Raw genomic sequence first — 56716 nt, forward strand, 5'->3', positions numbered from 1 at the left:
GTGGTTCTGTAACGGACAGCACCCTGGCCCTGCGGTTCTAACTATTGCTTGCCGTTTGAAGTTTACCCAATACGGTTACTTACCTTTGTAACCCAAACCGGTCTACTTCAAACGGCAAATTCTGCATGAACCCGATTACCACACCCCTTCCCGAACGGATGCGCCCCCGCACCCTGGATGACGTTATTGGCCAGCAAAAACTGATTGGCCGGGGAAGCGCCTTACGCCGGGCCGTCGAAGCCAACCGCATTCCATCGATGATTTTGTGGGGACCGCCGGGCGTCGGAAAAACGACACTCGCCCAGTTGATCGCGGAAGCCACCAAACGCCCTTTTTTCAGTTTAAGCGCCATCAGCGCGGGTGTCAAAGAAGTCCGCGACGTGCTCAGCCGCCCTTCGGGTTTGTTCCCTCCCATCGTTTTCATTGACGAAATTCACCGGTTTAACAAAAACCAGCAGGACGCGCTGCTCGGTGCGGTCGAAAAAGGGACCATTACGCTGATCGGCGCGACGACAGAAAACCCGTCGTTCGAGGTCAACTCGGCTTTGCTGTCGCGTTGTCAGGTGTATATTCTGGAATCGCTCGGTGTCGACGAGCTGAAACAACTGGTCGACAACGCCATTTTGAAAGACAGTTACCTCAAAGAAAAAAACATCACCGTTGAGTCCTACGATGCGCTCATGCGGATTTCGGGGGGTGACGGTCGGAAGCTCCTGAACCTGCTGGAGATGGTCGTAACGTCCCGTCCGGATAATCAGGAGATGACGATCGATGACGAACTGGTGACGACCGTTGCCCAACACCAGATTGCGCGGTATGACAAGTCGGGCGAACAACACTACGACATCATTTCGGCCTTCATCAAATCCCTGCGCGGCAGCGACCCCAACGGCGCGTTGTACTGGATGGCCCGGATGCTGGTGGCGGGTGAAGATCCCGAATTCATTGCCCGCCGGATGTTGATTCTGGCCTCGGAAGACATCGGCAACGCCAACCCAACGGCGATTATCATGGCCACCAACGCCATGCAGGCCGTGAAAATCATCGGCTTTCCCGAATGCCGGATTGTACTCTCGCAGGTGGCGGTGTATTTGGCGACGTCGCCCAAAAGCAACGCCAGTTACGTAGCGATCAATGAAGCCATGGCGCTGGCCGAACGGACATCCGACCAACCCGTGCCGCTGCACCTGCGAAATGCGCCGACGAAACTGATGAAGCAGATTGGCTACGGCAAAAACTACCAGTACGCGCACGATTACGAGGGGAATTTTGTGCAACAGAACTTTATGCCCGACGAGTTGAAGGGGACGAAACTGTATCAGCCGGGTCAGAATGCGCGGGAGAATGAAATCCGGAAGCAGTTGCAGAGATGGTGGGGTGAGTGGTACGACTATTGATCGATCAATACCGGTCTCCGCTGCCGCCACCGCCAAAGTCGCCTTCCCCAAACCGCATTCCGTCTTTGGAACCCAGATGCCCCGAAGTGGCCTGAACACTCGCCAGCAGTTCGGCATTGATCAGGAATTGGTTGGGTGAATCCTCATCGGGCCGATCGGTAAAACCGGCGCGGGGTACGCGCAGATACCGAATCAGGAAAACTGCCACCAGAATGAGCGACAATCCGTTGACCGCCAGATAAACTTCCAGCGAAAACAGCGGGTGAAAATACCGCCAGGTGGCCAGGGCCAGTCCCCAGCCGATGGCACTCATGATCAGTAACGGGCGTTCTTTTTGCCGGAAACCCAGGTAAAACAGCAAAACCGGAACCGCGATGGTCAGGGTCCAGAAAAGGCCTGCCCAGGTAATTTCGGGGGCTTCGGCGGGTCGCCGGTCCATCATCCAGTAGTTCAGTTCGCGAACGGCGTAGTAGTTGCAACTGATCAGTAACAGACTTAGGGACAGCCACTCCAGCAGAATAAAATTATCCCGCCAGTACACCAGTTCGTCCCGGTCTTCATACAATCGGGCTAGCACATACAGCCCCGCCGACACGCCCATCAGCACAAACGGCAGAAGCTGTTTCCCAAACGAAAACTCCAGCATAAAATCAAAAAGAGCCACCGTGAGTGTTCCGAAAGCCACCAGGGTCAGGAGCAGATCGCTGTAGTACCAGACGCCGAGCAGAATCATGGGCAAGCCGATGAAACAGTATTGCCAGAGCGGCATATTGTTGGGAAACAGACCGATAACGCCCACGATCACGAGGGCTACAGCGGCAATAATCAGGGCATTATCGATGCCGGCCCGGTAGTGTTTCCGGCTGTTGATCAGGTGACCCGCCAGAAAGCCAATGGCAGAGCCGAAACCGATGTTGAAGAAATGGTAAAACAGATCGACTTCAAAGAGTTTTGACAGGAGCGTTGCCAGCAGGAAATACCCGCCACTGACGGCCACAATGGAAAATACGAACAGGCCGATTTCGATAAAACCGTTGGATTCGTGAAAACCGACCGGATAGTTTTCCCGGATCTGCTGCATTTTTGCTTCATCGAACAGACCCTGGCGTTGCCAGCGGGCGGCCTGTTCGGTGATGTGTTTGTTGCGAACCCAGGTTTCGTTATAGGCTTTCATCTTGGAAAAGGGTGTGGAATACAGGCAAAAATGGTCACCGTCAAACTTTCCGGCTTCTTGATAAATAGGCCGTAATACCAATGCCGGTGACGATCCAGTAGAGGTACGTCGCTTCGTCGCGCAGGTGCAAGTAATGAAACACCAGGTAGGTTACGCCAATATACCCATAAAACGTACTCATCAACAGGAACAGAAACGAGTGCTCTTTTCGGGCATACCAGTCGAACGCGACACAGGCAACGGCCAGCGCGACGGCAAACAGCAGATCCTGTTCTTTAAAATTGAACAGCCCGGCCACCAGTGCCACCAGCAGCAGATTTCCCGCGAACGTTAGCGTGGTTATGGTGAAATGCCGTTTGATCCGTTGCCGATCCAGCACCAGTGCCCCCGCCATGAGCACCAGACTCAGCGCGATGGCTGAGAGCAAAACCGTCATGTCTTTCAGGTTGCCCCTGAAGTAAAACTCCAGCGGACGAACCGTCACCCCAATCCACGAAATCAAAGCCGTAAGTCCCATCGCCAGCACACCCCGGTGGTCGAACAGATACGCCAGCGTCAGAAAAAGGATGGCAGGAAGAAAAGTTACCAAACCGTAGCGGGTACCAAACAGGTTATATTGGTATTGCAGGTATCCTTCCAGGGTCAAAAAAAGCAGGCAACCCAGCAACAGGGCGTAATCGCCAAACGGCGAACGACTGGGTGAGTGAGCCGTACTGAGTGGCCCCTTGAAACGAGTGGCAAACGCAAAACAGGCCGCGCACACCACCGCCAGCGCCAGGATCAGCAGGTTGTGGCCGATCTGGTCGATGTATCTGTAAATCAGCCAGCCCGTTCCCGTCGTAAAAAGCAGAATACCGGCATAGAGCAACGACCGTAATTCCCAATGCACTGAAAACAGTTTCTGTTCTTCAACCGACTGGATCACAACGCGTTGTTGCTCATCAAGCAAATGCTGATCGGCAAGTTCCTGCAATACCCTTTTCGGGGACATATTAGCGAAAAATAGTGTTAGTAGTAATAACGGTAAAGATGGGCAAATGGATTGAAAAAATGGCAACCAGACCGCAACAGATCGAACTTCCACCAAAATACTACCTTGACTATTTTCGCTACCTGACCGGTTTTGTCCGTCGCATGTACGGCCATTTGCTGAATGATGCGGAGCAGGAATTCATTCGCCGGTTCGACGAACTGACGGAAGATGCGCAGTGCCTCTATGTGCGGTTCAGCAACCGGCGGGGAACGTTTTTTCGGGTGCAGAAGCTGCAATACAAGGAAATTGACGACCTCCCGGCGGCCGTGGGCGAACTTCTCATCAACGGTTTTATCGAACGGCTAAACCCGCACCATGAAGTGCTGGGCGATGAGGTGCTGAACACCTTTACCAAACCGGAGTTGCTGGAATTGTTGCCGCTGGAACCGGAGGAAATCAAACCACTGGGTAAAGCCAAAAAGGAAAATATTGTCCGGTATGCCCTGCACGAGCTGGATTTTGCCCGGATTGTCGAAAGCCTGACCCGGCTTGAAACGGTGGTAAAACCGCATTTCGATGCGGAGGTAATGATGTTGAAATACCTGTTTTTCGGAAACCGTTCCGGCGACATGACCGAGTTTGTGATTCGCGACCTGGGCATGGTGACCTTCGAACGCTACGACGAATCGAAGCTGACGGCCCGGTTTGTGAACCGCAAAGAGGTGGAAGACAAACTGCTGATTTCACTCACGAACGAAGAATTTCACGAGCTGCGCGATTCCGTAACGCCACCGGAAGACGTGTTCAACTGGTTTATGAACTGGGACGAAACCCGGCCTGAACTCAGTGAGATTGCCAAACCGGGCTATGCCAAACTGGTGGCCCACGTCGGCGGTTATCTGGAACGGCAGAAAATGCCGGAGCAGGCCATGCAGGTGTATACGTTGACCGACCGCGTTCCGGCCCGCGAACGGCGCGCGCGGCTGCTGTTCCGGTCGGGGCTGACGGATGAAGCACTGGCCCTCTGCGACGAAATCGCGCTGAATCCGCAGAACGCCGATGAACGGTATTTTGCCAACGACTTCCTGGAAAAAATCCTGAGTGCCGGGGAGAAAAAACGCAGCAGAAAAGCCACTACCCGGTTTTTGTCCGATGCCGAGAGCGTCGGCATTCCGGCCATTTACCGGCACCACGTCGAAGCCGGGGTTATGAACCACTTTCTGGAAACGGGTTGGGAAGCGTCGTTTACGGAGAATTATCCGTGGCGCGGGCTGTTCGGGCTGGTGTTCTGGGACATTATTTACGACGCTAATGTGCAGGCCATCCACCACCCGCTGCAACGGACGCCTTCGGATTTTTACCTCCCCGATTTTTACGTAAAACGTGAAGAATTGCTCAAAAAACGCCTGGCCGACCTCAAAACCCGCGACGACTGGAAGAAACACATCGAAACGGTTTTTTTCGAGAAATACGGAATTACGAATGTGCTGGTCGACTGGAACGAGGAACTGTTGAGCCTGAACTTGCAGATGGCGGACTTGCTGGAACCGGCACAACTGGGCCTGATCATGCTCGAAATCTCACGGAATCTGCGCGAAAACACCCGCGGTTTTCCCGACCTCCTGATCTGGAACGAACAGGGAGCGTATGAATTCGTTGAAGTAAAATCGCCCACCGATCACCTGGGCGCGCAACAATTGCACTGGCTGGAGTTTTTCCAGCTCATCGGCGTCCGGTCGCGGGTGTTGCGGGTGATTTGGACGGCTTAATTGCCCCCAACCCCCTAAAGGGGGCTACAAAAAAGTCGTATGTAAAGCCCCCTTTAGGGGGTTGGGGGCAATTAAACTCTCCCCGCGCGCAGAAAAACCGGAAACCGGACTTCCCGTTCGCTGGTGCCCCAAACGGTTTTCAGTTGATCGGCCATCCAGAGAACCGGGTCAGAGCCGTGCTGGCGGATGTATTTTTGCACACTTGACCACGTTCGGAGGTAGTTCAGAAAGCGATCCAAATCCCAGTTCCGCCGGATGGTAAAGTTCTGATGAACGACCTTGTCGAACGGAAACGGGATGCTGGCATACCCTTGATCAACGTGTTTTCGCTTGCTGTCCCAATACGGCCCGATGATGACCTCATAGAAATGATAAAAAACCGGGTCGATAACGGGGTCGATCTGCGCGTTTCCATACCCCCACTCCGCCAGAACCGCACCCGATTTTGCCACCCGCCGAACCTCCCGGTGAAACGCGTCGATATCGAACCAGTGCAAAGCCTGGGCGACGGTTATCAAATCGAAAGACTGGTCCGGGAAAGGCGTTTGTTCGGCCGGACAGACGGTATACGTAATGTTGGGTTTCTGAACGGCTTTTTCCAGTTGCTGCGGGCTGATGTCGGTGGCATCCACCTGGGCAAAATATAGCGACAACACGCTGGCAACCTGCCCGTTACCCGTGGCGCAATCCCACGCTTGTTGACGACCACCGGTTAGGGACAACAGAAAATCATAGAGTTCGGGCGGGTAATCGATCCGGTATTGCGCATACAGATCGGCGTGGCCCGAAAAAAGGTCGATGGTGGCCATAGTTGAATTCAAGAAAACAAGATTCTCATTTTTTTTCTTCTTTTTCTGCCATTTCGGCAGCAGCCGTTAAACTTTCGGTTTTCTACCTTGTCAAACGGGCAAGATATTTATGGAAAAAGCCGGTAGAGTGTTGGCGTATATTAGCATTGCCGTATAACTTTGTTGGCCCGATCACAGTTTTTAGTCTTAACTCATTAAGCTTTTAATCGAATTTACATGAAAAAAACGTTTGGAATGCTCATTGCGGTTGCCCTGACCGCCCTTATTTCCGTCAGCAAAGCGCAAGCACAGACCGTAATACCCGACGACATTAAAGCTTTACTTCAGAAAAACATCTGTCTGGCTTGCCATAACCCGGACACCCGTCTGGTGGGCCCTCCTTATAAAGAGGTTGCAAAGAAGAAATATACCGATGCGCAGATTGTCGAATTGATTTATGAACCAAAGCCGGAACACTGGCCAGGTTACCCCCCGATGGCTGCGTTGAAAAACGTTCCGAAAGACGAAGCCTTGAAAATTGCTGCCTGGATTAACTCTCTGGATGGTGGTGCGAAAAAAGCTCCGGCGAAAAAACCGGCTGCGAAGAAGAAGGCGTAATACTTACGTACGAAAAACGGAATCCCCGCCGAAAGCAGGGATTCCGTTTTTTTATGCCGTCGCGGGAGTGCTGTGTTTGCAATTCGCGAATTGCAAATTATGAGAAAACATTGTAAAACAAAGCACTTAAGCGCTTTCACTTTTTATTCGACAACAATCCCCTTCTTCGCCAGAAAAGCCCCGATGTTGAATTCCTGCCCGTCCATCAACTCAATATTTTTATCCCAACTGAACGTCTCAATACTTTCTTTGGTAGCCACCATAACCACTTGGGCCTCAGTGAGTACCCAAATGATTTTTTCGACACCAAAGCCTAGTAATTTGCCGGTTTTCTTGTAAATATAACCAGTTTCAGTGAGTTCGGAAATCGCAATACTGATGTCTACTTCAATGACAATTTTAGGTGGGACATCGGTGTATTTCTTCGAAATTTTAGCCGGAGTCAGAATAGCCTGATCATAAATGCCAATATCATTAGATAGATTATCCCTGTTATCAAGATGAACCCCCGGTTCACTAATGAGAACAAAGTATTTCTCATCGTCAATAAATGAGAAGATAATTTTTGCTAAATAAGAAATAAGCAAAGCCTGCAAGCTACTTGAACCCATAATTTCTTCCAACGTTTTTTTTCCGGCCATTACGTCTTCATAGCCCCTGTAATACAGGGGTTTGCCATCCAACACCTCACAAATCAGGTAGTCCGGAATTTTACGTTTTGAACGGGAAACCGGTGTTTGCCGGGCTTGTCCTATCACTACTGCCATTGCTTTCGTCTATTAATACTCAAACCCCTTCATCAACCAGCGGCTCGTTTTCACTAAAAATCCGTTGCCGGACCGCTTCGTACAAAACCACGCCCGTGGCCACCGACACGTTCAGCGACTCGACCTGCCCCACCAGCGGAATGCGGGCGTGGTGGTCGGCCAGACGCAGCAGTTCATCCGAAATACCGTCGTCTTCCGAACCCATGACAATGGCTGTGGGGCCGGACATGTCGATATCGTACAGGTAATTATCGGTTTTTTCGGTACAGGCCACGACTTTAATGCCCGACTCTTTCATGTATTTCAATGTCTCTTCGAGATTGACTTCGCGGCAAACCGGCAAGTGACTCAAGGCGCCCGAAGAGGTTTTCATGGCGTCGGAATTGATGAGCGCAGCCCCCCGCGCCGGAATCACAATCCCCTGCGCACCCGCACACTCCGCCGTCCGGGCGATGGCCCCAAAATTGCGGACGTCCGTAATCCGATCGAGCACCAGCAACAGCGGCACCTGCCCTTTTTCGTAGACACCCACAATCACGTTGGAGAGTTTGGCGTAAAAAATCGACGACACAAAGCAAATCGCCCCCTGGTGATTTTTCCGCGTAATGCGTTCCAGTTTCTCAACCGGCACACGCTGAATGGTCACCCGGCGCTCGAACGCGAGTTGCTGAATCTCGGGAAAACTGCCTTCCTTGACCAGATACAGCCGGTCGATGTCTTTCCCGGAACGCAGAATTTCGGTAACGGACTGAATGCCAAACACCATCTCATCGCTCGAGTACTGTTTGGGCTTTTTGGTATGAAACGTATTTACTCGCGAATTGCTCCGGTTCTCCATGCTTCGACTACGGGATACCAGACGGGTTGATATTCGACATATCGCACCAGTTCATAGTGATCCTCAACAAATTGATTAGGTTTTCGATTAAAGGTAAAGTTAATTTCCGAGACATTGGCACGTTGGTTATACACCCACACCTCCCGGTCGCGGCTACGCTGAACCCGGTCGGGTGGCCCCAGCACAATGTAGATCATCCCTTTGTCGGTTTTCCAGCCTTCCTTATAAGTGGTAAAAAGGCGGTTGGCTTCTTCTACGCGGCCATAATACGCCCGAATGGCTCCTTTTGCCAGACTCTGATCACCGGCCATTAGCGTCAGCCAATACCGGTCGAGTGCTTTTTTATAATCCGCAGCCGTATTCAGGCTGTTGATTTCGGTATTGGTGCTGACGTATAAAATGGGCTTGATCAGTTTTTCGGGCCGGGTCATTTTCGGGAAGCGATTATCAGCCACAACCAGCCCCAGACCGAAGGCATCGGCGGTATCTTCCACAAAATAATACAGGCCTTCGTCCGGTAGCGAAAACGGCTGGTTCGTCATCACTGTCATGGTCGAATCCACGCCCATCACTTTGGTCGGCGGACGCGGTGTGGTATTCATCGGCGACTGCGCCGGATCGAAATCGTGCCGATACCGGAATAAATGCAGCGGTTTCGAAACCGCCCCCATCACATCCCGTACCACCACCGTATCGCCGGCATTGACAAAATGGTGCTGCTGCGGCAGATTGGTTTTCGGATCAAAAAAGGCAAACCGGTCGCTCAGCTTGACGGTCTTAAACCGGATGGGTAAATCGTTCAACACCTTACGGCCCGTACTGATTTCGGTAATTTCGAGCAACATGACTCCGTTGACGGTGTTGGCCGGTTTCTTCACATCAAACGCAACCGTCAGCACATCGCCCGCTTCGGGGGTAGCTTCCCGGATCACCGACTCGGCCGTCAGCGGAACATTACCGTAAGCCAGTCGTTCGCGGCTGTTGTAGTCCGGATAAACGACGTAGTTCAGCATAAACCGGGACGTAAAATCCTCGACCGTGGCATGTTCACTCCCCTTCCGAACCATCAGGTTCATGTACACCCGAATCGATGACGAATCTTTTCCCAGAAACCGGCCTTTGGTCGAAACCACCCGCCAACTGGTTTCCGACGGTTTGACCGGAGCGAAGGCACTGACCGGTGCCGACCTTGGTGCCGACCGATCCGCCGGTCGTTCGGTCTGGCTGGTGCTGCTTTCCGGATTTTTGGTACGCTTGCCGGAAGCACAGGCTCCCAGTAAGGCCGCACAGAGTATGATAATGGCTATTCTCATATGGCTTAAATTCTATTCATACCTAAAACGAACAAAACGCCCAATCCCATCAATTCCAATTCGTTTTTTCAAAGCTACCGCAAATCAAGTAACTTTACCGAAAAAAAGAACGATGAGGACCCGGTTTATTCGAAAGCAATGGCTTTAAGCACGCGTTCGTTTTAGCCGAATCCTACTTCCAACTACCCGAGTCACCGCTCAGGCATCCTATGTATAAAACCACCGAAATTACCTCCGCCGAAATTGCATCCGACAATCCCGTTCACCAACGGCTGTTGTTTCCGTACGTCGAAGCCGCCAAAATCGTGCGCGGCAAGGTGCTGGAAATCGGTTGCGGTTGGGGACGCGGACTCGAATTGCTGACCAAAGCGGCTGACCACTATACCGGCATCGACAAAAATGAGGAGCTGATTCAATCGCTCCGTCAGGAATACCCACAATCTACCTTTATTCAGGCCAATATCCCCCCATTGAGCGGGTTAGCCGACAATAGCTTCGATTATATCGTCACCTTTCAGGTCATCGAACACATTCAGAATGATGACCTCTTCATTAAAGAAGCGTTTCGGGTTCTGAAACCGGATGGAACACTGCTGCTAACCACCGTCAACCGCCTGTTTTCGCTCACCCGCAACCCGTGGCACGTGCGCGAGTACACCGCCGACGAGCTAAAAAATTTGATACTGCGGTATTTTCCCAAAGTCGATACCCGCGGCATTCACGGCAACGGGAAAGTGATGACTTACTACGAGCAGAACAAGAAATCGGTCGAGAAAATTACGCGCTACGATGTGCTGAACCTGCAACACCGCCTGCCCCGCTGGATGCTTCAGGTGCCGTATGATCTATTGAACCGGCTAAATCGCAATAAATTACTGGAACAGGACGGTTTGGCCGCCGAGATTCAATACACAGATTATGTGGTGACCAACACACCCGCCGGAAGTCTGGATTTCTTTTATCTGGCTCAGAAATAAGTTTCGCCCCCACCCCCTAAAGGGGGCTTTTTTGCATCCGGTTTTTGAAAGCCCCCTTCAGGGGGTGGGGGTTAAACTCTTACTCTTTCCCGGTTTTATTGGCTTCCTTAATCGCCTGCCCGATTTCATCCCACTGCTCCGGGGTCACGCTTTCCAGGTGATTGAACTCCCCCGCCGACAGCACTTCACCGCCGTCGATGGTAATACACTCGCCGGTAACATACGCGGAGTAATCGGACAGTAAATAAGCCGCGACGTTCGCCAGTTCCTGGTGTTCGCCCACCCGTTTGAGCGGAATACGGCTAATGGGATCCATCATCTTTACCAATGGTTCGGGAAAAAGCCGGTCCCAGGCCCCTTTGGTGGGAAAAGGGCCGGGCGCAATCGCATTCAGGCGAATCCCGTATTTCGCCCACTCGGCCGCCAGCGATTTAACCAGAATCAAAGCGCCACCTTTGGCGACCGCTGAGGGGACAACGTAACCGGAACCCGTTGTGGCATAAGTCGTTGAGATATTCAAAACCGTTCCCGGAATCTTATTTTCAATCCAGTATTTCCCCACCGCCAGTGTGAAATAGTACGTCCCGCGCAACACGATATCGACCACCACGTCGAATGCTTTGTAGGATAAGCGTTCGGTTGGGCTGATAAAATTTCCGGCGGAGTTATTCAATAGTGCGTCGATCCGACCGAAACGTTCGACGGTTTGGACAATCACTTGCTCAATCTCCAGCGGTTTGCGGACGTCACAGGCCAGCGGCAGCACCTGCCCGCCCGTTTCGTCCATCAATTCAGCGGCAGCGGCTTCCAGAACGGGTAATTTTCGGCTGCAAATCACTATGTTTGCCCCCAATTGCAGGAAATACCGGGACATTGATTTCCCCAACCCTGTACCCCCGCCCGTAACAATAATTGTTTTATCTTTCAACGCGCCTTCGCGAAGCATGCCCTCAGCTTTGATCATAATCAGTTGGACAGTTTAAGGTCTATAGTGTCAGTTCAGGATTTTAGAAGGTACGCATCTGGAATTAGCGTCCGGGCCTACAAACCTACACGTTAAACTATAAACCAACATTACTTATTTTAGCGCGTAAACCAAAACCGTATGCATCCCGAAACTCTCGCCATCTACCAAAACCGTATGGCCGACGCCAACGCCTGGGCCGTCGTCCCGCCCATTTCGCTCAGCACCACCTTCGAACGGGAGGCCGATGGCTCGTTCCCGCACGGACATATTTACAGCCGGGCCAGCAATCCGAATCGTGATCTGCTCGAAACCGCCCTGGCCCAACTGGAAGGCGGTTTTGCCGGGCTGGCTTTCAGTTCGGGACAAGCCGCCACGATGACCCTGCTGCTGGCCCTCCGACCCGGCGATCACGTCATTCTCGGCGATGACGCCTATCACGGAACCCCAGCCCTGCTCGAAGAACTTTTTCATCCCTGGGGGCTGACCTACACCCGCGTCGATTTTACGGATCTGGAGGCCATTCGCAGTTCCATCCACGAAAACACCAGCCTGATCTGGATCGAAACGCCGTCCAATCCGTTGTTGAAAATAGCCGATATTCAGGCGATTGCCGATCTGGCGCACCAGGCCGGGGCGTGGTGTGCCTGCGACAATACATGGGCAACGCCGATTCTGCAACGCCCGCTCGATCTCGGTTGCGATGTGGTGATGCATTCCACGACCAAGTACATCGGCGGCCACAGCGACGTGCTGAGTGGCGCGTTGATTTTCAGGGAAGACGGTGATTTCTACCAGCGGGTTCGGCGGTATCAGACGCTGGGCGGTGCCGTGGCGGCTCCGTTTGATTGCTGGATGCTGTTGCGCGGCATCAAAACCCTACCAACCCGGGTGAAGGCGCAATCGGCGACGGCTTTGCAACTGGCGCAGTTTCTGCATCAGCATCCCGCCGTCGAAGCCGTCCATTATCCAGGTCTGGAAAGTCATCCGGGACACGCCATTGCGCAAAAACAGATGACGCGGTTTGGGGCCATGCTATCGGTACAGATCAAAGGCGGTTCCGACGCGGCCATGACGGTGGCGGGTCGCGTCCAGCTTTTCACCCGGGCCACGAGCCTCGGCGGAATCGAAAGCCTGATCGAACACCGGGCATCGGTAGAAGGCCCCAACACGTCGACTCCCCAGAACTTACTGCGGATTTCGGTTGGTCTTGAACACGCCGACGATCTGATCGCCGATCTGGAACAGGCGTTGAATGCGCTGACTTAAACCGTTACCTGGTGTTTTTTCAGGTGGGTCAACTGTTCACTCAGCGTCCAGAGCTTCGTGGCGTTGAACCGGCTTTGGGCGGCATCACTGGGCGGCTTGGGGCGGTTTTTGGCAAAATACAAACCCGTCACTTTGTCTACTTCCGGCGACGAGGCCAGGTAAATACCGGTTCTGGCCCCTTCTTCCGGGCTGATGAAGAAAGGACGTGCCAGATTAAAAAGGAGACCTTTCAGGTTGCTGTAATTCTGGGCAAAATTGGTTTTCACCACGCCGGGGTGCAGGCTGTTGGACGTGATGCCGTCATCGGCCAGACGTTCGGCTAATTCGTTGGCAAACAGAATATTACACAGCTTCGAAGCTCCGTAGGCTTTCATGCCTTCGTAATGCTGCGGTTTGGCCAGTTCATCGATTTTGAAACCCCGATCCCAGCGGTGCGCTTCGGAGGAGACGGTAATGACGCGGGAATTGGTTCCTTTCCGAAGCAGGTCGATCAACAGATTGGTCAGCAGAAACGGCCCCAGGTGGTTGGTGGCAAAGGTTAGCTCAATGCCTTCGGGTGTGTACTGTTCCTTTTCAATGTATAAACCGGCGTTGTTGATCAAAACATCCAACCGGTCGAAGCGGTCGATGACTTCCCGAGCGGCCTGAATCACCGACGACTGGCTGGCCAGATCGCACCAGAGCAGATCGACATACCCGGTTTTGCTGACGCTCTTGATCTCCTGACGAACGGGCCGGGCCTTTTCCAGATTCCGGCAAAGCATGATGATATTGAAACCTTTTTTAGCTAATTCTAATGCGGTTATTCGCCCGATGCCGGAATTGGCACCAGTAATCAGACACGTTCGGGACTGCATGGTGGTTTGTTTGGGTTACAAGAGAAGTAACCCGCTGAGGAAGGAAGAAGTTTTGGGAATGGAGTAATAACGAATATTCACATTAATTATAAATGAAAAATGATGAATGCTAAATGTAAAAGTTAATGGGTCAGCTACTTTTACATTTAGCATTCATCATTTTTCATTTATAATTAATAACTTCTTATTTCACAACCGCTTGCTCGCGTTTGAACAACTCGACCAGCGTATCGACGGCGTAATCGACTTCTTCGACGGTATTGTATTTGCTGAACGAAAACCGGATGGCTCCCCGCTCGGCATCGTTGTGGGGCAGGGCCGAAAGCACGTGAGAACCGAGGTTGGAACCACTGGTGCAGGCGCTGCCACCCGAAGCCGAGATGCCCGCAATGTCGAGGTTGAACAGCAGCATGTCGCTCATTTCGGACGACGGCAGACCGACGTTCAAAACCGTATACAAACTTTCGGAAAGACTGGCCGACAGCCCGTTGAACGATACGCCATCCAGCCGTTCGCGCAGTTGGCCAATCATGCGGCTTTTCAGACTTTCGATGTACTGCCGGTGACTTTCCATTTCGGCATACGCAATTTCCAGCGCTTTGGCCAGGCCCACAATTCCGTAGACATTTTCGGTTCCGCCCCGCATGTTGCGCTCCTGCGAACCGCCGTGAATAAACGGATGAATCGGGCCGCGACCGGATTTGGTATGTGTGTTGACATATAGAAAACCGACGCCCTTGGGACCGTGAAATTTATGAGCGGCACCGACGATGAAATCAACCGGAAGTTGTTGTAAATCATGCCGATAGTGGCCCATCGTCTGCACCGTATCGGAATGAAAAACCGCTTTGTGTTCCTGACAAAGACGGCCCACGGTTTCCAGATCCAGCAGGTTGCCGATCTCGTTATTGCCGTGCATCAGCGATACGAGGGTGTTGGGATGCGCCCGGAGCAATTCTTCCAGATGCGCCAGATTGATGCGACCCTCCGCATCCACTTCCACCAGATTCAGCTTAACCGCGCCCTGCTTATGCAGATGTTCGAGCGTGTGCAAAACCGCGTGGTGTTCGAGTGGAGACGTGATGGCATGCGTCAACCCATAGGTTTCGATGGAACTGCGGATGGCGGTATTATCGGCTTCGGTGCCGCCCGAGGTAAAAAATATTTCGGCCGGGGATGTATTGAGCAGCGTGGCGACGGTTTTCCGGGCCCGCTCGATGGCCGTCCGGACCTTCCGCCCGTGGGAATGAATCGAAGAAGGATTGCCGAATTCCTCAGTCATGAGCGGAAGCATGGCTTCCAGCACCTCCGGGTCGAGTCGGGTGGTGGCGGCATTGTCAAAGTAGGCGCGCATTGTGATGTTGTGTAATACACCACAAAGGTACGAAATTAGAAATTGCCCCCAACCATTGGAAATTGCCCCCAACCCCCTAAAGGGGGCTTTGGAAGTATTGTAAAGCCCCCTTTAGGGGGTTGGGGGCAATTTCTAAAGGTTGAGGGTAGTCTCGCTTATAACTTGGCGGCAATCACTTCTTTAATATCCGAAATGATTTTGTTGGCCAGATAATCCGCCGTTGAAAGCGTATCGGATTCGGAGTAAATCCGGATGATGGGTTCTGTATTGGATTTGCGCAAATGCACCCACTCTTTGTCGAATTCTATCTTGACGCCGTCGATGGTGTTGATGGGATTTTTGGCGTATTTGACCTTGATCCGGTCCAGCACCGCGTCGACGTTGATGTCGGGCGTCAGTTCAATTTTGTTTTTGGAGATGTAATAATTCGGATAGGTCCGGCGCAGCATCGATGCGGATTTGCCAAATTTAGCCAGGTGCGTCAGGAAAAGGGCAATACCCACCAGCGCATCACGGCCCAAATGCAAATCCGGATAGATGATACCGCCGTTGCCCTCGCCACCAATGGCCGCATCGACTTCCTTCATCATTTCCACCACATTGACTTCACCAACCGCCGAAGCCGAGTGTTTGCCGCCGTATTTCTGCGTGACGTCGCGCAGGGCGACCGTCGACGACAGGTTCGAAACCGTATTGCCCGGTTTCTGATCCGCAGAGCGGTTTTTCAGCACATAATCTGCCACGGCTACCAGCGTATATTCTTCACCAAACGGAGAGCCGTCTTCGCAGATAAGCGCCAGCCGGTCGACATCCGGATCGACTACAATGCCAAGATCGTATTCATTTTTCTCAATTTCGACAATGATATCGCGCAGGTTTTCGGGCAGCGGTTCCGGATTATGGGCAAATTGACCCGTGGGTTCGCAGTGCAGCCGCTGAATCGATTCCACGCCCAGGGCCTCCAGCAACATCGGCACGACAATACCGCCGGTTGAGTTGACGGCGTCTACGATGAGCCTGAATTTTCGGGCCGCAATGGCTTCCTTATCCACCAGCGGCAGGGCCAGAATGGCGTCGATGTGCTTCTGAAGCCAGGTGTCGTCGGTTCGGTAGGAGCCTAATTTCTTGACGTCCACAAAGTCGAACGCTTCCGATTCGGCCATTGCCAGCACGTCGGTGCCGTTTTCTTCGGAAATAAATTCACCTTTCTCGTTCAGCAACTTAAGTGCATTCCACTGAATCGGGTTGTGGCTGGCCGTCAGGATAATGCCCCCGGCGGCTTTCTCACCCGTTACGGCCAGTTCAACCGTCGGTGTAGTCGATAAACCCAGATCAATCACATTCAGCCCCAACCCCTGGAGGGTGGCGGCTACCAGTTTTGAAACCATCTCACCCGACAACCGACCATCCCGCCCAATCACGACCGTGCGGTTATCGGGATGGCGTTGCCGTACCCACTGTCCGTACGCTGCTGCAAACTTCACTACATCCAGGGGAGTAAGGCCATCGCCACTACGCCCACCAATGGTTCCACGAATTCCGGAAATTGACTTTATTAATGCCACGTTGAAAGAAATAATGAATATACTGAATGGTTTACGCACAAATGGTTTTATTTGCTGAACGGCCTGATTATTAAATAATTACTCAATAGTAACGAATGTATAATCCTTTTAACCATCCACCCATTTCCAACCACTCAGCCATTGAAACAAAGATAACTCCTTTTTCCGATCCTCAGTCTATTCCATTCCGGTTATCGAAACGGTGGTCGTCATGGTCGAGCGGGCCTGCCCCCGAAACGCACCGGCTAAAGGTGCCAGCCGATCGTGGAAAAAGGATGCCGCCAGAAAAACATGGTGATTGATGACCACCGAGCCCTCCGTCGGATCGAAACCGCGCCAACCCGCACCGGGCAAATACACCTCGGCCCAGGCGTGGAGTTCGTGGTCCTGCTGCGGATTACCGTATAAATACCCGCTCACAAACCGGGCGGCCAGCCCAATGCTCCGACAGGCCGCAATATACAGCACGGCATAGTCGCGGCAGGACCCTTTGCGCGAAATCAGCGTCATCTCGGCAGACGTCGCCGGCCCTTCATCGCGGGTTTCATACACGAAATTGTTGCAGATCGTCGTGCAAAGGTGCGATAGAAACGGTACGGTTTGCCATTTCGCTTCCGACGCGATCTGCCGGGCATATTGCTCGACCAGCGTAGTGACGGCGGTTCGTTCGAGATATGGTTCCAGCATTTTCCGGTCGGCGTCCGAATAATTGAACGGAATGCGCTGCGTTTCGAACGGAAACAGAAAAAAGTCGTAGGCGTTATACAGGTCCGATTCGATTTCCGTTTCTGCCCTGACAACCAGCGAATTGGTCTGGCTGGTGAAATAGATTACCTGCTGCGTATTGCCTTCGATATCGACATTGCTGACCAGCTTGCTGGGTAGTGGGTCAATGTGCAATTCGTAGCTATTTAACCGTTGGTGCGGGTAAATTTTGGGGTATAAATACAGCGTATGCGGTTCCAGAGATACCGCTGCGGAGTAATCATACCGGAGTTCATGCCTTACCCGAAGTTTCATTGGTGCGTAGAGGTGGTTAACGCGTGGCTTTCCGAATTACAGTATTTTATCAAATATGGGATTCATCCAGGCCGTTGGGAGTTTACGAACTGAATTATTCAGTAACGCGCTCCACTGGTTCGACACGCCTTCCATATCTTCTTTTTCGAGTCGGTGCTCGGTCAGGTGAAAACTATCTTTCGCGTAAACCACCACATCGAGTGGATAATCCACATCGTTTGCGCTAACCCGCGTGGCATCGAAGGCCAGAAAGCCCATTTTCAGAGCGTCCTGCAGGGAGGATTCGTAGGTCAGATTCCGGTACAAAAGCGGTTTTCCGTAGCCCGAATTGCCAATGATCTTGAACGGAGAACCGTGGTCGACTTCCACCCAGTTTCCTTCCGGATAGAGCAGAAAAAGTTTGTGTTCTTCGTCGTCTTCCAGTTGCCCGCCCACGATGGCGTTCAGGTTAAAGTGCATGCCGGAAGCTTCCAGCGCGGCTTTATCTTCAATGGCCACGCGCCGGACCTGCTCACCGAAGGCATTCACCGCCTTATACAGTTTGTTGAAGGACCGGTCTTTCTCCCCTATCACTTCCCGAAAGTAGGTGATGGCCTTGTCGCGGACGGAGCGTAGACCTGAGGTCATGATAAACAGAGAGTGATTTTCCAGTTCGTGAACCGAAATCTTACGATTACTCGAAACTTCGGAGCCGGAGGTAAGTCGGGTGTCGGCAATGGCGACTAAGCCGGAGGCTACTTTGATACCTAAACAATACGTCATTGAATCTGTAAACTACAAGCTATGGCGAATGGCAAATATACACGTTTCCGAAATTTGACCCCCGATTTAAACCGGTTTTTACAAAAACAACTCGTTTTTGTTTTGGCAAGACGGTAGAAAACAGCAAAAGATCTGGTCTGAATTAAAATTTGCCGGACTTTAAAAAAGGGTTTGTTACTTGCATATCGGATGCGGTACGGGCACTTTGCCGGGTCGCAATAACCGAAAACAATCCCTCCAAAACGAATAAATATGAAAAAAGAATCGCTGGCTGATGCGCCCAAATACCGGTTCTGGAAACAGCAGGCCGAAACCAATGGCCTCATCATCAACAAAATAGACGAATTTTACATCCGCCGACGCCACAATGGCGAGGTACTTTTCGCGATGCTGGAAGTGGATGCCAACACGCCGGAAGGCGACAAAATACCGCCCGCGCTGTTTCTGAAAGGCCACGCGGCTTCGGTGCTGGTGTGCCTGATCGACCAGGAAACGAAAGACAAATACGTAGTGCTGGTGCGTCAACGGCGGATCTGCGACGGCTCACACACCTACGAACACCCGGCGGGTATGGTCGACGCGTCCGATGACCCGCAGGAGGTGGCCGCCCGCGAGGTGGGCGAAGAAATCGGGCTGGACGTAAAACCGGAGGAGTTGACCAAACTCAACAACCGGCTCTGGTTTCCCAGCACCGGCACCAGCGACGAAGCCATGCATTATTTCTTCGTGGAGCGTGAACTGCCGCGCCAGCAGATTATGGATTTTCACCACAAGGACATGGGCGTGGCCTCCGAATTGGAACGCATCACCACCGCCGTAACGACCTTGCCCGAAGCCCATAAGCTCATCACCAACATCAACGGGCTGCTGATTCACTTTTTATACCTCCACGCGGTGGGTGATTATGACACCATGAAGTTGCTGTAAGTGAGGGAGAAAGGTGCCAACGCACCCAAAAAAACGGGCAAATGAATAAAAAAGAAAAAGCCGGGCTTGCGAAAAAGGAGTAACAATCACTATATTTGCAACCCGAAACGGGCAGTAGCCCGCGAATGGACCCGTAGTTCAATGGATAGAATTTCGGTTTCCGGTACCGACGATAGGGGTTCGAATCCCTTCGGGTTCACGAACTAATGCAAAAACGCCTTATACAGCTTGTATAGGGCGTTTTTCGTTTCCGAATAGCGTTCCGAATGGGATTTAATACCACCCTTTTTCCTAATATGATCCTAATGGGAACGACACAGAAGTATGTTAAGAAGCTGATTATCAAGGATGATTATTTAAAGAAAGATGGCACGTCACCTCTTTACATTTATGTCAATGTAGACGGCCAAAAGGATCGGCTTTCGATTAAATTATCGTGGCCACCGGCATTTTTCGACAAAACGGCCGGTAAGATTTTACCCCGAACGAAGAATGATAAAGACTTTTCAGATTATCAATTAATGATTGATTCAGAGATCGGGAAGGTGAATGAAATCTTCAAAGAATATCGCTTGTCGGGCAAAACGTTAACAATAGAAGGCCTGTTTCGTGATTTCCATAGCTATTCATCCAGAAAGGATTTTTTAACGTTTTCGCTGAAGGATGCAATGGAACGGCATAAGCGAAGGAAAATCGAACTGACCAGCCGAAACGCCCACATCAGCAGTCTAAATAAATTCAGGGACTTTCTGAACTATGAAAGTTCTAAGCTTAAGAAGAAAAGCAAAGAAGCCGCCGATGATGATTCGACCGAAATCCAGCTTCCTTTTCACGCTTTAACACCCAAATTATTAGAGAATTACCGGGCCTGGATGAAGGCGGAATGTGGCAATGTTCCCAGCACCGTCGAAAACAATATGAAAAATATCAGGACGTACGTAAGGCGGGCGCTGGCGGCCGGTAACGTTTTTGATGATCCCTTCAAAGTTGTAAAAGTTACCCATCCGGAAACAAATCCCAACGTTCTAACGGAAGAACAACTTCAGGCTTTAATGGCAATTTTCCGAAATAGTTCGATCGTTGAAGCCTGGAAAATAGTACTACGCCATTTTCTCTTTAGTTGCTTTACCGGCCTTCGGATTTCAGACGCCAAAGCGGTAAGCCACGAAAATATAAAGGGTGACTGGCTGGTAATTATGCCAAAGAAAACAATGAGATACCATAAGGTTATCCGGATCCCGCTTCACCCGATGGCCCGCGTCCTGATCACGACTTCCCTGGGGAGTTTATTTGAAACCTATTCAGAACCGTACACAAATCGGGTTTTAGACAAAATTGGACAGGCGGCCGAAATTGATTTTAAAGTCACCACCCACACCGCTAGGCATACGTTCGGGACTTTATTTATTGAATTAGGTGGCGATGTGGTCACACTGAAGGAGTATATGGGCCACGCCAATATTCAAACGACAATGAAGTATGTCCACCTGAGCGAAAAGAGAAGAAAGGAGAAAATTAACGTGTTTGACAAACTCTTCAGAAAACCCGACGATGACCTGAAAAATACCGCTTAATATAAAGAATTGCCGTTTTCTAGGTAGTTAGAAGGCTTTTCGTAGTGAGAACCCTAACTTTAACGCATTACCAATTAAAGGATGAATGCTGTAAGATGGCCCATTTTATGGGCCATCTTCTTTTTGAAATGATTTCTACCAATCAAACATTTCAAATCCCATATTACTTTAATAAATTTCCAATTGAAATAGGGCTTTTATTAGTTACCCTTTTTGAATATATTAATTAGGGATTTAAAAACTCCAAATTTAGGATTTGAACTTTTGACGCGTAATCTCCAAGAGGAATTTGCCATCTTTGCTCTGCAAATTCTAATAATCTGACACCTCTTTCAAGTATATCCTTGGGATTCCACTCGCTTAATTTACTTACTTCATTTTCAGAATATGAACCGTAGCGAAACCCCACTTTATTAAGACTATTATCAATCTTTTCTTGAAAGCATTTATTCTGCAAACTTGAATTTTTTGGTCTTGATAAAGGAAGTAAGTTCCCTAATGAGTTATTTAAAATCCTCCTCTGCTTAATTGTATAAATATTAAAAGAGTTTTTCCAACAATCTTCTTTTGGAGTTTGCGGATATATGTGCTCGACAGTTATGAAATCATCTTTCTCATTCGAGTATTCCAACCAATCGATTTTAGTCCTTTTTGTCTTACTTTTATCTTTTATCGACAATTCATATTCAAATAGGAAATACCTTATTCCTGCCCAGTCATAAAACCCTTCACCCCCAAATTTTTTTCTAAGTTCAATTATAAAATCCTTTTGATTAATTTTTTCCTCTATATACTCATTTATTTTCTTTTCTAAGTCAACTACTGTTAAATCTCCTTTAGCAACTTGAATTGTGTATTTGTTAAATTCAAAGAATGATGGCAAAATTCGAAACTCAGATAACATAAAAATAAATGAAAGTCTTTCAATTGCAATTAGTAATTTAATCCGCGTCGATTTATGAGGCTTTTTTAAATAACAAATAAGTAGTAAAGGTGCAAAATGTTGCATACCAATCCTGTAAAGTTTGTCTAAAAGTAACTTCTCTTCATCTGAATAATCCTTTGTAAAAGTAGGATTATAAACATTGAACCAAATTTCGACACTTTTTTGTAAGCTTTCTATATAATTATTAACATCATTGATTGTAAGCTTTTTATCTCCTTCATAATTAAGATTTTTCAAACTAAATTTATGTTCAAGTAAATTTTCTTCATATCTATCTCTAAAAAAGGTTTGTATCCGCCTGAGCCTCATCCAACTTTGATTTGCATCACTAGGAATTTCATTTCCAAAATATATCATATAATGATTCATTAAGAAAAAATCATCCTTGAGTGGTCTTTCTTTATTTCTACCAAGATAATGATACACTGCTTTCCACGAATCATTTACCCTTTTCCTAAGTTGCACCTTTTCACTTTCATCAACTTCAAATTTTGTAGAAATATATATTAACCTATTCTTTAATAATTCCAAGTTTGAAAGTGGTTTACCTCTATTATTCATTGTCTCGAAGGCAACAAATACATCAATATCAGATGTTATAGAATATATATTATACAAAAAATTTTGGGTAATTTTTCTAAAAACAACCTCTACTTCACTTTTATTAAGTTCTTTTAATTTTTCTTTAAAAAAATCTTTGGCAAAAAGAAGATTGTGGGTATATATCGTTTCTTCTTTCAAATAAGATGGCCCTGAATTTTCAAGAAAAATTTTAGTTTTTAGAAATTCATAACTTGGGTTATCTCTCTCATAACCAAAAATATATGATCTTGATATCCCACCATCTTTAGAATCAAAAATATATCGCTTTCTTATTTCATCACTTGTGGAATAATTCAATGTCTCTTTTCGACTTATTATTTCTGTAATTGCCTGAATTAGAATAATAGTTGTAGTAAGCCGTTGCTGACCATCGACAATATAATAAGGTTCAAAACTTTTAGATTTAATAATCCATTTATCATCATCCCACTTGTCAAAATTTTCAAAAGGAACTTTTTCTAAAGTAAGAACGCCTACATAATGATTTTTATCATTTTCTAGTTGAATAATATCATTCCAAAAGTCTTTTAGCTGTTTTTCAGTCCAAGCATAGCCTCTTTGGTAATCAGGAATCCTATATAATCTTTCTGTAAAAATTCTAGAAATTGACTGTAGTTGGTTATCCATAAATATATATTGTCAAAATTGTAAGTTAAAAAACACTAAAATCCAATTATAAGTCTAAAATATTTCGGTGCTATATTATTGACTTAAGCTTCTAGTTTTAATAAAATCCGCCACTGTCTGGCGATTCACGCCTAAAATACGGCCGATCGCTGAATGGCTCACTTGAGTCTTCAGCAGTTCCCTAATCGCTTCTTCCTTCCCTGTTAATTTGGTGGCCACCGATCGAGATCCTACCGGCCGCCCTAAAACCTGCCCTTCAGCTTTCTTTCTCTCCAGACTTTCTTTTGTCCGTTGGCTGACCAGCTGGCGTTCAATCTCGGCCGACAGGCTGAAGGCGAACGCCAGGACTTTACTGGATATGGTGTTTCCAAGTTCGTATCCTTCTTTGATAGCAATCACCACCGCATCCTTCATCATGCAAGTATGAAGGATCGACATAATTTCCATCAGAGAACGCCCGATCCTGGATAGTTCCGTTACATACAGAACGTCGCCTTTTTTCATTCGCTCCAGGATTTCGCCCAGCTTGCGATCCGTAGCCGCCTTTGTTCCTGATATCGTTTCTTCGATCCATTCATCCACCAGCTGTTTTTTGGCGTCCGTGGCCTTCAATATCTCGAAGCGTTGATTCTCGACTGACTGCCGATCCGTTGAAACCCGTATATAAGCGTAGATCATTTGAGACGTTTAAGCCCTATTTTGGCAGGTGCTAGGTTAAACCCATTTTCAATATTAAATCTAACAATTTTACCCTGTTTTAAAAGCATTTACTTTACACAATTTTAGCCGACAATAAACGGCCATTTAACTTATACATTCTAATAGTGGAACTTACACTAGGACATATTTGTACTATCCATTGCCAGATTGGCAAAAACCATTTTTTATAACATAAAAGTTAATGATAGTATTATGAAAGCTGTTAATACGATTGCGGACAGGTTAGAAGTGATCCGTGAAAAATTGATCAAACTGGAAGAAATGCCTGTTGCATGGGGTCCAGAAAAAGTGAACTTTATAGATGTTGGTTTTATTGAAGGAGATACTATTCGCGTTGATCTTTCTAAAGGATTGACCATTTATGTAAAGGTTGATAACAATGGATACCAAACCATAAGATATTCACTTTCAGATAGGCATGAATTTTTGGATCCGGCAAATGCTGAACTAACCTTAAATTCAATAAGTGCAAATTTAATTTAAAGTTAAGGCCTGGCAAATTCCCGCCAGGCCTTAATATTTTATACCCGCCACAGTTCCATTTCTACCGGTATTACTTTCTGATCCTTCATCAGCGCCACTTTCTTCGATCCTACCAGGTAGTTCACGCCTTTGATGTGAACCTTATTCCGGAAGCTAAAGGTGGCCAGATCGGCGGGCGTCAAATACACCACTTTGTTTAATCGGAACGTCGATTCCTTAAACCGTTCAAACCGTCGATAACCGGCATCCACTAAATTACTGGCCCCGTTCCAGATCAGGCTTCGGGTTCCGCTGGTATGGGTCGCCGTGGGCTTGCCGCTTACTATTCCATTCCAGAACAAAACCTTCGGAGCGCCTTTGTTCTGGCTATCCTTGTTATTCGGGCTGATCCCTGGCTGGCTGGTCATGGCCAGGCCCGAAACCGGATTCTTAAGGTAGGTCGATAAACGGGATCGGATCGATAGCACCGATCCGCCTTCGTTGGCCACCGTTTCCGGCGTGATGTACTTATCCATCAATGGCGGGATCGGCTTCATTAAGGCATCATTAGAATCGAGTTCATACCCTAATTCTAAGCGGTTTACGGTTTCGGGCGTTTTCGTGTGGCCAGGATCCGCTTTAGTAGTCCAGTCCAGCAAACAGGGAGCCACCAGAATGTCATCCACGAAACCGATATCGGCCACTTTCCGCCGAACGTCGAAATCCAGATACAGATTAAACAGCTTCCGAAGCTCGATCAGTAGGCCGCCACAAGTCAGATCCGGAAGGTGATTAGCGGGAAAGATCGCCGAAGCGCCATCCAGCGAATACAGATTCGCCAGGATCAGCCGCGCCAGATCCTGATCATCCAAAAAATCGCCCTGGAAGCGCCAGCCGGTTTTTAAACCAAATTGCTCCAGCACCCACCGAAGAAAGAAGTGGGGAACCCTGGCTTCGGCGGCAAAAGTGGACGTTCCCGAATCGTATTTGTTCATTACTCCAGTAAAAGCCTGGTTCCCGTAAAAGCCGGGATTTTCGATCGATGGAAAACAGTACGCATCGGCCAGGTGATTGGCGGCCGCCACCGGAGCACCAGGCAGCGCCAGCGAAGCGAAACCGATTTCCGACAGCGCCAGCCCTTGCAGATCGCCGAATATTTCGCCCAGGTTTTGCGTAAAATACAGCGTTGTCCCCCCTTCGGCCGATTGCTGGATTTTTACATATCCTTGTTCGATCACCTGGCTATCGACGTACTTTTCACAGAAGTAGCGTCGGTTCGTATAACCCGCTTGCGGATCATAGAAATAACCCAACACCCGGCGATTTAAAGGCGTATCCGGAAGGGAAAAACTGTTCACTCTGGCCCCTTGCACCGTAGCAAAGTCTAGGATCGGATTATACTTTTCCAGGGTGATCTGGCTGGCCGGATTCAGATCCACCGAATAGCCTTCGATTCTGATATCAAACATTACACTAAGTTGCTGGCACCGGCCACCACGTTAATATTATTGAAGACGTTCACAAACGTCTGTACGCTAAGATCTTTAGAAGCAATGCGGGCCAGGTAGCCGTTCGCCGTGTTTTCGATTCCCGCCAATTGATCCAGCTTCGTCCGGATGGTTAACGCCAGGTAGTCGTTCCCCCCTTGCTCGGCTTTGATCAGCCGATTCAGCTGGGTATCGATCAGGCTAGAAAGAGATGCACTATTCATGGCCATTACCATCCGCATCATCATTAACTGGCTGGAAATCATCTTTTGGGTTTCATCATTCTGGGCCGCCAGTCCCGCCGTAAATTTCCCGGCGAAAAAATCCTGAAGTTCCGCCATTCCCAAAACCATCGCTTCCGTGTTGTCGGCGATGGCTTCCATCATAGCCTGACTTTTAGCGATTTCTTCATTTGTGGCGTCCAGGCTGGCCGAAGCCGATTCCGCGCCCGCTGATCCATTCCCTGAAGATCCATAATCAGCGCCCGAATCACTTCCACCACCGCCACCGCCGTCGGATAGAAAATCATCCACATTGTAGGAAATCCCACCCGATTCGTACTTTCTCCAGCCGGGTGCTCTGGGAACATAATCCCCGTACGTGCCGCCATCCTTGAAGATTTTCGCCCCGTTCTTGTGCATACTGGCGTTTAAAAGCATATCGATCATCGGGCCATTGTTCTTTCGGGTTTCCCTGGAAAGAACCATAAAAGGTTCGCCACCTTCCGCTTCAGCCACTTCCATCCCAGTCGCCCGATCAATCATCGAAATGCCGCCTTCACCGGGCCGGGATCCGTGGCGGCCGCCCTGAAGCACCCCGGCATTTTTAAAGTGGCCAGCGCCAATTTTGCCCCCATCTTTAAATGTGGGTGGCGATTGCTTTTTAATCATCGCCACCTGGATCGCCGTGGCCACAGCCGCCCCGGCCACACCGATCAGACCCAACGGCCAGCCCAGGGTGGCCAGCGATTTCAAAGCCGCCTGAGCACCGTTTACGATCGCCATCGTAATGTTCAGCGCCTGTTCCCGTTTCCAGGCCTTCAGCTTTTCTTCCTTGATTTTGGCGTCCGCTTCCTTCGTCAATTCCAGTACTTTTTCATCGTACTGATCCTTGCTGATCACCCCTTTATCATATTGGTCTTTCCAGGCGGCAAGTTGCGTATTTTTCTCTTTGGTGATTTTAGCCACCTGGCTATCCAGATACTTCTGGTTTAATTGCTGAAGTACTCCGATCACCTGGCCCGCCACCTGAAGCGTTTCTTGGCCTTTCTGGGTGAAGTCCTGAAGGGCTTTCTGGTTCTTCGCTTCTTCATTGGCCAGCTTCTTATTCAGGATGTTCATAAAGCCGGTAAAATCGCCATTCATCAGCCCTTCCACCGCCGAAAAGAACTGTTTCTGGTTCTCCAGGCGTTGGGCGGTTTTCTCGGCCGCCAGTGCTGTTTTTTCCGCTTCGTACCGGATATCGTTGGATTTCAGTTCCGCCTTCAGCCGATCATCGATCGCTTTATCGGCCTGGGCGCGTCGATCCGTATCGGCGATCAGTTCCGCGTTTTTGGCTTTTTCTTCGGCCGCTTCGTTGGCCAGTTTTTGTTTGTTGTAATCGTATTCGGCTTTTAACCGATCCAGCTTCGCATCATAAATGGCCTGGGCGTTATTCTTCGCCAGCGATAGATTCAGATCCGCATTGGCCACGGCCGCCTGGAACTGGGAATCGAAAAGCTGGCGTTCACCGGCCAGTTCTTTTTCCCGCTTTTCCTGATTCTTCTGGGTTTCCTTCTGGCGCTGGGCGTCATTTTCCAGCTGGATATCGCTGGAAAGTTTTTTGTTGATCAGATCGATCGCCGTGGCTTTTCGGGTTTCGTCGGTGATGGTTCGGTTTACTTCGGCGATGGCCTGGGCCGATTGAAACCGCAATTCTTCCAGCTTCCGTTCGTGCTCATCGGTGATCATACTGATCAGCAGCTTTTTCTGAGCATCGGCCGCGTCCTGATCTTCCTTCGTTTTCTTGTCCCGATACTCTTTTTCGATGGCCGCCTTCCCGGTTTCGTACGCTTTATCGGCCGCTTCATACTGGGCCAGCTTCAGCTTTTTATCCGCCACGCTTTCCTGGATCTTCTGCTTTTCCTGATCCAGTTCAAATTTCAGCTGGGCGATTTTTCGGGTTTGTTCGTCAGCAATGGCCGCGATGTTGGCTTTCGTGGTGGCGTCGATAGCTTCCTGGTTGGCTTTCCGTTTAGCTTCGGCTTGCTGTTTTTCATGCTCCTGGCGAATCTTCTGATCGTTCGACAGGTAGCCCGCGTTATCCGTCGCCATCGTGGCCAGGCCGCCCTTATTGGCCAGGGCCGCATCTGCGGCCGACTGGGTTCCCCCGGTTTTGCTGGTGGCCACCTTTTTATCCACATGGCTTTTGTGATCCGATTCGATCAAAGCTTGTTCGGATTTGATCTTATCCGAATAGCCTTTCCCGTAGGCTTCGGCGATTTTCGCCCCGCCACCACTCCAGATTTTAGCCGCCCCGGCGAAGTCCAGATTTTTCAGAGCCGTTCCAAAATCACTTACCAGTTGAAGACCAGTTTTCAGGGCTTCCCAGACGCCCGCAATACCCGCCCGAAGTGGCTGGATATTATTGTACAGCAAGCTAAACCCGGCCACCAGCAGCGCCACGGCGGTAATCACCAAACCGATCGGGTTCATGCTCATCACCACGTTCAGCGCCGTTTGTGCCGTCGTTACCGCACTGGTGACAATGGCCCGCCCTTTTTCAGCGGCCGCCAGGCGAAGCGAATTTACTTCGGCCAGAATCGCCTGGGCGTTGAACGTCACCAGGGCCACCGCCAGCGCCCCGAAGGCCACCTTATTATCATTGATAAATGACGGAGCCGCCCGAATCGTATTGACAAACGTTAACAGCGCCGAACCGCCCGCCAGCACCACCGGAATCAACGCTTTCCCGAAATCAACCGAAAGGCTTTTCACCTCTTTTCCCATTTTATCCATCTGGGCGGCCGCTGTTTCGTTTTTGGTATTGAACTCTTTGGTTAGGCTGGTTCCTTTCTCCATTTCCACCGAAGCCAGCTTTTGATATTTCGTAACCAGTTCGGTCTGATCCCGTAACAGGGACATAACTTTCGTTGCTTCCTGGGATTTGATTCCCATATCGGAAAGTCGTTTCGCTACTTCATCAGCCGGAACCCCTTTTAAACTAACCGCCAGATCCATCAGGAATTTGTTCGGGTTCGTATTGATCAGGTTCTTCATCTGGGTTTCGGTAATGCCCAGCTGGGTCGCAAACGTGGCCGTATCTTTAGCCGCCGTTAATAGGATATTCGACAAACCACCCGCGCCAATTTCGGCCGATAAGCCTAATTCCTGAAGGGCCGCGCCCAGGCCCATCGTTTGGGAAATTTGCGGGCTTAAATTGCCCAGCTGACCCATTCGGGCCGTGAAGTCGGCCACCACCGGAGCCGTGGCCGAACCGGCCGCGCCCAGGGCGTTTAAAGCGGATCCGATATCGTTGATCGCTTCGCCCGCTTTCATATCTTTCGTTTCCCGAAATAACTTCTGAAGCGTACCGATTGAACTGGCGACTTCTTCCGCCCCGCCCGTAAACTCATCGCCCAGGGCCACCACGGCTTTATCCACCGATTCGACAAAACCTAAAACGTCCTCTTTGGCGATCCCCAACTGGCCCGCCACTTTGGCGATATCAGCCAGATCTTCCACCGCGGTACGGGTGTCGATTTTATCGATGGCTTCCATCAGTTCTTCCACTTTCTCGATCGGCTGATCGGTGGCTTTGGCGATATCAGCCATTGCATCCGACATTTTGGCGGCCGATGAAATGGATTCTTTGCCGAAGCTGATCACTTCTTCGATGATGTTTTCCAGGCTGAAGGCCGCGAACGTACTGGCGAAGCCTTCCTTCATTCGATCCAGGGCCGACGTACCATGATCCACATGGGTACGAAGGGCGTCCATTTCCTGGCCCACCTGGCGGATCCGGTTATCCACACCATCGACTTGCTTCATCTTGTCGATCCATTCATCGGATCCCACTTTCAGATCCTTCAGTTCCGCGTTCAGCTGGCGGCTTCGGGCGGTTAATTCCCGCATGGACGCATCAGAAAGATCGATGGCGCTGGTAAATTCTTTAATCTCGGCTTTCAAATCGGCCTGAAGGACTTTCAATTCCTTCCAAGCTTCGGTTCCTTCTTCGCCCGCTTCCTTCATTCGCCGAATTTCTTTATTCACTTCGGCGGCTGATTTCTGAAGTTCTTTTAGGGTGGCATCACCTTCATCCCCATCGATCAGCAGCTTTATTCTACTTACTTCAAAGTCGTTCATGGCTATCAAAAAAAAATGCTTCCGACGAACTTCGCCGAAAGCATTTTTCAATCATAGGACGTTATTCTACCCTATTTTTTGGCCAGCAGTTCCCAGCCCGATCGCTCAAAGTGCGGAGCGTCTTTAATGGATTTGAAGGATCCACCCCAAACAATTCCCGGCGTTTTCATCACCAGATTAGAAAAGGCTTTGAAAATATCGGGATCCCAATCCAGCGAACCGTTCGGATTTCTAAAGGCGATATCGAAGGCCAGGGCCGGTAAAAAATTGTGTGCCGATTGCCCCGCCCTGGCGTTCGTTACCCGTTCATCCGCTTCATCAATTTTCCCATCGCCATCATTATCCTTTTTATCCGTGGGCTGATTGAACAAAGTGGTTTGTTCCGCTGGAGGCCGGTACGTACACGTAATAAAGGGCTGGGCGAAGGCCGCAAATTTAATTTTCCATTCGCCTTCCGCTTTGCCGAAGGCGTACGCCAGTACAGGATCCAGATCTTCAATTCTACGCGAAGCCATTTTAAAAGCGTTTAAGTTCGGGCTGAAGATCCGAAACCGGAATTGTACCCGAAAGGACACAAAACCGCTTGCTTCCAAACGCGAAAAAACAGAACATTCTTTGGTGGCGACCAGGCCGCAGCGGCCCGATCTGGGCCAGATCCGGCGCTCGAGCAGCTCGTCGACGACGTTTTTCTATGAACGCCACCAAAGAATGTTCTGTTTTGGGGTTTTAGTGATCTTCCTCAAATTTGCGGGCCAGGTACGGCGATATCAATTCGGAATAGCGTGATCCTAACTGTTTTTGGGCCTGTTTGATCATTTCCATTTTTCCGGCATTGTACCACGTTCCCCGGTAGCCCCGCTTCACCGATGGCACCTTTCGGCGGCCGATACTGATCGCCCAGGCGATTCGCCTGGCTGCATTGGTAACGGTCGGAACCGACTTCCCTTTGTAGCCCATTACGTAGGCGAAGCGATCCAGGCCGATCTTTTCCACAAAGAATTCCATCGCATCCACCGGCGCGTTATGGGAATACCGAAGCTGGGCCATATCCTTAAACCGGCCGTACTGGCGGAAGTCGATTTCAAGCGCCAGCGTCGTCGCCGTACGAAGGATGTGATACTGAAAATCCCGCTTCAGCTGATCGGTTAGCACCAGGCCGTATTTCGTAATGTGTTCCTGGAAGCGTTCGATGGCATCTTTGGCGATTTCCTGAACCAGATCCGCCAGGTCGTCATAAATCTCGTTGATATCCATGTTTAGACAAATCCGCCGTGGGTGAATTCCAGATACACTTTATCGCCCGAAACACCATCCAGGCCAGCGGTAAAAAACAGCTTTTTACCACCACTGGCATTATACGGAATTAGCGGATAGGTATACCGCAATACGCCATTCACGTACACTTTTACCGCGCCGTATCCGCCACCCAACGGGCTTTTCAAAAGAAACTTCCAGATTCCCGGCGTTTGCAATGGCAAATCTAAATCGTTGGTATTCATCGGATACACGTTCGGGCCAGGCGTCATTCCCCACAGGTTTCCCGCCTTTGGTGGCTGATCGTAATAAATGTAAAAATTCACCGGCGAATTCGATCGGTAGTGAAAGCAACCCACCGGCACCGCCCAGGTGTAGTTTTCAGGGCCGGATATACAGCTTCCATTCAGATCGGCGTAAGCCTGGGTATTGAGCCGCGCCCAGGCGTCGGCCGCTTTGGCGTCGGCGTCGGCCTGGCTGACTTCGCTCCCGTAAGCAGCGGCCGGAATGGTGATCGTGGCCGGGCCGCCAAACTGGCCCGCCGGACAGGTTTGGCGAAGGTAGGTTCCCACCTGTTCAATTAGCACATTTTCAAATGGCGAAGCGAGACAGCTGGCCGATTCGACTGGCGAAAGATAGCCTTCCGTTCCGGGAACGTTGGCCTTCAGCGGAACACCCACCACCTTTTTATCATCGTCCAGGCAATATTTTTCCAGTACGGATACTTGCATCAAACCGGTTCGTTTGCCATCGCCATCCACCAGGCAAGCCGTGGCTTTAGGCCGCCAGCCGGTCGGCCGCTGGGATAGGGCCGAAACGGCCGGAAGCTGGGAAAAATTACGGCTGACGTTGCCGAATTCAAACAGCAACATCCGCCCGATCAATTCTTCATCATCGACCTTCGGCACTAGCTTTTCATCCAGTGGCACCAGCGGGATCATGGCCCGGTCGGCCACCAGGTAGACTTCCTTCGACAGCTGGAGTTCTTCCAAATACCGAAGACCATCCGCCGAAAGCCAGCCCGTGGCCACCGACAGTTCCCGAACGCCCGTAACCGAATTGATCACCCGTTCCGAATAGGATGGCAAAAACTCCCAGCCATTAAAGCGATCGCTGATCGAACGGTTCAACTTTAGGCCTTCCTGGCCCTGGCCGGTTAGGCAAAGCGTATCGAAGCCGCCCAGGCTATTCGCAAACATCAGAAAGCGAATATTCCGCCGATATTCCTGATCCATCAGGAATTCACGCTTTTCGCTGATCCGTTCATCGTTTTCATTAACCAGCCAAACCTTATACGACGTCACCGCTTTTACTTTCAGATCCAGGCCCAGGGCTTTCGGGCCGACTGGCACACAGTAGACTGTATACGGAAAGACGTTTTCCAGTTCGCCAGAAACGCCTTCATCCGATGTCAAATCGCTATAATGGGCCTGGTAAACCGTCCGGATCTTACCCGGCGATGGCGTAAAATTGGTTAGGAAGTACAGGAATTCGGGCTGATCGGCCTGGATGGTTTTGGGATTGGCCGCCCAGGTCAGAAACCGGCGATTCAGGCCGATGAATTCAGTAAAGAATTGATCCTTATACTGGGCGTAATCCACTTCGGAAATACCCGCTTTAACGATGTACTGAACGGGCTGGGTTTCGCGGAAGATCTCTTCGCCATCATCTTCGATCGACAGAATGCAATAGTACGGCATCGCCAGGCGATCGGCCACAGAGATTTTCGACTGATTGAATTCCGGCGCGGTTCGCTCCAGTAATGGATCCAGCTGGTTCTGGATCTCGAAGAAAGCGCCCTGGTATAACAAACCCGATCCGGCCGATACGGGTGGCTGTTCGGCCGCTTCCAGGCGAACCAATTCTTTGAACGTTCCGGACAAATAGAATTCGGGAATCATCACCGTACAAAAATACCGAAGATCCCGCCGAAGCGGATACAAATCCGGATCGGCGGCTTCGATGTTGACCACGATGGGATTCATCGACAGGCGGGCCGGTAAAAAGGTCTGGGTGGCTAAATAATCGATCATCGGAATAAGCGCGTGTTGATGTTAAGATCCAGTTGAACTTCCATCCGAAAGCCGTAATGGGCATCGATCCACAGCTGATTAATGGATTCCAGTTTCAGCGTATTCAAATCGAAGTGAATCAAGGCCTGATTATTATCCTTCATCAGTTTCGACATCAAATCGATCAGGATGGCCAGGCTTTCGGCGTAGGCGTCGATTTGCTGTTCTTGCTCATCGATGGGCGCTTTGATCAAAATGGAAATTCCGGTAAAGTAGCGAAGGCATAGGTGGCCCGCGCCATTATCCGACGGCTGTAAAACAGGCTGTTCCAGCCAGCAAAACGGATAATCGAATTCGGGCAGCGATCGGGCGAACTCGATTCCCTTTTCGACCGATCCGAAACAGAAGAATTTGATTTCCGGCGTAGCATCCGCCCAGGCCTGGAAGTAATTGATATACGATTTTAAATCGCCGACGATCATCATACGAATGGGTTTTTGATCGAAGATCAGGAACCTGATTCTTACCCGGTAGGACACAAAAATGTAAACAATGTTGGCTAATCTAGTAGATTATTGTTCTGTTGAATTTAAATTGACTGTTTAATCAGTAGCCGCACATATAACTAGAGCTTTTGAAGCTCATGAAGCGCAACAATTCTCCTGAACATTTTGAGAATGTATGCATACAAGATGATAGACTTTTACCCAAGATTAGAAAATAAATTACAAAATCCTGTAAATCAGACTATTAAATGAGCAAATATATAGATTTGAGTATAGGAAAGATTCTAATAGGATCCTTTAAAATCAATTTTGATCTTGACCTGCTATCATTATTTGATCGTTCAGACATTGTTCAACATTATTCTACCCTAGAAGAGGAAGGTTTAGTAGAGGAATATTCCCATAGAGCGATAGTTAACCCTCACCTTACTGTTTTTTATTTTAAATCTTCTTTATCAATAATTAAAGATAGGCTCGAAATCATGGGCTATACTAGTGAAGTGGCAAAAGAAGGATTTAATAAAAGTATAGAGTACCTTGTCTCAAATCGTGAGTATGAGATAAGCAAAGAGGATTTCATAGACACCTCTGATCAATACCCGATTAGTTTTTTCACTCAACTAACAGTAGAGAAATGGCTGGATAAGTTTAAATATATAGCCTTTGATAGAGATAAATATGATACCATCAACACAAATCACAACTCTAATGAAGATTTATTAGAGAGTTATATTGCTTCAAGGCAATGGTTTGGATACCCTGGCAACGATATCTTAATTTTCTTAAGACTTGTAATAGATTTTTTTGATCCAAATGACCAACTCATTTACAATTTTACCGAGTACTTGTATGACCAGGTTGACGATGAGTATGAATTTATTCATGAATTGGAAGCTATTGCTTCATCTCCAAAAAGTTGCATCATTATCACTGAAGGTTCTTCAGACACATGGATAATCCAGAGATCTTTAAAATTGCTTTATCCAGATTTAAGTAGATATTATAAATTTTTAAAATTTGACGAAAGTAATTTTTCAGGTGGAGCAGGAGCGATCGTTAATCTAATTAAGGCTTTTATTGGGGTTGGAATAAATGAAAGAATTATAGCTTTATTTGATAATGATACGGCGGCAGAAGACAGTCTTAGAGGAATAGGCTCTATAAACATCCCTGAAAATATAATTATTTCAAAGTATCCTGATATAAAAATAGCCAAAAATTATCCAACTATGGGACCATCGGGAATCGTTAACATGGATATAAATGGATTGGCTGGCAGTATTGAAATTTATCTTGGAAATAATATACTTCAGGATGAAAATGGAAATTTAACTCCAATCATGTGGAAAGGCTATAATTCAACATTAAAAAAATATCAAGGAGAATTAATCGATAAGAACAAATTTCATTCAAAAATAGACAACCAACTTAGTTTATGTGAAAACAACCCTGCTTTAATTGCCAACTTCGACTGGAATGATATTGATATGATTCTGAAACAACTTTTTACATCGTTTCATAAACTTGACCGAACCATCATTTTAGAAAACCTATATGCTGACTAAACAACTTTATACAGTATTTAGATTGAATTTATATATTGGCTCGTTCCGCCCTCTGATTGGCGCGTTTAATTTTCAGATTGTTATCCCGCAGGAATAGCCAAACCGTATGCCCGTTCTGTTTACAGACGTTTTCAAAGTCACCAAATACGCCCAGCTTGGCGATATCCATAAACGTCGTAACCAGGCCTTCCCCGTTCTGATACAGTGGCGTTTCATCCTGATCTTCCGATGGCTCATAGGCCAGCTTATAGCCTTCTAAAAACCGGTTGTTCGTAAACTCGAAGTACTGAAGTACGGACATCACTACGCCCAGCGGCAAGTTCTTATCCTGGAAGGTTTTCGCCCGTTCATCGGATAGAATCGTGTTATACAATTCCCGCGAATCGCCATTCCAATCGGTTGAAGATCTGAACGTTTCGGTGTCTGGGCGAATCGGCCGGCAAAGGGTGGCCACCAGTTGGAACACCGCCTGGATCGATGGCTGATCCTTCCGAACATAGGCGATATAATTGATATTGGCCATTGCGATTTCGATGGCGCTGGTATTACTAAAGCCGCCTTCCGGTAGAAGATACGTAACACCGTCAAAGGTGAACGAATCGAATGGTTTCGCCTGGATCTTCGTGGTAAAGATCCAACTGGCCAGCCGCATCAGCCGCCATTTCTGGCTGGCGTTTAATTGCTCCAGTAATTTTTCCGAAGCCGACAGCAGCACTTTAGCAGCCGCGAATTTTAAAAGGGCTGAAGATCCTGGCGAAGCGGAATCCGGATCCACCAGCTGAAGCGGAAGAAGTGCCTGGAGTTGTTCCGGCGTACATTCCGCCCAGGCTTCAGGCATCGTAAACGATTTTGTACCGATTTGAATGTTCTTCATCGAAGGAGTTGAAATAAGGTGATACCGGCCAGGATCCGCCAGGCCCAGGCTTCCAATTGAAGCTTTTTCCGCCGATCGGCTTCGGCCACCACGGCCACCTGGGCTTTCTCCAGGCCTGTCTTCAGCTGGGCTTCATTGGCCTGGCTCACCACCAGGATTTCTTTACAGGTTTGAAACCGGGCCTGGGCGATGGCGGCCGATTCCTGGGCGAAGTCACCACGGATCAGATCGGCATGGATCCGCCTGGCATTTTCCACGAATTCCGCCCGAATGGTGGAATCAGTTTCGGCTTTTATACCGTTGATTGATTGCCCGCATAGATTCGACCAGGGAAAGGCGATCAGCAGAATCCAGCTTCGCTTTTTTACGTAGTTCCAGAATTTCATTCGCTTTATCTAAAAGTAGAAGATCCTTTTCCTTCAATTTTTGGCCGTACTCAATCGACAGGCGAAACGCTTCATCCGCCCGAACTTGCCGAAGCAGTTCCACCCGTTCATCCTGGCAGGTCTGAAGGCTTCGCTGTTTCAGGAAGTAACCCACCGCCCAGCCGACCGCTGAAACCAGGATGGCCAGCCCGATTTCCCAGGCGAATCGGCGGCCATCCTGGCGAATGAATTGGCCCAGGATTTTATACCAGGCCATTCGCTTTTTGCTCGTTTAATTCCTTCAGACCACTTTCGTCCAGCGTCAAGCTGGCCACCGTGGCGATGGCTCCCGATGCGAAGCCCACGATTTCAATCGACAGGATCAGCCAGACCGGAACCGTCCAGCCCAGGGCCGGAAACAGCTGATCTTTTGCACCCACCAGAAACGCAGATAGTACAGCCAAGTACACACCGGCTGTAATTAGAGGGCGGAAGAACGGGCTGGCGGGCTTGGCGATCCGGAACAGAATTTCCCCGAAGTACTTCTTCAGGAAGGGCATCGACTGGAGTATTTTTAAAATCTTCATTGGATGAAAGTTTAACTGGTGAATTGAATTGGTAAGGCCGTTTCCCTGGGCGATCCGGATAGTACGGCGGATCCGGAAGGGTGTTTTTTCGCCTGGGCCTGGGTGGCGGATCCGCTACTGGAAACCGGCCATAACTCGGATCATTGGCGGATCGGATTACCACCAACGCCAGGGCCGCGCAGGCTATCACCATTAAAGCGCCCAGGGCAAACCCGATCTGACTAAAGAGAACCATCAGATCGGCCAATTCTTTGAAAAAATCCTTCATAGTGTCGTTTGTTTTAGGTTTTTCCAGTATGGGCCGATCCAGTTGGCGATCGCCTTGATCTCGCTGGTTTTGCGGAAATTGATGTAACAGCCACCCTTCGTTCCTTTGCCGCCCGTGGTATTGAAGCCGATACATTTCACGCGATCATCTTCTTCCGGATCATACCGATCCTGGGCAATGCCTTCGATGTGGCTGGCGAACAGCGAAACGGCATCCATCCGCCCCGGTTTCAATCCGATCCGCTGGTTTCCGCGTTGGTTGCGTTTGTAGATGATGGTCTTCGCCTGGCTAAAGTAGGATCGAACCATTCCCACCCCGCGAACCGGCAAGAGCACCGAATTGATGGCGTGAACGTAGTAAAAGGCACTGGCGCAGTAGTGGGCGTTTTTAGGCAGATTGCTAAACCGGTTAATGGCCGAAATCCAAACCGCATCATTCCGATCGGTTCGTTCCGTTTTCCCGATAAAGGTGTAAGCCGAATCATACACCGCCTGGCGAAGCTGGGCTTCCGACTCAAATCGAAGCGGCCGCTTCGTGCCACTGGCTACTGGAGCCAGCGCCGAAGCGGCCGCCGATTTCTTGGTTTGCGCGTTTACGGTTTGACCGAATGCGATAAGGCCAGAAAGAATAATAAGCCTAAACAGAAAATGGTTGTGATAAGGGATCTTTGCCACGGCGTTAGTTCTTCGTTGAATTCGGTATAAAAATCCTTCTTCGAGCGCAGAACTGGTAGGACGTAAAAACCCATAAATGGAACGATCAGAAACAGGATCGCCAGCGCCACCGGCAGATCCGAAAACACCACCAGTTTTTCAAAAAAGAATTTCTGAATGCTGGTGATATCGTACGGCTGAAGGTGTTTTTCCACCGGAAGTTTTTCGTTCAGCCCCTGAATGTAGGTCTGAAGCCCGATAAACTGGCGGTAACAAAACGCGATGGCCGCCAGGATCCCCACCACCTGGAGAAGCGCCACCACCGGCCGTTTCAACAGCGGAAGCCTGGGCTTTTCTTCACCCCGATCGGGCTGGCTCTGATCCAGTCCCAATTCCTGGCCGATCTCAAACGCCCGCTGTTCATCTTCCCGCGCCAGGCGTAACAGCGTCCGTTTTTCTTCTTCGTCGGTTTCCTGGCGGGCAACAGCGCGAAAGTTTTCGGCATCCATCAGATGGGTTTCGCGCACTTGTCCCAGCCGGGCGCGTTGGGCCACAATCTCGGATTGTTCTTCTTCCTGGAGCCGCAACAGATCCGCTTCGGCGGCCTGAATGGCTTCCTGGGCTTTCTGGCGCTGGGCGTCCAGGGATTCGGACTTCATCCGGTTCGGCTTGAACGAATGGCCGTTCATGGTCGTTTTTTGGGTTTCCGTGGCCACAATCGGGCCGCTGGCGTTTTTAGTTGTCATTGGTTTGATTGTGATTTTAACCGGTTGAAAAAGACTCTTAAAATGGCCACAGCGGCCAGGTAACAAAACAGGCTGAAGATCATTAAGATCAGCCAGGCGATCGGCAACCACACCGGCGCAAACAGCCAGATCCAGCCCAGGCTGATCAGGCCCGTAAACTTTAGCAGGATGGCCACCAGGAAGGTAAATTCCAGGCCACCGATCAGAAATAAGGCTTTAAAGCTCATAGCGTAAAATAGGGATTGGATGGATCGTTTTTCGGCCGCCGAACGTGGCCCGATTCAACCGGCGCGACGTACAAAGCGGAAGCGTAGTAAAGCGCGAAGACCGTGGGCGAAGCCTGGGCGTTCAGGTAGTTCCGGAGTTCGGCGGCTTTTTCGTGGCCAGCCGCCAGGGCGTTGTTCCGGATAATGTTCAGCCGTTCACCCGACAGGGCGTTTTCGTTCACGATCCCATCCGTTTCCGATACCAGGCGTAGATCCGTATTCATGTTCAGATACGGAATCGCCAGGCTGAAACCAAACTGAACCACGGCTTTCCGGGCCAGCGCCAGCACTTCTTTTTCTTCCGGCGAAAACAGCACTTCCGGAGCCGCCAGTTTTCCCTTCAGGTAATTTTCAAAAGCCGCGCCCAGCACCGGCCGGATGAATTCTTCTTCGGCGGCATTGAAATAATCCCGAATCGACAGATACAACCGGCGGCTTTTCTGGATGGCCGGGAAGTATTTCGTGGCTTCGCTGGCCGAACTGATCAGCTGGCTTTTCTGGATCAGAAAAGAAGTGGATCCCTTCCAGGTCGGAAACAAATCGGCCTTCCATTCCAGCCACGCAAGGGCCGCTTCCAGGTAGCGATCGGCTTTTTCCTGGTGGCTCTTGCAGGTGGCCACAAACAACCATTTGGGCATGGCCTGGGTGTTGGGAACCGAGTTCATCACCATGCCGCCATCGCCCGTAACGGTGATCAGCGAAGGCATGGCATCTAAATAGGCATACCAGGCCAGCGCCATCCGAAGTTTATCCTTCAGTTCTTTCTGGGCCGCATCCAGGCCCGCCGTGGGCTGGGAAAGTTCATCGTACAATTCCTGACCGATGGCCGGTATAATAAACGTGAGTTCCGCCCCGGCCACGAACGGCTTCCAGGTCTTCCAGTCCATCGTTTTCTGGATCCCGCCCAGGTATTCCTTCAGGCCGCCTTCATCGCCTACGGTAGTCGTTTGGTTAAACAGCATCGCCTTCGTTTGATTTATCGGTTTCTGAATTATTGGGGTTTTGCTGGCTTCCGCCTGGCGTCACATCGTAGGTATACAGCGAGATATTACGGATATCGAAATCCATTTCAGCGGGCCAGGCGTTGATCCGTTTGGCGATGTAAAGCACCTGAAGCAGAATCAGCCGATCGACGTACGTTAAAAACCCTTGCTGGTAATTGGCGGCCGCTTCCAGTTCTTTCCCCGATCCGCCCAGCTTGCCGCCCGTATCGATCCCCGCCAGCGTTGGAAGAACACCGTGGCCGCTGGCCTGGGCCACGTTCGCCGTATTAAACAGACTCATATAGGCATCATCCGACATCGTATTTTTCAACGGCGTAATGACCACCCCCGCCAATGGCTGGCCGGTTAAATTGCTGGAGTGAAACGTAAACAGGGCTTTTTCGGCGTTGTCGGTTCCCGCCAGGCTCTCCCCCATTTCCTTCAAAACCGATTCCTTCAGCGCGTTTTTTTCGTCGTCGGTCAAACCGTCCTTATCGAAATACGTATCCGGAATCGAAATGTGGTATTTGATATTATACCCATTGTCCAGACCGTTATCGTGAAACTTCGGGATCTTGTTGGCCACCTTCGCCCAGGATTCCGTAGACCACCATTCCGGAAACGAATAGTAATCCTGGCCGGGCATCTTATCCATCAGCTGGAGAATACAAACCGGATACTTCGTCGGATCTTTCGGATCGAAGGCTGGAATGGTTTTCGTATCAGCGGCTTTATAGGCCTTCGTTCCGAAATTGGGATTCACCAGGAAGGCCGACTTTTTCAATTCACCCGCCTTCAGTTTGCGAACCCGGCATTTAAAGGCATCGATGATTTCCACCGCCACCAACTTCTTCGACAGATCCAGCGTCAGCTGAAGGAATCCGTTCGCGCAAAAGGAATACTGAAGCGCCAGCGAAACGAATTCCAGATCCCAGCCCACCAGTTCTTTCCAAACCTGGAATTCCGGATAAACCACCGGTTCAAACCGCGTCGGCTGGCCTTTGATCTCCTTTCCCGCGTGGGTATACACGCCCAGGCCGGTCGTGAAATCCCGGCGCGTTTTGATCAGTCGCCATTTGTTGGGCGATTCGCTGGCCAGCTTGTGCATTTTGGTAAGCTGGTCATCTTTCGCCCCCCAGGGAACGTACTCCGATCGGGATTTAAAGCCCGCCCCGGCCGTGTGGGTTGTGATATCCGCTTCGCCGAACGTCACCAGGGCCGCTTCCTTTTTTGAGCCATAGCCCAGGGTATAGACATTATTCGACAGCTTCCGAAAATTGGTCATAGTTAATAATTGTGAAAAATTTTGTAGCCATTGTACGCCACCAGCAATTCGATTTTGACTTCAAACGTTTGGCGTTTCTCGCAGTCGTAGAGCAGCAGCGCCCCGGCCTGGTTCATGTTCCGGCGAATCGAATGAAGATCCTTTTTCTGGCCACTTTTATCGGCGGGAACCGTGGCCTTCGATGGGTTTTTCTTCACCTGGCCTTTAAAGCTGATCGATCCATCCAGCTTCCGAAATTTCAGGCTGAAGACGGTTCCGGCTTCCTGGATTTCGTGCAGTACGGTTTTAAGGGTAATTGTTCGCTGATCCATCGGCTTTTCTAAGTCGATACAAGGATAAACCACCTGATTCGTAGCTGATAGGACGCTTTTTCCCCTGTTTTTGGGCCACCATAAAAGGGTTTTGCAGTCACGAAAAAGGCGATCCACCTGATACAAAATCAGTTAGATCGCCTTTGATCAAAAAAATGGTGTTCTGTTTCCCGATGGCTCATACCGCCCTTTACCGCCGACCGCCGTGGCGGTATCTGAAAAACGGAATATAACTTCCGAAACCGGCCGGGATCGGGCTGGTTCTGTAACAATCTTGTACGATTACTGGGATCAATTCAAATATTTTAACCCCGATACACGTACAACTGATTTTGCTGTTTGGGTTGGCTGTTCGGCATCAGCTTGCGATACTTGCCCCAGATCATGTAATCGAAAGCGTCGGTTCCATCAGTGGCATACTCCCGGATTTTGGCGCTTTGTTCGCTCGACTTGTCCTTTTTGAAGTCGCCTTCAACGGGTGCCATCTGGGTCGCGATGATCAGCGCCTTGTTGTGGTTCTGATTGAACCGGATCTTCGGCGTTCGATCACTCGCTTCTTCGAGTAGGTAGTTGATCAGGATGTACTTGTCCTTGTGGCTGGGGTACGTGAAGCGTAGGTACTCGCGTCTGACCTTCCACCCCTTCTTGATGAGCACATCACAGAACTGATCAAAGAAGGGCTTGTTCTCTTGACTCGTGGCGGCACTCCTGGATCGGCCACTAGGATCACCCCATACGGCCACCTCCTTCCCAGGGTGCTTTTCGTACGTCTGATCAAAGGCTTCAGCCAGCTGGATCAGCAGGTTCTTATCGATGTTCAGAACGGGCTTCCGGAATAGGCTGTTTATTACTCTTAATTCAGCCCCTACTTCCTGGGCGATGATCATCCAGCAAATGGCCGCGTTAAAATCCAGGCTTACTTCCAGTAGTTTACCGTCCCGATAATCATTCGACAGGTGCAAATGAAGCTTGGTTTTATCGTCGTATTCGTACCGAAAGCTTTCAAAATAGCAGTGTTTCAGGGTGGAAAAGGCGAAGTAAAAGCCGTTTGGCAGACGGCCAAACCGGCGATTAAATACTTCCACATCCAGGGTAATCGGATCCAGGCTTTCTTCCAGCATCTTCAAATAATTCGGCGGAAGTACGTCCTGATTGTCTTCAAAAGTGGATTCCAGGAAAAGCGTTTCGGGTGGCGTTAGGTCTTTTTCGGAATCGCTCATCCGGCCGCGTTTCTCCAGATCGGCTTTCCACTGGTCTTCCGTTTCGTAGATCCACATCCCTTCCTGGCTCCAGGCCGCCGACGAAAAATCGTAATAGGCCAGGTGCAAATGGGATTTGGCAAAACCGGCGTACCGGTTGGCCCGTTTGGCCGGAAGCAAAACGGTTTTGATGAATTCGTGTTTCATCGTGGCCGATTCATCCACCAGGATTCCATCCGAATTGATCCCCCGCTGGGAATCGGGCCGATCCTGGGAAACCAGCTGAATCGTGAAGCCATTGATAAAACAGATGCAGTATTGCCAGCCGCGTTTTCCGGGACTGGAATACGGTTTGTACCAGTGATCGGGCGGGATCTGGCCGATCACATAAACGCCCGCAGGATCCTGCTTTGAATATTCCCGGTAGCCCATGCGGGAAAGGGCGTTTTTTACTTCCGGCAAAACGATCAGATCCAACTGGATATAGGTCAAACCGGCCAGCACCACTTTTGCCCTGGGCAAGTGCTCGAACATCATTCCGGCCACGTTGCCCAGGGTTGTCGTTTTGCCGGATCCCCGGCCGCCCTGGAAAGTCTTCCGGTTGGCCCTGGAGCGCAGGAACTTCAACTGTTTGGCGTTGGCGTAGATCTGGCGCGATGTGTCGGATTTATTCATCGTCAGCCCGTTTTTGTTGCTGAATCAGAACATTGATATTATCCGTAAAAACGAATTTGGCGGCCCGTAAGAAATCATCCGGATTCAATCCAATCTTATCATCTTCGTGCAATCCTTCCAGCTTATCCGCCCGTTCCCAGGCCCGGCTGGCGGCTTCAATATCCCCGCTGGCTCTGGCGATGTTCGACAAAAGGCGGTAATAATTGGCGCTGGCCATTTTCTTCGCCTGTTTGTCAATGGTTTGAACGTGGCCGAAGATCATGGCGGCTTCGGCGATGATGTACCGCGCCTGGCGTTCCTGTATCTGGTAATCCTTCATCAGCATGGCCAGCGCCATTTCGTAGGTTCGCCCCAATGACAAAAAGCTCCAGGCCTTCCGATACTTTTCCAGCATCAGCTGATCATCCTTCGATAAGGCCGTATTTTCGTGGTAGTACGCCAGGAATTTATCCAGCTTGTGTTCATCAATTTTCAGGGATTTCTTCATCCGCTGAAGCGCCGTCGTTTTTGCCATTTCTCCAGAAAAATTTTCCGTTTTGGCAATGATAATTCCAGAAACCCCGGCCTGGTAGGACGTAAAAAATCGCAAACCACTGTTTTACGATTTTTTCAACGTAAAGGAAGAATTAATATGTTATTGATAATGAATACTTTAGATGGATAAGACTACTAAAATTGGAATATATTGAAGGACATTTGGTCTATAAATTATTTTTATTCGAGTCAATTTTTCTTTCATACTCATTTCTTATAATACCTTCTTTCTTAATGCTCTCTTGATCTACAATATTTTGCAGGTCTTCGCTTATATTCCTATTCGTGTAAACTATAGCTAAACTTCCACTGCCTGGCCAACTTTGAGCATTTTCTTTCCTCAATTTATTAAGCTCTTCATCAACTGTTGTACTTCCCAAAAGCGGATCTTTGTAAATTTGTACATGTCTAACTCTGATTTCACGGTTTTGACACTCCCAAATTATATCCGTATTTTGGTGAGCTACAAGTACTGCATGACCGGAAGAGGTAAAATCAAATTCTGATGGACTATAAGTTTCTGTCCCATCAAAAATCACATCACCTCGATAACGAGCTATATCTTTTTCGCCATATTTTTTTTGCAACATTTCCCAAAATGAACCAGTTATTAAACTTCCAATTTCTGACTCTGTAGATTTTAATGAAATTTCGAATAGGCCTTTTCTTGGGTGAAACTTTGGATAGATGTAAAACCAATTTTTAGAGTCAATTATCTTATCGGAGACATAATCTTGAATTGGCGCTTTTATACATACTATATTTTTCTTTGCTAAACTTTCTTTAATCAATTTATTAAAATGGTTATCATACTGTTCATGAGACATACCATATCTAAACCCTAATAATAATGTATCTGAAAGGTTACAACTTTGATCTGATTTGGAACATGAAGAACTTGACATTTCAATGAGAACAGTAAAAAACAGCAATAAACTGACCTGAATAGGGCTTTTCATAATCATTTGTAGTTTGCTGGTACAAGTAAAATATGATTTATACATTAAGCTATTTCTGGCTTGGCGTGAATATTTACAACTAATTATTTCAAAATTATAGACGTAAAGTTAAAGCCGAACAGAACTTAAATCACACTCAACTAATCAAAAACATCGTAAATAGGGAAAATAGCGGGTAAAGTAAATTTTCAATGTGACAAAGTTTATGGTTTCCCCAAATTTAACCCATCTAATGAGTGATTAGCATAGTGCTTCATAAATAAAGATAATTTTACGCCATCGCCGATAATTGATTTTTAGCCAGATCCACGGCCGCCTGGGCCTTCGCCACTTCTTTCCGGTAGTGGGCGATCCAGATTTCCGATTTAGCGGCTGCCAGGCTTTTTTTCGCCCGATACAGCTTCGGCTGAAGTGAATTCACCAGCACTTTATTCAATTCATAACGATCGGCGGGCAGGTTAGCCAGAAATGCCGATTTTGTACAATCTGAACCATGATCGGGCGCGGGATCGGCCGATGGCTGGGGCAGTCTTCCGTTTAGCCGCAAATAGGCTATTTTTTCCGCCACGGCGTTCCGCTTCGCCTTCCATTCCTGGATTTCATTCACCAGTTCCTTCAGGTTCGTTTCATCCGGATAATCGCCCAGGCGATTCGACCGTAAACACATTTGTTTCAGGGCTTCGTGGCGCTCAATGGTCAGATCTTCGATCAGTTGGGTAAACTCCGAAACGGCCATCGCTGGGATAACGATGGCGGGCGCGGGAGCACTAGCCAGGCTGGATTCCTTCACGGTTTCCACGGCGGCCGTGGGAATGGCCACCGGATCGGCCGGTTTATAATCCCGTAAGGCTTCGTAAATCCGTTTTGCTTCGGCCACGTCGTCGGCCGTGGCGCGGTTCGCCCGAACCAGCATTTTCTTCAGTTCGTAATTAGCCAGGGCTTTGTTCCGCTGGGCTTTTAATTCGGCTTCATTCATCAGCTTCATCGATTTCAAAAGGTTCATCCAGCGGGCAAATCTTCGGCAACAGCGCCAGAAAGTCATCGACCGTTTTTTGCATATCCGCCACTTCCAGCCATTCCACCGGCCGTTCATACTGATCATGGTTCAGTTCGACAAACTGGTGAAACGCTTCGGCGTACCGTTCAAGTGCCTGGTGAAGTACGGCCGGATCGATGTCCAGGCGATCCAGTTCATCATTCAGGGCGGGAATAAAATTAATTTTCATAGGGCGAATAAATAGCAAAAGGCGGCCTGAATCCAGACCGCCTTTTGTTTATAAATGGGCTTATTTGTTGCGCCGATCGGGCTGGGCTTCCAGATCAGCCGCTTTGATGGCTTTGACCGCCCGTAAAACGGAATCCAGACGCATTTCCATGAGTTCCCGACTGGCGGATTTCCGGATCCGGATCGTTCGTTCCAGATCTTCAACCAGGGATTCTTCATCGGGCGTTTCTTCCACTTCCACGGCTGGCGGATCCACTTCGGGCGTGTTGGCTTTCGATCGCTGTTTCAGCTGATCCAGTTCGGCCTGGGCGTTCTCCCGTATGCGGGCCGCCCGAACGGCTTCTAGTTCATCGTTTTCTTCTTCAGCTGATTCCGTATCCACGGCCGCCACCGTTTCCGGATCCAGGGCTTCGGATTCTTCCGATTTCGGATCGGCTTCCAGAACGGTTTCGGATTCTGATCCATCCGTGGAAGCGTCGCCTGGTTTACTGATTTCATCAGCTTTTCCAGATCCAGTTTCGCCCGTTCCATTTCCGGCCGGATTTTCTGATCCATCAGATCCTTCAGCAATAGATCCAGATCCGGTTCCACCATCGACTGGCGTTGATCCGGTAACACCGGAATCAGGTTCGGATCCAGATACCGTTCCGGTTTCGGATCCTGGAGCACCACCACCAGCGGCAACCGATCCACCATCGAAAGCGCCCTGGCCAGCTGACAGTGGAACGACAGATCCAGCGCCACCGACACCAGAAAGATCCGTGGCCGGTTCATTCGGCTTTGGCAAATTGTCCACCGATGTTCCGGTTTCTTTTTGGGCGTTTTCGGCCGCCCGTTGGGCCTTTTGTGCTTTGGTCAGTCCCATCAGTAAGGGAGTTTAAAGGATTGGAAATTTCTTGAAAGTACGGTAAGCCAGCGGCTCGTAATTGATCCGCCTGTTCGTCGGTTAGCCGATGGTCGATCCGTACCCGAACGCCATTCAGCAAATGATCCACGCCCCCGCTGGGAACGTGGATCAGGGTGTACTTCGTCAGCATCGAAGGATCTAAACTTCTTCTTCAGACAGAAGTTCCAGGGCCGTAACCGCCGTTTCTTTCAGCGGCAGAATGCCCCACATGAAGCCATCCTGTTCGCCTTTCAGCGTGTAGCCGCGTTTGTCCGCCCCTTTCTTGCCAGACTTAAAACCGGGCTTAATGAAGATCGGGTTATCGGAAGATCCGCCCACCACATGCTGGCCGTCGTTGTGTTCCAGGATCACCACACAGCCAGCGTTCAAATGCTTCAGGATTTCGGCGGCCAGTTCCTTACTGAAGCCCGCCATCATCAGATCCAGCGAATGCTTATAGGATTGGAAACCGGGATCACCAGCCGCGTCATCATCCAGCGAACACGTACCATCCGGGAATTCATATTCCGCCCATTTTTTACCCGTCACCATCACCGGGCCGGTTTGGATCTCACCGCCAACAATATCGACGGCCTTCGGCCAGATTCCCACGATATCCTTCCGTAAAGCGACATACAGCGTCCGGATCCCGCCAGGGTTCGGCTTCTGATAACTGGTGGCGTCAATGTTGGCCAGGCTTACTAAACCAACCATAACCCCTTCCGGAGCAACCAGCACATCCTGGAGAAACGCCAGGCTATCCACCGACGAAACGGCGCTGGCTACCTGATCGGGAAACACCACAAAGGCCAGGGTGGCCAGGGCAAAAACGGCGTACTTCAAAAACGACTTCATAGAAAAAAAAGAAATAAAAGGATGAATGAAAAAGATTGATTGGTACTGATTGGTACACTTGAAAAAATCGGGAAGCCCATCCGAATCGAACGGCCTCCCGATGGCCTAAACTCCGTCGTTCGTCCAGATCCGGCTTGGCTGGGCAATACCCGCGCCCACCTGGGCATCCATCAGCCATGCCAGATCCCGCGTACGCTTTTGATAATCCACCGCCAGCGAATCGGATCCATCCATATCATCATACAGATAGACTAGGTTTCCCTTCGGCGTGAACAACGGCCGGGCAAAACCCGACAGACCCGGTTCAACCACAAACCGGATGTTTGTTCCCACAATCACATCCTTACTTTGCCCAGCATTATACGGCAAGGTGCCGTACAGGGCGCGATAATTCAGTTCGTAGAAGGTTTTAATCTGGCGTGACGTCACACAAACCATATCCCCATACAATTCCGCATCGGGCAAAGCCGCCACAATCTTTTCGACTTCAGCCACCGCATTACTGACCGTAATAACCGCCGTATCGATGATGTTTCCGGAAGGAATTCCACCGCTGGTAATTTCGGCCAAAACCTGGGTACGGATCCCATCCATTACGTCCAGTGGCGTCGTTCCAGCGGCATTATAAACCCCGTTGAACAGCGTTTTCACCCGAATGTTTTCCCGGTATTTCGCCAGGATCCCCGCCGTGATGTATTCTTCCAGCGGCACTTCTTCCGGATTGATCCGCTTGGCCTTCACTTTGCCCAGCCACGATTTGTAAAGGGCCATAATCTTCGTGTGGCTGAACAGCACGTCGATTTTCACCTGGCGAACTTTGCCGATTCGGGCGTTTGGCTTGATGGCGTTGAGCGTCGGATTAAACGTATCCTTCCCGCCTGGCTGGGCCACGTCGCCGATTTCCAGTTCCGACAAAACCACTTCGTCCGACGTTTGGATCGAAGTCATGTAATCGTCAATCGGCACGATGGCCGACCCTTCCACGCCCTGATCCACGCCTGGGATCATGGCACGGCCATAAATGTTGTCGTAATTTTCGCGGGCGTAAGCTTCCAGCGATCCCGACAGGCTTGTAAGATTTAATGAATCTGCCACTAGTGTAAATGAAATTAAAGGATGAATGAAAGATTGAACTGGTAAAACGTTGATAAACAGAATGAGTAAAGCGGTTTGATTAGACGGTTTTAACGCCTTTTCCGTACGCTTCGGAAGCCTTCTTATTCCATGGCTGTTCCGATACCGACGAATCCGTTTTATCGTGTTGCGTCGAAGTATCTTCTTTGCCTGGTACATTGGCCCCGGCGTCCTGCATGGATTTGTGCCAGTCGGTTAGGGTGGCAAACCGACCTTTATTTTTGTTCCATTCGGCGGCATCCGCTTTGATTTGTTTCAACTCCGAAGCATTGATGGCCACCTGGCCCGCCTTCAGGACGTTCGCCGATTTTTTATCCGCTTCGACCGTGGCCCCTGTAGATTCGGCCGCCGTTTCGTCGGCCGCCGTGGATTCGGTTTCTTCGGTTTCGCCTGATCCATCAGTTTCGGTTTCATCGTCCGCCGTGGATTCGGTTTCGTCAGTTTCTACTGTTTCAGTACTGGGAACCGGCGTTTCTTTTTTTTCTTCTTCGGCCTGTTTCCGGGCGAAGCTTTTCAACGTTTTGGTAGTCATTGTATGAAAATTAAAGGATGAATGAATACTGATTTAAGCCGCCAGCGCCAGCCGATCGGCTTCGGCGATGGCATCGCCCAGGAAGCCAATTTTGTCGGCCATTTTCAGCGCCAGGGCGTCGCGGCCGATGTACATCTTTCCGGAAAAAACGTCTTCCGAAATCCCCGGCCGCCCTGCTTTTACTTTGTCCACGAACGTTTCCCGAATCGCATCCAGGATTTCTTTCGTTTCGGCCAGTACGGTTTCGGATAGCGGTTCGATGGAGTTAAACAGGGCTTTATCCGTGGATCCGGTAGCCCGTACAATCGTTACTTTGTAGCCCTCTTTTTCGTAGGCTTTACTCGCATCTACGTGCATCGCCAGCACGCCGATCGATCCGACTTCCGAAGAAGTAGCGGATTCCATCACGATCAGCTTCGTCTGGCTGGCGATCCAGTAAGCCGCTGAAGCCGCCATTCCGGCCACAAAAGCCACGATCGGCTTCTGGCTCTGGCGGATCACTTCGCCCAGGAATTCGGTTCCGTCCACCTGGCCACCGGGCGAATTCAATTCCAGCACGATCGCCGAAATGGAAGGATCATCGTTCGCTTCCAGTATCCAGTTCGCGTAATCTTCTGATCCATACGTGCAGTAATCCCCGTACCGGCTCATGGTTCCCAGAATGGGCAGCACCACGATCCGGCCGGATTCGGCTTTCTGTTTGTAAAGCGATCCGTACGCCCACGATTCAGCCACTTTAGGCTGGGATGGATACATCGAAACGAAGTAGGGTTCTTTCCGATCCCGATCGGTGCCTTCGGCCGTGGCCGCGAAGGGTCTATGGCTGTTGGAAATCCGATCCAGGGCGATCTTCCCCATCCGGTCGTGGAAGGTTGGTTCCAGCGCCCACTTTGCATTTAAGTACGTTTCTAGCATTACCTGAAGTCGAATAAGTCTTACAAGGTTATTCGACGGTTTGGCGCTGGCATAGGACATAAAAAAGCCCGAACGGATAGCCGTTCGGGCTTCATCAAAACCAGTCGATTCCCCTAATCCACCCACCAACGTCGGCCAAACCACCGACAGGCCAGGTACATCAGCCGGTTCCGAAGTTTGCGATCGGGTTCGGCCTGATCCATCCGGATCCAGTATTCCAGATCGGCCAACTGGCGGGCTTCTTTTTCGCCCCATTGAGCCACGCCCAGGCGGTTATCATACCAATAATCGTGGAGCAAACTACCCCGGTTGTGCCGCCCGATCGGCGGAAAAATCCCCCAAAACAGCGTAGGCACACTGGCAAAATCCGTGATAAACCCTTCAGGTACAATAATTTCCCCGATCAGCGTATCAAACCGGATCGCCTGGGTCGTTACCCACCGATCCGGTTTGTCCGGATCTTCTTCCAGGTAGCGGACATATATCCCGTTTTCCATTTCAGAATTCGCCCAGGGCGTTTTTTTCGCGGATAATATTGGCCAGCATCAGATAAACCACGACCAGATACGGTTCGGATCCATCCAGTGGTAAACCCTGGGCCTGAAGGTGGGCAAGGGCCATCGACTGAAAAAAATGGATTTCAGGAATGGCGTTCGTGGCATCGAAGGCCACCACCGCCCCGGTTTGGGAGTTCCGAAACGAATCCCGCGTCGTTCTCGGAATCTCCAGTGGTTGTACCAGCGCCAGCCGCCCCCGGTTGACCGATGGCGAAACGGTTTGATCCTGGCTGTACAGCTGGAGTAGATCCTGATCAGCGGCATCATACACCCGCATTTCAAAAATTGCGGTTATTTCCAGATCATCATCGAAGGTTAACCGCTTCATTTTCACCCGGCGCTGGAATCCTTCGGCCAGGATTGGGCTGGCCGAAACGGGTAGTTCAATTCCGGTAATGGCTCCCGATTCGCTGATCAGCAGCCCCAACGTTTTAAGTAGGTTCGTATTCATGGTTTGTTACGCAATTACGATAAAATCAAAAATGTACGTTTGAGAAGACGAAAGCGCCACATCATTCGAGAAAAGGACAAACGTCGAAGCTGTTTTCGAGCTGATATAAAACCGCGCTATACTCATACTGGCCTGATTGTTTCGGGCCGTCAGCACGACCGCTTTAGGAGCCGCAGCAAAGGCCGATGAAAAGGTAATGGTGGCGATGGTTTGATTCGTGGGAATGCTCGTTCCGGTAACCAGCGTAAAGGTTCCCGCCATATCGGTCGAACCCGCCATAATGGTAATATTGCCCCCCGTTCCGGCACCCGTCCCCACGGCCGCGCTGGGCGCAGATCCGGAAGCAATAATTCGTTTGATGGTCTGATCGGCCGAAAAGGTATTCGCCCCCGAAAAGGTATTCAGCCCTGTAAAGGCATTGTTTCCCGCCAGCAGCGTCGCCGAATCAAAGGTTGATTCCCGAATATCCAGCATCGTAAAATAGAACGTGGTGGAAGCCGCTGGCCCGTTGTAATTGATCAGCATGATCGGCCGGATGAAAGCAGTACCTGGGCGGAACATCATGTTTGCCGGATCTTCCGTATTCCCTTGATTAACGCCCTGAATAAAGGCATCGTAGAGCGTCCAGGCATTCGGCACCAGGGCGTTATTCAATACCGATGAATACAAATAAGTGCCGCCTTCCATTACGTTCGCCACCTTCGTTCCAGCGGCCAGGGCCGGGCCAGCCCAGGGCGTTCGGAGTGTAATCACGTTACCGGCGATTCCCCCGGATAGCCAGGTTCCGCCGTTGCTCTGCCAGTACACACTGTAATTACTGGAGACATTCCGCGAATAACCGTAATCGGGAAACAACTGGCCCAGGCTGTTCGTGTAGGGATACCAGGCAAAACCACGGCTGGCAGCCGTGGCCCCATTATGCCATCCGGCCGCACTGGTTAGCGTCATGGTAGTAGCCCCTGGATTCAGCGCCACCGCCAGGGTGGTCTGGGCCGCCCCGGTTACTTTGGCAAAGTGGGGTGGCGTAATTTCCAACCCATCCGCATCGTAACAAATAACCCCGAAATACCCCCGCGCCAGGGCGTCGTAATTGGCCCCGTTACTGTCACCCGTACGGGCCACCATAGAAATCCGATGGCGACGTAATAGGTTTACCGGAATCAAATCCGTGGTTCTGACAAAAGCCGCCACGCCCGCATATTTGAAAGCACCCTTCCCGCCCGCTGGTACGCTTTGCGTTGGATCGAAGATTAATTTCGTGGCATCGCTGGGCGTCATGTTGCTCAAATCGCCGAATTCGCTGTTTCCGTTGGCGACCAAATTCCCCGTTACTAAAGGTTGACCGCCCGCCAACTGATACAGGTTTACTTTCTCCAGAACGCCATCGCTTCGCTGAACTACCATCTTATCCAGGGCGCGATTAATGGGCGTCGTACGGGCCGGTAAGGCGCTGGAAGTCAGCGTTCCCGTATCACCTTTGGCCCCCGTATCGCCTTTCAAACCCTGAATCCCTTTTAGCTCGACGTAATTTCCCGGCGTACCGTCCGCCCTGGTAAAGCGTAATTGGGTACCGTCCCAATCATGTTCCGGCGTATACTCCTGGGCCGCCAGCTGATCCACGAACGCCTTCAGGAAGTTCCGCATCGATTCCGCCGTATTAATTCGCGCAGGTGGCGCACTGATAATGCCCGCGTCGATCATCGCTTTAATTGCAACCGTATTAAATGCCATTGTATAAAGTAGTTACGAGTTAAAATCGAAAGAAAAAGATTCATCAAAATCGGCCAGCAGGTTGAATAAGTCTTCATTTTCAACCCCTTCCAGAAAATAGGCCGGTTGTTGAACGTTACCCGAAAAGGTCAAAGCGGTTTGATTTCGGCCGGATCCGGATCCCGTTCCCTGGCTGATCGCCATCCGAAGCGGCTGTTCGGGCGTACCCAAACACCGAAAAAAACCGTTCCGATCGGCGATAAACGCAATCCACCGTACGGCCAGATTTCGTTGGATCCAGATCGCCACGGCCGGGCGAATTTTGGGAAGCGTTAGCTGGATGGAAGGTTTGTAAAACGTACCGTGGGAATCTGAATCGGCGTCTTCTTTAAAATCGGCATAGGCGGGCATGATTTCGATATCCGTTAGGCTGGCACCGGCCGCAAAAATCAAGTGCTGATCCGACAGCGTATAATCCGGATAGCCCGCCAAACCCGGTAAGGGAAACCGATCGGGCCGGATGATTTTCAGCTGATCCGCCTGGATCAATCGAAGCCGACGAATACCGCCCGCGTTCATTTGGCCTTCCGCCGATTCCAGGCCATCGGCGGGCGTGTCATAGATCTGTAAATACATGGAGCGAAGGACGCCCCCAGCCCGCGAAAAAAGTAGGACACAAAAACGAAGGGAAAGGCCGCTTTAAAGGCAAAAATTCGGCGGGAATCGGGCATTTTGGCGGGCAATAGGCACAAAAAAAACCGCTGGACAAATCAGCGGTTTTCTGGACAACTTTTCCCCAAAATAGGACACCTATTCCGCAAAACTGGCCACGTTTCGTTTTTCGCTCACGGACAGTTTATTAAAAATGGTATCATTTTCCTGGGTAGACCTGGTAACGAGTTTGCGAACGGCATCGGCCGTATAGTGTTCTTCACTGATCTGGTGGCGATCCGTGAAGCGGACAGCCGCCCCGTTCATGGATGGGAAAATATCCATCCGACCTTTACACCAGCCGATGGTATAAAACTCGAAAAGCACTTCCAATAATTTGCCCAGCTGAAGAAGTCGATCATCCGTTACCAGGCAAGACCGAAGCGGAAATTTTAGCTTCAGGTGTAGCCGATCCGGATCCAGAAAATCGACCACCGCCAGATCTTCCTGATCCACTTCCTGAAGCGGATAAAAGGAGAAAACAGCCGCCACCAGTTCGCCCAGGCGGGAGTTCCGGCGAACGTCGATCGCTTCGCTTCCAAGTACGTGGGATGATTGGTAAAACTCCTTAACGTGCGGTTTAACCGGAATAATTAAGATCATAAAGGATGAATGGTACTTTGATAAAGGATGAATGAATTCGGCAAAATAAAAAAGCAGTAAACTGTTAATCAGCCTATTAACTCACAATTGACTACCCTGTTTAGAACCAGGGCTTTTAAGTAATTTTCCCGATGGATCGATCATTTAAGTCTGTTAAATGTAGATATTTTTCCCCGCTTCACGCATTAGCAGAAAAAAGAAATTTTATCCCCGATTCCTTTTATTTCGCGCCAGGATCCAGTGGGCCAAATTTGAAGGCACCGCATTTGTATTTTCCAAAGTCCGCCCACTGGCGAATATCCTGGCCAGCGTTGTCTTCCCACCGCTGACATTCTGCAACAGCCGTAAGTGTTAGATGGGAAATTTCTTTAACTTTTTAACTTCCTAAACTAGCCACTTAAACTACTCATTATCAACCTATTACCGGTTAAAGAATCGGTTGTAATTCTTTAACCGGTAATAGTAAATTCTTTAACCGGGCCATTTTCTTGATAAATGTTGCCCCCTTCATATTTCTTAACTCTTTATATTCTTTAACTTCTTAAACCTAGTTAAAGAAATAATAAAAAGTTTAACGGTTGATAGCCAGCTAATTATCGGTAAAATTCGACTAGGTTTAAGAAGTTAAAGAATTTTGCAGAAATTCTTCTTGGAAGGTTGCAAGGAAACACAAAATCGGTAGCCAGGCACAAAAAAGCCCGAAAGCGATGGCTTCCGGGCTTTTGTAAGCTTGCATAAAAGAAAGATCTAACCGAAAAATAAATTAGTTATTCTAAAATTACACCTACTTCCTATATTTAAATGTGCTTAGACAGTTCAAATTGACTTAGAAATGATTTAAATAATATTTAGTGTTATAAAGAAAAGGTAATCCTATTTGTCTTTGCCAAGCCATCAATTTGCAATTATGTATATCTACAAGAAATAAATTCAAACTGCATTAAAGGCTTTTATAAAACTTGTTAGCCATAATACGATGTAAGGCTCTATACAGAACAATTGCATAAAAATGCAAGAGTCCCCTTGTGTATTCAAGGATTCTACAGAATTTTACAAATTCAAATCAGTCATCTTATCCAACTAAAATTTACCATGAAAAAAATTCTATTTGCACTATTAGCTCTTGTAAATTTTTCATGCAACCACTCTTTCGTTGTTGCTACTTTGAATAACAGAAATGTTTACAAAACAAAAGCAAATCTTCCGATGAAAAAGGCTTATCAGGAAAACAGGCCATCAGCGGATCAACGTGACTTTACAATTGCTCCGAACTCTGTGCCATCCGTGACTAAAACCATAACGACTATAACAACCTCCCCTTCTTCGGACACAGAACCATCCCAAATAACAAAGACTGTTGTAGTAAGTACAATACCTGAAACTAAAACAACTACCACTATCTCAAAGGCCAAGGCTGATCCTCCATCAAATGCAACAACTACCTTAGTAACAACCGGATATTCAGTTCCAGCCACCCAGTCAACTAATGATTTTATCCGATATAAAGTTGTTGCAGATGAAGGAGACTTTAAATATGTTAAAGTTTTGCCAGGTTGTAGTTTTGAGGAAACATCACCTTCTAACACAAACATTATATTCAATTCATCCAAAATAGCTAAGAAAGAAAACCCTGAAGATTATATTTTTAAGGTATCTAAGAAAGATTTGTCACCTAACACTCATTACCTCGCAAGTAGTGCATTGATTGGAAAAGTAATTACATTGCCTGTTAGAGTTAGGAATGAATATTGGAATAGTAATAACAAAATTCTACAAGGAACTCTATCTATTGGCTATGGTTTCGGATGGAAATATAAACTTGGAAATAATCCTTACAAACCTCATTATTTAACTACTATATTATATGCAGCAGGAATAAGTCAACAAAAACACTTTTCAATCGGTGGCAAAGATATTACAACTGGCAAAGACTCTATTAGTGCTAAGACAGATGAAATTGCAGTCACATATCTCTCATTTGGGCTAGCGTATGAGTTTGAC

At 49.4% G+C, this 56716-nt stretch carries 58 protein-coding genes and 1 tRNA gene (2 of these 59 only partly in view); 12 read left to right on the forward strand and 47 right to left on the reverse strand.

Annotated features, from left to right (window positions below):
- Together DUE52_RS11015 and DUE52_RS11020 are read left to right on the forward strand one after the other, a co-directional pair.
- A protein-coding gene (locus DUE52_RS11015; protein ID WP_114406066.1) for an RNA polymerase sigma factor crosses the window boundary here: on the forward strand, positions 1 to 12 show its end. 579 nt of this gene lie to the left of the window's left edge; 12 of the gene's 591 nt are visible here — the last part of the coding sequence; its start codon lies off the left edge, out of view; it ends in the stop codon at positions 10 to 12.
- A gap of 113 nt (positions 13 to 125) precedes the next feature.
- Complete coding sequence (locus DUE52_RS11020; RefSeq protein ID WP_114406067.1) at positions 126 to 1397, forward strand: replication-associated recombination protein A; 1272 nt, start codon at positions 126 to 128, stop codon at positions 1395 to 1397.
- 4 nt (positions 1398 to 1401) lie between these two features.
- Here the strand turns inward: DUE52_RS11020 and DUE52_RS11025 are convergent, their stop codons facing one another.
- Complete coding sequence (locus tag DUE52_RS11025) at positions 1402 to 2571, reverse strand: hypothetical protein (protein ID WP_114406068.1); 1170 nt, start codon at positions 2569 to 2571, stop codon at positions 1402 to 1404.
- A gap of 40 nt (positions 2572 to 2611) precedes the next feature.
- The gene (locus DUE52_RS11030) at positions 2612 to 3562 is read right to left on the reverse strand and encodes a DUF2157 domain-containing protein (RefSeq protein ID WP_114406069.1); all 951 of its coding nucleotides are present in this window, start codon (positions 3560 to 3562) and stop codon (positions 2612 to 2614) included.
- A gap of 59 nt (positions 3563 to 3621) precedes the next feature.
- Between DUE52_RS11030 and DUE52_RS11035 the strand changes: the two genes are divergently transcribed.
- On the forward strand, positions 3622 to 5313 hold the full coding sequence (locus DUE52_RS11035) for a VRR-NUC domain-containing protein (RefSeq protein WP_114406260.1): 1692 nt from the start codon (positions 3622 to 3624) through the stop codon (positions 5311 to 5313).
- Between the two features lie 71 nt (positions 5314 to 5384).
- On the opposite strand, the gene DUE52_RS11040 is transcribed toward DUE52_RS11035, so the two are convergent.
- Positions 5385 to 6122, reverse strand: coding sequence for a class I SAM-dependent methyltransferase (locus tag DUE52_RS11040; protein ID WP_114406070.1), 738 nt, complete (start codon positions 6120 to 6122; stop codon positions 5385 to 5387).
- Between the two features lie 216 nt (positions 6123 to 6338).
- Here DUE52_RS11040 and DUE52_RS11045 point away from each other — a divergent pair, with 216 nt between their 5' ends.
- A complete protein-coding gene (locus tag DUE52_RS11045) occupies positions 6339 to 6719 on the forward strand; it encodes a c-type cytochrome (protein WP_114406071.1) in 381 nt (126 codons plus the stop codon).
- 143 nt (positions 6720 to 6862) lie between these two features.
- On the opposite strand, the gene DUE52_RS11050 is transcribed toward DUE52_RS11045, so the two are convergent.
- From DUE52_RS11050 to DUE52_RS11060, 3 genes are read right to left on the reverse strand one after another with little or no spacing between them, the layout of a single operon-like run.
- Positions 6863 to 7486 (reverse strand): PDDEXK family nuclease, encoded by a 624-nt coding sequence (locus tag DUE52_RS11050; protein ID WP_114406072.1) that lies wholly within the window; start codon positions 7484 to 7486, stop codon positions 6863 to 6865.
- A gap of 19 nt (positions 7487 to 7505) precedes the next feature.
- Entirely contained in the window at positions 7506 to 8324 is an 819-nt protein-coding gene (gene rlmB / locus DUE52_RS11055; RefSeq protein ID WP_114406073.1) for a 23S rRNA (guanosine(2251)-2'-O)-methyltransferase RlmB, read from the reverse strand.
- Entirely contained in the window at positions 8297 to 9637 is a 1341-nt protein-coding gene (locus DUE52_RS11060; RefSeq protein WP_114406074.1) for a GWxTD domain-containing protein, read from the reverse strand. Before DUE52_RS11060 ends, rlmB begins: the two co-directional genes overlap by 28 nt.
- A 209-nt stretch (positions 9638 to 9846) precedes the next feature.
- On the opposite strand from DUE52_RS11060, the gene DUE52_RS11065 reads away from it, so the two are divergent.
- Complete coding sequence (locus DUE52_RS11065) at positions 9847 to 10614, forward strand: class I SAM-dependent methyltransferase (protein WP_114406075.1); 768 nt, start codon at positions 9847 to 9849, stop codon at positions 10612 to 10614.
- 79 nt (positions 10615 to 10693) lie between these two features.
- On the opposite strand, the gene DUE52_RS11070 is transcribed toward DUE52_RS11065, so the two are convergent.
- A complete protein-coding gene (locus tag DUE52_RS11070) occupies positions 10694 to 11578 on the reverse strand; it encodes an SDR family oxidoreductase (protein ID WP_229312138.1) in 885 nt (294 codons plus the stop codon).
- Positions 11579 to 11719: 141 nt separating this feature from the next.
- Between DUE52_RS11070 and DUE52_RS11075 the strand changes: the two genes are divergently transcribed.
- Positions 11720 to 12847, forward strand: a complete 1128-nt coding sequence (locus tag DUE52_RS11075; protein WP_114406076.1) for a trans-sulfuration enzyme family protein — start codon at positions 11720 to 11722, stop codon at positions 12845 to 12847.
- Here the strand turns inward: DUE52_RS11075 and DUE52_RS11080 are convergent.
- From DUE52_RS11080 to DUE52_RS11100, 5 genes are all read right to left on the reverse strand, one after another.
- The gene (locus tag DUE52_RS11080) at positions 12844 to 13704 is read right to left on the reverse strand and encodes an SDR family oxidoreductase (protein ID WP_114406077.1); all 861 of its coding nucleotides are present in this window, start codon (positions 13702 to 13704) and stop codon (positions 12844 to 12846) included. The two genes, DUE52_RS11075 and DUE52_RS11080, sit on opposite strands and share 4 nt — an antisense overlap.
- Positions 13705 to 13888: 184 nt before the next feature.
- Positions 13889 to 15058, reverse strand: coding sequence for a cysteine desulfurase family protein (locus DUE52_RS11085; protein WP_114406078.1), 1170 nt, complete (start codon positions 15056 to 15058; stop codon positions 13889 to 13891).
- 155 nt (positions 15059 to 15213) lie between these two features.
- Positions 15214 to 16623 carry a phosphoglucosamine mutase gene (gene glmM / locus DUE52_RS11090; RefSeq protein WP_114406079.1) on the reverse strand — a complete coding sequence of 470 codons (1410 nt, stop codon included), beginning with the start codon at positions 16621 to 16623 and terminating at the stop codon, positions 15214 to 15216.
- A 177-nt stretch (positions 16624 to 16800) separates the two neighbouring features.
- A complete protein-coding gene (locus tag DUE52_RS11095) occupies positions 16801 to 17643 on the reverse strand; it encodes a transglutaminase family protein (protein WP_114406080.1) in 843 nt (280 codons plus the stop codon).
- Between the two features lie 36 nt (positions 17644 to 17679).
- A complete protein-coding gene (locus tag DUE52_RS11100; RefSeq protein ID WP_114406081.1) occupies positions 17680 to 18405 on the reverse strand; it encodes a proteasome-type protease in 726 nt (241 codons plus the stop codon).
- A 252-nt stretch (positions 18406 to 18657) separates the two neighbouring features.
- Between DUE52_RS11100 and DUE52_RS11105 the strand changes: the two genes are divergently transcribed.
- From DUE52_RS11105 to DUE52_RS11115, 3 genes are all read left to right on the forward strand, one after another.
- Positions 18658 to 19332, forward strand: a complete 675-nt coding sequence (locus tag DUE52_RS11105) for an NUDIX hydrolase (RefSeq protein WP_114406082.1) — start codon at positions 18658 to 18660, stop codon at positions 19330 to 19332.
- 127 nt (positions 19333 to 19459) lie between these two features.
- A tRNA-Arg gene (locus DUE52_RS11110) sits at positions 19460 to 19531 on the forward strand.
- A 106-nt stretch (positions 19532 to 19637) separates the two neighbouring features.
- Positions 19638 to 20906 carry a site-specific integrase gene (locus DUE52_RS11115; RefSeq protein WP_165840913.1) on the forward strand — a complete coding sequence of 423 codons (1269 nt, stop codon included), beginning with the start codon at positions 19638 to 19640 and terminating at the stop codon, positions 20904 to 20906.
- A gap of 226 nt (positions 20907 to 21132) precedes the next feature.
- On the opposite strand, the gene DUE52_RS11120 is transcribed toward DUE52_RS11115, so the two are convergent.
- Complete coding sequence (locus tag DUE52_RS11120) at positions 21133 to 23082, reverse strand: DUF262 domain-containing protein (RefSeq protein ID WP_114406084.1); 1950 nt, start codon at positions 23080 to 23082, stop codon at positions 21133 to 21135.
- A gap of 75 nt (positions 23083 to 23157) precedes the next feature.
- Entirely contained in the window at positions 23158 to 23760 is a 603-nt protein-coding gene (locus DUE52_RS11125) for a master DNA invertase Mpi family serine-type recombinase (RefSeq protein ID WP_114406085.1), read from the reverse strand.
- Positions 23761 to 23949: 189 nt separating this feature from the next.
- Here DUE52_RS11125 and DUE52_RS11130 point away from each other — a divergent pair, with 189 nt between their 5' ends.
- Positions 23950 to 24285: a hypothetical protein gene (locus tag DUE52_RS11130; RefSeq protein WP_133299810.1), complete on the forward strand. Its 336-nt coding sequence runs from the start codon at positions 23950 to 23952 to the stop codon at positions 24283 to 24285.
- A 38-nt stretch (positions 24286 to 24323) separates the two neighbouring features.
- On the opposite strand, the gene DUE52_RS11135 is transcribed toward DUE52_RS11130, so the two are convergent.
- The 6 genes from DUE52_RS11135 to DUE52_RS11160 form a co-directional block, all read right to left on the reverse strand.
- Positions 24324 to 25733, reverse strand: coding sequence for a hypothetical protein (locus DUE52_RS11135; protein ID WP_114406087.1), 1410 nt, complete (start codon positions 25731 to 25733; stop codon positions 24324 to 24326).
- Positions 25733 to 30094: a phage tail tape measure protein gene (locus DUE52_RS11140; protein WP_133299811.1), complete on the reverse strand. Its 4362-nt coding sequence runs from the start codon at positions 30092 to 30094 to the stop codon at positions 25733 to 25735. Before DUE52_RS11140 ends, DUE52_RS11135 begins: the two co-directional genes overlap by 1 nt.
- A 71-nt stretch (positions 30095 to 30165) precedes the next feature.
- Positions 30166 to 30609, reverse strand: coding sequence for a M15 family metallopeptidase (locus DUE52_RS11145; protein WP_133299812.1), 444 nt, complete (start codon positions 30607 to 30609; stop codon positions 30166 to 30168).
- A 211-nt stretch (positions 30610 to 30820) separates the two neighbouring features.
- On the reverse strand, positions 30821 to 31348 hold the full coding sequence (locus tag DUE52_RS11150; protein WP_114406090.1) for a hypothetical protein: 528 nt from the start codon (positions 31346 to 31348) through the stop codon (positions 30821 to 30823).
- Positions 31349 to 31350: 2 nt separating this feature from the next.
- Positions 31351 to 33381: a DUF5977 domain-containing protein gene (locus DUE52_RS11155; protein WP_114406091.1), complete on the reverse strand. Its 2031-nt coding sequence runs from the start codon at positions 33379 to 33381 to the stop codon at positions 31351 to 31353.
- Positions 33378 to 33845, reverse strand: coding sequence for a hypothetical protein (locus tag DUE52_RS11160; protein ID WP_114406092.1), 468 nt, complete (start codon positions 33843 to 33845; stop codon positions 33378 to 33380). The genes DUE52_RS11155 and DUE52_RS11160 overlap by 4 nt, the downstream gene beginning before the upstream one ends.
- 269 nt (positions 33846 to 34114) lie before the next feature.
- Between DUE52_RS11160 and DUE52_RS11165 the strand changes: the two genes are divergently transcribed.
- Positions 34115 to 35431 carry a HEPN/Toprim-associated domain-containing protein gene (locus tag DUE52_RS11165; RefSeq protein ID WP_114406093.1) on the forward strand — a complete coding sequence of 439 codons (1317 nt, stop codon included), beginning with the start codon at positions 34115 to 34117 and terminating at the stop codon, positions 35429 to 35431.
- A 28-nt stretch (positions 35432 to 35459) separates the two neighbouring features.
- Here DUE52_RS11165 and DUE52_RS11170 read toward each other — a convergent pair whose 3' ends face one another.
- The 27 genes from DUE52_RS11170 to DUE52_RS11300 all read right to left on the reverse strand — a co-directional run bounded on the left by DUE52_RS11170 (position 35460) and on the right by DUE52_RS11300 (position 54715).
- Positions 35460 to 36305 (reverse strand): hypothetical protein, encoded by an 846-nt coding sequence (locus DUE52_RS11170; RefSeq protein WP_114406094.1) that lies wholly within the window; start codon positions 36303 to 36305, stop codon positions 35460 to 35462.
- Positions 36302 to 36562, reverse strand: a complete 261-nt coding sequence (locus DUE52_RS11175; protein WP_114406095.1) for a hypothetical protein — start codon at positions 36560 to 36562, stop codon at positions 36302 to 36304. The genes DUE52_RS11170 and DUE52_RS11175 overlap by 4 nt, the downstream gene beginning before the upstream one ends.
- A gap of 22 nt (positions 36563 to 36584) precedes the next feature.
- Complete coding sequence (locus DUE52_RS11180) at positions 36585 to 36947, reverse strand: hypothetical protein (RefSeq protein ID WP_114406096.1); 363 nt, start codon at positions 36945 to 36947, stop codon at positions 36585 to 36587.
- Entirely contained in the window at positions 36934 to 37257 is a 324-nt protein-coding gene (locus DUE52_RS11185; RefSeq protein WP_133299813.1) for a hypothetical protein, read from the reverse strand. Before DUE52_RS11185 ends, DUE52_RS11180 begins: the two co-directional genes overlap by 14 nt.
- Positions 37258 to 37521: 264 nt before the next feature.
- Positions 37522 to 38199 carry a hypothetical protein gene (locus tag DUE52_RS11190; RefSeq protein ID WP_133299814.1) on the reverse strand — a complete coding sequence of 226 codons (678 nt, stop codon included), beginning with the start codon at positions 38197 to 38199 and terminating at the stop codon, positions 37522 to 37524.
- Positions 38118 to 38924: a hypothetical protein gene (locus DUE52_RS11195; protein ID WP_114406099.1), complete on the reverse strand. Its 807-nt coding sequence runs from the start codon at positions 38922 to 38924 to the stop codon at positions 38118 to 38120. Before DUE52_RS11195 ends, DUE52_RS11190 begins: the two co-directional genes overlap by 82 nt.
- On the reverse strand, positions 38921 to 39151 hold the full coding sequence (locus tag DUE52_RS11200) for a hypothetical protein (RefSeq protein WP_114406100.1): 231 nt from the start codon (positions 39149 to 39151) through the stop codon (positions 38921 to 38923). Before DUE52_RS11200 ends, DUE52_RS11195 begins: the two co-directional genes overlap by 4 nt.
- Positions 39148 to 40152 carry a DUF6712 family protein gene (locus tag DUE52_RS11205; RefSeq protein WP_114406101.1) on the reverse strand — a complete coding sequence of 335 codons (1005 nt, stop codon included), beginning with the start codon at positions 40150 to 40152 and terminating at the stop codon, positions 39148 to 39150. The genes DUE52_RS11200 and DUE52_RS11205 overlap by 4 nt, the downstream gene beginning before the upstream one ends.
- Entirely contained in the window at positions 40142 to 41458 is a 1317-nt protein-coding gene (locus tag DUE52_RS11210; protein ID WP_114406102.1) for a phage portal family protein, read from the reverse strand. Before DUE52_RS11210 ends, DUE52_RS11205 begins: the two co-directional genes overlap by 11 nt.
- A gap of 2 nt (positions 41459 to 41460) precedes the next feature.
- A complete protein-coding gene (locus tag DUE52_RS11215) occupies positions 41461 to 41769 on the reverse strand; it encodes a hypothetical protein (RefSeq protein ID WP_114406103.1) in 309 nt (102 codons plus the stop codon).
- 305 nt (positions 41770 to 42074) lie between these two features.
- Complete coding sequence (locus DUE52_RS11220) at positions 42075 to 43643, reverse strand: hypothetical protein (RefSeq protein ID WP_114406104.1); 1569 nt, start codon at positions 43641 to 43643, stop codon at positions 42075 to 42077.
- Complete coding sequence (locus DUE52_RS11225) at positions 43636 to 44157, reverse strand: hypothetical protein (protein ID WP_133299815.1); 522 nt, start codon at positions 44155 to 44157, stop codon at positions 43636 to 43638. The genes DUE52_RS11220 and DUE52_RS11225 overlap by 8 nt, the downstream gene beginning before the upstream one ends.
- Before the next feature lie 187 nt (positions 44158 to 44344).
- Positions 44345 to 45136, reverse strand: a complete 792-nt coding sequence (locus DUE52_RS11230) for a hypothetical protein (RefSeq protein ID WP_133299816.1) — start codon at positions 45134 to 45136, stop codon at positions 44345 to 44347.
- Between the two features lie 271 nt (positions 45137 to 45407).
- Complete coding sequence (locus DUE52_RS11235; protein WP_114406107.1) at positions 45408 to 46121, reverse strand: hypothetical protein; 714 nt, start codon at positions 46119 to 46121, stop codon at positions 45408 to 45410.
- A complete protein-coding gene (locus tag DUE52_RS11240; RefSeq protein WP_114406108.1) occupies positions 46105 to 46362 on the reverse strand; it encodes a hypothetical protein in 258 nt (85 codons plus the stop codon). Before DUE52_RS11240 ends, DUE52_RS11235 begins: the two co-directional genes overlap by 17 nt.
- Before the next feature lie 60 nt (positions 46363 to 46422).
- On the reverse strand, positions 46423 to 46743 hold the full coding sequence (locus DUE52_RS11245) for a hypothetical protein (protein ID WP_114406109.1): 321 nt from the start codon (positions 46741 to 46743) through the stop codon (positions 46423 to 46425).
- On the reverse strand, positions 46704 to 47135 hold the full coding sequence (locus DUE52_RS11250; protein WP_114406110.1) for a hypothetical protein: 432 nt from the start codon (positions 47133 to 47135) through the stop codon (positions 46704 to 46706). The genes DUE52_RS11245 and DUE52_RS11250 overlap by 40 nt, the downstream gene beginning before the upstream one ends.
- Complete coding sequence (locus tag DUE52_RS11255) at positions 47132 to 47398, reverse strand: hypothetical protein (protein WP_114406111.1); 267 nt, start codon at positions 47396 to 47398, stop codon at positions 47132 to 47134. Before DUE52_RS11255 ends, DUE52_RS11250 begins: the two co-directional genes overlap by 4 nt.
- Positions 47399 to 47406: 8 nt before the next feature.
- Positions 47407 to 48102 carry a hypothetical protein gene (locus DUE52_RS11260; protein WP_114406112.1) on the reverse strand — a complete coding sequence of 232 codons (696 nt, stop codon included), beginning with the start codon at positions 48100 to 48102 and terminating at the stop codon, positions 47407 to 47409.
- A gap of 105 nt (positions 48103 to 48207) precedes the next feature.
- Positions 48208 to 49197 (reverse strand): hypothetical protein, encoded by a 990-nt coding sequence (locus DUE52_RS11265; RefSeq protein ID WP_114406113.1) that lies wholly within the window; start codon positions 49195 to 49197, stop codon positions 48208 to 48210.
- Positions 49198 to 49276: 79 nt separating this feature from the next.
- Positions 49277 to 49768 (reverse strand): hypothetical protein, encoded by a 492-nt coding sequence (locus DUE52_RS11270; RefSeq protein ID WP_114406114.1) that lies wholly within the window; start codon positions 49766 to 49768, stop codon positions 49277 to 49279.
- Positions 49769 to 49801: 33 nt separating this feature from the next.
- Complete coding sequence (locus DUE52_RS11275) at positions 49802 to 50683, reverse strand: S49 family peptidase (RefSeq protein ID WP_165840914.1); 882 nt, start codon at positions 50681 to 50683, stop codon at positions 49802 to 49804.
- Positions 50684 to 50796: 113 nt separating this feature from the next.
- Entirely contained in the window at positions 50797 to 51180 is a 384-nt protein-coding gene (locus tag DUE52_RS11280) for a DUF1353 domain-containing protein (protein WP_114406116.1), read from the reverse strand.
- Between the two features lies 1 nt (position 51181).
- Positions 51182 to 51691, reverse strand: a complete 510-nt coding sequence (locus DUE52_RS11285) for a hypothetical protein (protein WP_114406117.1) — start codon at positions 51689 to 51691, stop codon at positions 51182 to 51184.
- 6 nt (positions 51692 to 51697) lie between these two features.
- Positions 51698 to 53422: a hypothetical protein gene (locus tag DUE52_RS11290; protein WP_114406118.1), complete on the reverse strand. Its 1725-nt coding sequence runs from the start codon at positions 53420 to 53422 to the stop codon at positions 51698 to 51700.
- Positions 53423 to 53434: 12 nt separating this feature from the next.
- On the reverse strand, positions 53435 to 54037 hold the full coding sequence (locus DUE52_RS11295) for a hypothetical protein (RefSeq protein ID WP_114406119.1): 603 nt from the start codon (positions 54035 to 54037) through the stop codon (positions 53435 to 53437).
- 174 nt (positions 54038 to 54211) lie between these two features.
- Entirely contained in the window at positions 54212 to 54715 is a 504-nt protein-coding gene (locus DUE52_RS11300; RefSeq protein ID WP_114406120.1) for a hypothetical protein, read from the reverse strand.
- Between the two features lie 1092 nt (positions 54716 to 55807).
- Here DUE52_RS11300 and DUE52_RS11305 point away from each other — a divergent pair.
- On the forward strand, positions 55808 to 56716 hold the 5' portion of the coding sequence (locus tag DUE52_RS11305; protein WP_133299817.1) for a hypothetical protein. 117 nt of this gene lie beyond the right edge of the window; the window shows 909 of its 1026 coding nt (coding positions 1–909); its start codon is at positions 55808 to 55810; its stop codon lies beyond the right edge, outside the window.

It is taken from the genome of Larkinella punicea, from assembly GCF_003334855.1.
Lineage (GTDB): Bacteria > Bacteroidota > Bacteroidia > Cytophagales > Spirosomataceae > Larkinella > Larkinella punicea.

Coding starts and splice junctions, on each gene's coding strand:
- DUE52_RS11020 (WP_114406067.1), top strand. CDS start 126: ATGAACCCGATTACCACACCCCTTCCCGAACGGATGCGCCCCCGCACC.
- DUE52_RS11025 (WP_114406068.1), bottom strand. CDS start 2,571: ATGAAAGCCTATAACGAAACCTGGGTTCGCAACAAACACATCACCGAA.
- DUE52_RS11030 (WP_114406069.1), bottom strand. CDS start 3,562: ATGTCCCCGAAAAGGGTATTGCAGGAACTTGCCGATCAGCATTTGCTT.
- DUE52_RS11035 (WP_114406260.1), top strand. CDS start 3,622: ATGGCAACCAGACCGCAACAGATCGAACTTCCACCAAAATACTACCTT.
- DUE52_RS11040 (WP_114406070.1), bottom strand. CDS start 6,122: ATGGCCACCATCGACCTTTTTTCGGGCCACGCCGATCTGTATGCGCAA.
- DUE52_RS11045 (WP_114406071.1), top strand. CDS start 6,339: ATGAAAAAAACGTTTGGAATGCTCATTGCGGTTGCCCTGACCGCCCTT.
- DUE52_RS11050 (WP_114406072.1), bottom strand. CDS start 7,486: ATGGCAGTAGTGATAGGACAAGCCCGGCAAACACCGGTTTCCCGTTCA.
- rlmB (WP_114406073.1), bottom strand. CDS start 8,324: ATGGAGAACCGGAGCAATTCGCGAGTAAATACGTTTCATACCAAAAAG.
- DUE52_RS11060 (WP_114406074.1), bottom strand. CDS start 9,637: ATGAGAATAGCCATTATCATACTCTGTGCGGCCTTACTGGGAGCCTGT.
- DUE52_RS11065 (WP_114406075.1), top strand. CDS start 9,847: ATGTATAAAACCACCGAAATTACCTCCGCCGAAATTGCATCCGACAAT.
- DUE52_RS11070 (WP_229312138.1), bottom strand. CDS start 11,578: ATGATCAAAGCTGAGGGCATGCTTCGCGAAGGCGCGTTGAAAGATAAA.
- DUE52_RS11075 (WP_114406076.1), top strand. CDS start 11,720: ATGCATCCCGAAACTCTCGCCATCTACCAAAACCGTATGGCCGACGCC.
- DUE52_RS11080 (WP_114406077.1), bottom strand. CDS start 13,704: ATGCAGTCCCGAACGTGTCTGATTACTGGTGCCAATTCCGGCATCGGG.
- DUE52_RS11085 (WP_114406078.1), bottom strand. CDS start 15,058: ATGCGCGCCTACTTTGACAATGCCGCCACCACCCGACTCGACCCGGAG.
- DUE52_RS11095 (WP_114406080.1), bottom strand. CDS start 17,643: ATGAAACTTCGGGTAAGGCATGAACTCCGGTATGATTACTCCGCAGCG.
- DUE52_RS11100 (WP_114406081.1), bottom strand. CDS start 18,405: ATGACGTATTGTTTAGGTATCAAAGTAGCCTCCGGCTTAGTCGCCATT.
- DUE52_RS11105 (WP_114406082.1), top strand. CDS start 18,658: ATGAAAAAAGAATCGCTGGCTGATGCGCCCAAATACCGGTTCTGGAAA.
- DUE52_RS11115 (WP_165840913.1), top strand. CDS start 19,638: ATGGGAACGACACAGAAGTATGTTAAGAAGCTGATTATCAAGGATGAT.
- DUE52_RS11120 (WP_114406084.1), bottom strand. CDS start 23,082: ATGGATAACCAACTACAGTCAATTTCTAGAATTTTTACAGAAAGATTA.
- DUE52_RS11125 (WP_114406085.1), bottom strand. CDS start 23,760: ATGATCTACGCTTATATACGGGTTTCAACGGATCGGCAGTCAGTCGAG.
- DUE52_RS11135 (WP_114406087.1), bottom strand. CDS start 25,733: ATGTTTGATATCAGAATCGAAGGCTATTCGGTGGATCTGAATCCGGCC.
- DUE52_RS11140 (WP_133299811.1), bottom strand. CDS start 30,094: ATGAACGACTTTGAAGTAAGTAGAATAAAGCTGCTGATCGATGGGGAT.
- DUE52_RS11145 (WP_133299812.1), bottom strand. CDS start 30,609: ATGGCTTCGCGTAGAATTGAAGATCTGGATCCTGTACTGGCGTACGCC.
- DUE52_RS11150 (WP_114406090.1), bottom strand. CDS start 31,348: ATGGATATCAACGAGATTTATGACGACCTGGCGGATCTGGTTCAGGAA.
- DUE52_RS11155 (WP_114406091.1), bottom strand. CDS start 33,381: ATGATCGATTATTTAGCCACCCAGACCTTTTTACCGGCCCGCCTGTCG.
- DUE52_RS11160 (WP_114406092.1), bottom strand. CDS start 33,845: ATGATGATCGTCGGCGATTTAAAATCGTATATCAATTACTTCCAGGCC.
- DUE52_RS11165 (WP_114406093.1), top strand. CDS start 34,115: ATGAGCAAATATATAGATTTGAGTATAGGAAAGATTCTAATAGGATCC.
- DUE52_RS11170 (WP_114406094.1), bottom strand. CDS start 36,305: ATGAAGAACATTCAAATCGGTACAAAATCGTTTACGATGCCTGAAGCC.
- DUE52_RS11180 (WP_114406096.1), bottom strand. CDS start 36,947: ATGGCCTGGTATAAAATCCTGGGCCAATTCATTCGCCAGGATGGCCGC.
- DUE52_RS11185 (WP_133299813.1), bottom strand. CDS start 37,257: ATGAAGATTTTAAAAATACTCCAGTCGATGCCCTTCCTGAAGAAGTAC.
- DUE52_RS11195 (WP_114406099.1), bottom strand. CDS start 38,924: ATGACAACTAAAAACGCCAGCGGCCCGATTGTGGCCACGGAAACCCAA.
- DUE52_RS11200 (WP_114406100.1), bottom strand. CDS start 39,151: ATGAGCTTTAAAGCCTTATTTCTGATCGGTGGCCTGGAATTTACCTTC.
- DUE52_RS11205 (WP_114406101.1), bottom strand. CDS start 40,152: ATGCTGTTTAACCAAACGACTACCGTAGGCGATGAAGGCGGCCTGAAG.
- DUE52_RS11210 (WP_114406102.1), bottom strand. CDS start 41,458: ATGACCAATTTTCGGAAGCTGTCGAATAATGTCTATACCCTGGGCTAT.
- DUE52_RS11215 (WP_114406103.1), bottom strand. CDS start 41,769: ATGGATCAGCGAACAATTACCCTTAAAACCGTACTGCACGAAATCCAG.
- DUE52_RS11220 (WP_114406104.1), bottom strand. CDS start 43,643: ATGAATAAATCCGACACATCGCGCCAGATCTACGCCAACGCCAAACAG.
- DUE52_RS11225 (WP_133299815.1), bottom strand. CDS start 44,157: ATGGCAAAAACGACGGCGCTTCAGCGGATGAAGAAATCCCTGAAAATT.
- DUE52_RS11230 (WP_133299816.1), bottom strand. CDS start 45,136: ATGAAAAGCCCTATTCAGGTCAGTTTATTGCTGTTTTTTACTGTTCTC.
- DUE52_RS11235 (WP_114406107.1), bottom strand. CDS start 46,121: ATGAAGCTGATGAATGAAGCCGAATTAAAAGCCCAGCGGAACAAAGCC.
- DUE52_RS11240 (WP_114406108.1), bottom strand. CDS start 46,362: ATGAAAATTAATTTTATTCCCGCCCTGAATGATGAACTGGATCGCCTG.
- DUE52_RS11250 (WP_114406110.1), bottom strand. CDS start 47,135: ATGAACCGGCCACGGATCTTTCTGGTGTCGGTGGCGCTGGATCTGTCG.
- DUE52_RS11255 (WP_114406111.1), bottom strand. CDS start 47,398: ATGCTGACGAAGTACACCCTGATCCACGTTCCCAGCGGGGGCGTGGAT.
- DUE52_RS11260 (WP_114406112.1), bottom strand. CDS start 48,102: ATGAAGTCGTTTTTGAAGTACGCCGTTTTTGCCCTGGCCACCCTGGCC.
- DUE52_RS11270 (WP_114406114.1), bottom strand. CDS start 49,768: ATGACTACCAAAACGTTGAAAAGCTTCGCCCGGAAACAGGCCGAAGAA.
- DUE52_RS11275 (WP_165840914.1), bottom strand. CDS start 50,683: ATGCTAGAAACGTACTTAAATGCAAAGTGGGCGCTGGAACCAACCTTC.
- DUE52_RS11280 (WP_114406116.1), bottom strand. CDS start 51,180: ATGGAAAACGGGATATATGTCCGCTACCTGGAAGAAGATCCGGACAAA.
- DUE52_RS11285 (WP_114406117.1), bottom strand. CDS start 51,691: ATGAATACGAACCTACTTAAAACGTTGGGGCTGCTGATCAGCGAATCG.
- DUE52_RS11290 (WP_114406118.1), bottom strand. CDS start 53,422: ATGGCATTTAATACGGTTGCAATTAAAGCGATGATCGACGCGGGCATT.
- DUE52_RS11295 (WP_114406119.1), bottom strand. CDS start 54,037: ATGTATTTACAGATCTATGACACGCCCGCCGATGGCCTGGAATCGGCG.
- DUE52_RS11300 (WP_114406120.1), bottom strand. CDS start 54,715: ATGATCTTAATTATTCCGGTTAAACCGCACGTTAAGGAGTTTTACCAA.